We start from the raw sequence: 55,994 nt of genomic DNA on the forward strand, positions 1-55,994 counted from the left end.
CCTTGTGCTTGGCCTTCTCTGGATCTTCGAAGTTGATCTGTTCAACATTCACCAGCGCAAAATAACGTTCGTTATCCTGCGGCTCCTTAATCACACCTGAAACACTGTCCCCGGTCCGAAGCGAGAATTTCCGGATCATGTCAGGGGAGACATAAATGTCATCTGGACCCGGAAGGTAGTTCGCTTCCGGCGAACGCAAGAACCCGAATCCATCTTGGACAACTTCAAGAACGCCATCACCGCCAATGATCCATTCATCATCCGCGCGTTCTTTCAAAATGGCGAACATCATGTCGCCTTTGCGCATGGTGGATGCGTTCTCGATCTCCAGCTCTTCAGCGAGGGAGAGAAGATCCTTTGGGCTTTGCGCCTTCAGGTCGGATAAATTCAAGCGGTCTTGAGACATGTATATTCCAATCCGAGCCCTCACGGACTCTTCGAGTTTTCAAATTTGGAAATCGCGGTACTCCCGGACGGGCGCTTCCCTCACTTAGGGAGTCCACTCTTCAGAGTCAATAATTTCAGAAAGGTCGAACGATAACGGCAATGACGATAATAAACATCAAAACAGTCGGAACCTCGTTCGCGATCCGATAGGTGCGGCCGCTCCTCGTATTTTCGCCAGCCGCAAATTCTTTCTGGCGTGCGGATAGCCAAATATGCGCTCCGGTCATGGCGACGACGGCGAAAAGTTTGATCCAAGACCACGCTGACCCAAAATCAAAGACACCCATGCCGATCAAGAGAAGCCCAAAAAGCCAACTCGCCATCATTGCAGGGCCCATGATCACCTTAAGAAGTTTGCGTTCCATGGTTTGGAATGTTTGATCCATCTCGCTCCCAACCTCAGCCGTTTCTGCATGATAGACAAACAACCGAGGAAGGTAGAACATACCTGCCATCCAGGAGATCACCGAAATAATATGAAACGCCTTGATCCATGAATAGAATGGCAAAAGAAAATCAAGCATTCGGAACCTCCTCGCAATCCAATATCAAAGAATAAAGAGTAAGAAAGAGATTTTGATGATTTAGGGAACGCAAAAACTGTGGATCAAATTTGTGTTCAGAGGTTTATCCACAACAGACAATCTTTGAAAAGATGTTTAGCAACTCCAAAACACCACAAAATATTTAAATTAAACAAACGCTTAAATAGATTTCAATTCATCACACAAGTAGTTAACTCGCACTAGCTGGGCTAGTTCTACACAGCTAAGACTTACTCATATCTACCGTGTGTGGAACTTTGGCGGTTTGGAATAACTTGCACATCTGCACGGTTTTTGACGCATCACCATTTACACACGGCCAAATTTCTTAGTTTTCTGCGCTGTATGTCCCATCTATATCCACAAGAATGAGTAGACTTATCCTCGCCTCCGGATCTGAAATTAGAGCAAGCCTTCTTCGAAATGCGGGCGTAACATTCGACGTCTCAGTGGCAAGAGTAGATGAACAAGCGATCAAACAGTCCTTAGTTTCCGAAGGGGCAAACGCCCGCGATCTTGCCGATGCATTGGCCGAGGTGAAAGCGCGGAAGATCTCGCAGAAGAACCCTACATCTTTGGTTTTGGGATGCGATCAGGTCTTGGACCACAGTGGTACATTTCTATCAAAAGCGACGAGCCCGGAAGAGGCCGTTTGCCAATTATCTGAACTCAGCGGATCACAGCACAATCTTTTGTCTGCGGCCGTGCTTTATGACGACGGAAAACCGCTTTGGCGCTTCGTCGGCAAAGTTCGTTTAACGATGCGCCAGCTGTCGGAAGACTACATTCGCGCTTACGTTGATCGAAACTGGGACGAAATCCAATATTGCGTGGGGTGCTATCAGCTTGAACATGAGGGTATTCGCTTGTTTAGTCGCGTAGAGGGTGATTACTTCCATGTACTGGGATTGCCTTTGATTGAGGTTTTGAACCATTTGACGCTGATTGGAGAGATAGAAGGATGAATGGCCGCTCAATACCTTTGGCTGGCGTCATCGGCGATCCGATCTCACATTCCAAGTCGCCGAAGTTGCATGGGCATTGGCTCCAGCGATATGGGATCGAAGGTCACTACATTCCTCTTCACGTGACAGAAGGGAATTTGGCGACAGTTGTGCGTGCTCTCCCGAAAATGGGTTTTGTCGGTGCCAATGTGACAATCCCGCACAAAGTCTCCGTCATGTCACTTGCGGATCAGGTCAGCGACCGCGCGATCTTGATCGGGGCAGCTAATACACTGACTTTCAAAGAAGACGGAAAAATCATCGCCGATAATACGGATGGTTTTGGGTTCATGGCGAACCTGAAGGAAAATGCACCAGATTGGGATCCAAAGGCGGCCCCTGCTGTTGTCTTTGGAGCGGGGGGAGCGGCACGCGCGGTTCTTGTTGCACTGGCGGATGCAGGTGTTCCTGAAATTCTCTTATCAAACCGAACCAGACCCAAGGCAGAGGCTTTGAAATCTGAGTTTGGAACCCGTATCAAAGTTGTCGATTGGGTTCAGGCGGGCAACGTGCTCGAAGATGCAAGTTTGGTTGTGAATACGACATCACTTGGAATGAAGGGACAACCGGAACTAAGGGTGCCGCTGGACGGTTTGAATGCCGACACACTCGTCAACGATCTTGTTTACTCTCCGATCCAAACCCAACTTCTCCGAACCGCCTCAGAAATGGGCTGCAAGACTGTCGATGGTCTGGGAATGTTGCTGCACCAAGCCGTTCCGGGCTTTGAACGATGGTTCGGAACCACACCAGACGTGGATGAAGATTTGCGACGGGCGGTTTTAGCATGAAGCAGTTTTGCCTTGGATTGACAGGTTCAATTGGGATGGGCAAGACCACGACCGCAAACATGTTCCGTGAGGAGGGCATTTCCGTTTGGGATGCGGATGAAACGGTTCACCGGCTCTATGGCGCTGGCGGAAAAGCTGTGCCTGAGATCGAGAAGGTTTTTCCAGAAGCCATCGTCGATGGCGCAGTATCTCGACCGAAGTTGCGGGAGGTCATTCAGGCCGATTTGGCGGCTCTCGGCACGTTAGAAGCGATCGTGCATCCGTTGGTCGCAGCCGATCGACAGACGTTTCGATCTGAAAATAACGGATTGATTGTTTTCGACATTCCGCTGCTTTTTGAAACATCCGCGGATCAATGGCTTGATGCGGTCCTTGTGGTTTCGACAGATGAAGACACGCAAAAACAGCGCGTCTTTTCTCGCGACGGTATGACCAAAGAGCTTTTCGAAGACATCCTGTCACGCCAGATTCCGGACACCGAAAAACAAGTACGCGCTGATTTCGTTATCGAGACTGCAAGCTTGGAGCAAACCCGTGCAGACGTAAGGGATCTCATATCTCAGTTGACAGAGAAGCTATCGCATGCGTGAAATCGTCCTTGATACAGAAACCACTGGTTTCGAACCGGCCGAGGGCGATCGGATCGTGGAAATTGGTGCGGTCGAGCTAATCGGGCATGTGCCAACCGGCCGGACGTATCACCAATATATCAATCCCCAAAGATCGATGCCGCAAGAGGCCTTTGAAGTCCACGGGTTGGGCGATGAGTTTTTGGCTGACAAGCCAGTCTTTAAGGATATTGCTCAGGATTTTGTCGACTTTGTGGGTGATGCAACGCTGGTTATTCACAACGCAGCTTTCGATATGAAATTCCTCAATGCGGAACTGGGCTGGGTTAACCGGCCGCTTTTGCCGATGGATCAAGCGCTTGATACGCTTGCGATTGCGCGCCGGAAGTTTCCCGGTTCGCCCGCGTCATTGGATGCGCTGTGCCGGCGGTTCGGGATTGACAACTCGTCGCGAACACTTCACGGCGCGTTGCTGGATAGTGAGATTTTGGCGGAAGTCTATCTGGAGCTTATCGGAGGTCGCCAACCGGATTTTGGCCTTGCGACAGCGGCAAGCGTCACCACGTCGCAGAACGATGACGGTGATTGGAAAGCGGATCGCAGACAAACGCCATTGGCATCACACCTCACAAAAGAAGAAGCCGCCGCCCATGCGAGTTTTGTAGACGCATTGGGCGACGGCGCGCTTTGGAAAAAACTGTCTAGTTGACTGGCTTGTCAGCTTTTTGAGCTTCGGCCCGCTTGGCAAGCTCGGCGCGATACAGCGACAAGAAGTCGATTGTCTCAAGGTTGAGTGGAGGGAAACCACCGTCACGAGTCACATCGCTTACGATACGACGCAAGAATGGGAATGTGATGCGCGGGCACTCGATTAGCAGATAAGGGTGCATCTGTTCATCAGGCAAACCTTCGACGTGGAAGATACCAGCGTATTCGATCTCAAGCATGAATAGGGGATCGCCCTTTTCCTTCGACTTGCTTGTGACCTGTAGCTTCGTGATGACTTCGAACTGGTGTTCAGTTTGGCGCTTGCGGGCGTCCAAATTCACCTGAACAGAAATCTCTGGCTGTGGGTCCCCACTAACGCCTTTCTGAGCGAGAATATTCTCGAATGACATGTCGCGGATGTACTGCGCCAAGACGCGGCTTTTGACTTGTGGTTGTTGCGCTGCATCTGCGGCAGCGGCTTGAGGCTCTTTTGCCATATTGGGCTCCGGGAAAATACGTTCGGAACCTCTTAACAGGCTAAAGACCGGTCCTCAATGCTAATGCCGTGTCCAGCCGGATGGTTCATGCGTTGGCTTCTTTGTATCCCCAAGGTTTTCGAACTCACCGTCGATGACGGTGTCATTCGGATACTGGCGCTGCGGCTCTGTCGATTGGGCTGATCCCATTTGAAAATGGGTCACATGTGCTCGACTCTTTGTCCATTTGAAGACAGCGTTTCGAACTGGTGGGACCAGAAGCGCAAAACCGACGGCGTCAGTAAAGAACCCGGGCGTGATGAGGAGCGCGCCGGAAAACAGGATCATGGCGCCATGTGCCAAGGGTTCCGTGGGATCGTTCAGGTTCTCAAATGAAGACCTAAGGTTTGCCATCTCCCGCGCGCCTTGTCTTCGGATCAGCATCGAACCGGTGATTGCGGTGAGCACCACAAATGCAAGCGTGGGGAAAAGACCGATCAATCCACCTACTTGGATGAACAGGGCGATTTCAATCAGAGGTATGATTAAGAACAGCGCAAAGAACCACATAAGTCTTTCCTAACAAATGTTTCAGCTACCTAAGGTGGACTCACCTCCCAGCGTGACCTACATAAGAACAGTCGACGGGCGTTTCCATGCCTGTGAGTGAAATGAGGTCCAAATGAACTCTCCCATCATCCAGCTTCTTGTCCTTGCTGGTATTGCCTTATTCCTAATTTTGCGCCTCCGCGGTGTGCTGGGCACGCGCGAAGGTTTTGAACGTCCGCCGGTTCAAGCTGATCAACATAAGCGGGTGAAAGGGCCCGAGTTTGAAGTGATCGAAGGTGGTCCGGATCGTGACATTACGGATCATGTTGCCGAAGACAGCGATGCCGCGAAAGCGCTTGCTGAAATGAAGCGGGTTGATCCGTCCTTTAACGTCTCTGAATTCTTGCAGGGAGCACGCGGCGCCTATGAGATGATTTTGATGGCTTTTGAGAAGGGCGATCTGGCGAGCGTTACGCCATTCATCTCCGAAGACGTGTATGAAGCGCTGGAGTCCGTTGTTGATGATCGCATCAACAAAGGCCTCACCGTTGAGGCGACGTTTGTTGGTATCAGCGATCTTGGCCTGAAAGATGCCGAATTCGACAGTACGTCGAAAGAGGCTGAATTGACTGTCCGATTCACAGGCGAGCTGACCTATCAAGTGCGTGACAACGCTGGTGATATTGTCGAAGGCAATGCCAACGAGATTAAGCGCCAGAAAGATGTTTGGACGTTTGCGCGCGTGATGGGCACTGACGATCCAAACTGGCGGCTTGTCGCAACGGGCGAATGATTGCAAAGATTGCATTGGCGGCAACCCTTGTTCTAACGACCGCCAGTGCATCAATGTCCGACGTTACCTTTACCAAACGGTCGTTCGAAGACCTGATCGGGTGGGCCGATGATGATCATCAGGCTGCGGTTGAGGTGTTTCTCGAGACGTGTTCCGACATCAATCGACCAGAGTGGAATCGACTTTGTGCGATCGCGTTGGATCGACCGAATGCGAAAGATTTCTTTGAGCTTTTCTTTCAGCCCGTCGAAATCCGAGACGAGAACCCCACGCTTTTCACCGGTTACTTTGAGCCGGAGATTTCGGGCTCATTGGAGAGAACGGAAAGATACCGCTTCCCGATCTATGAGCTGCCGAGAGATTTGGTTCCCGGTCAGCGGTACGCCACGCGGCAGACGATTGAGGAAACCGGATTGCTTGCTGGAAAGGGTCTGGAGATCGCATGGTTGGAAGATCCCGTCGATCGCTTCTTTCTTCAAGTTCAGGGGTCGGGGCGGATCAAGTTACCTGATGGAGATGTTCTTCGCGTTGGGTTCGCTGGTAAGAACGGACATGAATATTCCTCCGTCGGGCAAGCATTGATCGCGCGCGGTGAACTGCAAGCCCATCAAGTTTCCGCCGATGCGATCCGGAACTGGGTCAGACGAAACCCCGAAGAAGGGCGGAGGCTGCTCTGGGTGAACGACAGCTATGTCTTTTTTCGTGAAGTGAACGAAGTTCCGGCCCGTCGAGGACCCCTAGGCGCGATGAACCGGTCGATTACTTCGATGCGCAGTATTGCCGTTGATCCAAGCATCAACATTCTAGGTGCTCCGATCTGGATCGAGAAAGATGGCGAAAACCCGCTGCAGCGATTGATGATCGCGCAGGATACAGGATCAGCGATCAAAGGGGCACAGCGGGCTGATATTTTCTATGGCACTGGGCTGACAGCAGGCATCGAAGCTGGCCGTATTCGTGACGGTGGGCGAATGATCATGTTGATGCCAATCGAATACGCGCTGGCAAAGTTGGGCGAAGACTAGGAATGAAGAAGCCAAGGCATTTGTCCTCGGACGAACGGGCGCTCTGGGACAGTGTTGCGCGGCAGACTGTTCCGATGACTCCGGACAAACAGGCCAAGGTGGCAGAAGAAAGTCCGGTACGAAAACCTGTTAAGCCGGCTGTTCCGATTTCTCCGTTTCGAGTTGGAGAAACGGCGTCTGCGACAGCCACTTTTGGGCAGCAGGTGGACCGCAAACCCAAAGTTGTTATGGATGCGGGAGCCTTCGCAAAACTGAAGCGCGGGAAGTTGACGCCGGAACGTCGGATCGACCTTCATGGTATGACACTGTCTCAGGCACATCCCGCTCTCATTCGGTTTATCATGGAGGCTCATACGGATCAGAAACGGTTGGTTTTGGTGATTACCGGCAAAGGAGATCGCAAAGATCCGAAAGGCCCTTTTGAAGTGCAGCGTGGGGTTTTGCGGCGGCAGGTGCCGATGTGGCTAAGCGCGCCGCCTCTGAATGCCTATATTCTGCAATCCGTGCCGTCGCACCAAAAGCATGGCGGTGATGGTGCATTATACGTGTACCTTCGCCGCGCTCGCTAAAGCGAGATTGCGCGGTAATATCATGATAAAACAGGTGATCAAAAACAGAAGGGCGACGCCGAGTTGCTGCGTCTCGAACGAGATACCCGCGTCGATCAAAAAACCGGTGAGACCAGGACCAACTGCTGACCCAGCAACCATCACCGCAGCAGCAGCGGCTTTGATCGAGCCGATGTATCTCGTTCCATAAAATTCCGACCAGCAGGCGGCCAAGACGGTTGCCTGCCCACCGCCTGCGATGCCCATCAAAATGACAGCAATTGCTGTTATGGCCACGCTTGCTGCAGCCCAATGAAATGTGAAGGCGATGACCAATGGGGCAAGGAAAAACGGCAGCAACCGAATGGCGCCGACGCGGTCGATCAGCCACCCATAGAAAACAGTTGAAATGGCCAATGCGATTGTTCCGAGCGGGAAGACCGAGACAAGCTCTAGGTGGGTCCATCCCTTGATTTCGGCGAAATGAGCTTGGTGAAACCAGAAGGCTGTTCCAAAGGCTGGAAACAGTGCAACGCCCGGGACCATAAGCCAGAACAATTTGTCAGAGATGGCGTCCTTCCGAGTCCAGTGATGCCCTTCCAATCCAAAGGCCTCTGTTTCGTTCGCAACGGCGCTGGGCGTTCGCTCCTTTGACAAAAGCCACCAAACTATCGGTATCAGGAACACGGTAAACCAAGCAAAACTGATCCAAAGCGTCCGCCAATCGACAAAAGATTTGAGCCAAACGAGTGTAATTGGCATCGTCGCTTCGCCGAACATGAACCCTAGCGATGCAATCGCAATCGCCCGCCCCCTTGTGGCTGTGAACCAACGCGACATCGCGACAATTGCCATATGAGCTGCCATGCCTTGGCCCGCAAAACGTAGCAAAAAGATGATGCCCGCCAACATTGGGAGGGTTGTTGCGGTGGCAAGGCTTAGACACCCAATCACCAAAAGACCCATGACCAAAATACTGAGCGATCGGATGCGGTAGGTATCAGCGAGCGTGCCCGCATAAACCATGACAATGGCCGACAGACCTGTGCTGACCATGTAGATCAGCCCCCAGTCCCCATTGGTCAGCCCAAATTCATCGCGGATTTCTGCGCCAAAGATTGAGATGAAATAGGTCTGACCAAGCCCCGAGATGAAGGACAAAAGAAAACCCGCCGCCAGAAACGATAGGTTCTCTTTGATAAATTGAAGGTAGCCAGACGGGGTGCTCATACCGCCTTTGATGATCCGATTTAGGAGATCATGAAAGCCCTAAAGCACGTAACGGCTTACGTCAGTTGATCGGGCTAATTCGCCAAGGTGTTCTTCGACAAACGCGGCGTCGATCACGATCTCGTCGCCGGATCGATCTGGCGCTGTGAACGACAAATCCTCAAAAACCCGTTCGATAACGGTGTAGAGCCGCCGTGCGCCAATATTCTCGACCGACTCGTTTACCTCGGCTGCGATCTTGGCCAAGGTCGCGATCCCACTTTCGTCAAAGGAAACCGTGACGTCTTCCGTCTTCATCAACGCTGAATATTGCAGCGTTAGTGCATTGTCTGTCTCGGTCAGAATGCGGACAAAATCCTCTTCCGTTAAGGCGCGGAGTTCCACTCGGATCGGAAGGCGCCCTTGAAGCTCCGGTAGGAGGTCGGATGGTTTTGCTACGTGGAATGCACCGGATGCAATGAAAAGGATGTGGTCCGTTTTGATCGGGCCGTGTTTGGTGCTGACGGTGGTGCCTTCGATCAGTGGCAGCAGGTCACGTTGGACACCTTCGCGACTGACGTCTGCGCCGCGTGCATCTGCCCGCGCGCAGACTTTGTCGATTTCGTCTAGAAAGACGATGCCGTTCTGTTCCACAGCTTCCAAAGCTGCCTTAGTGACGGTTTCATCGTCTAGCAATTTGTCCGCCTCTTCTGCCAACAAGGCTTCATAGCTTTCCGCGACTGTCATCCGTTTCTTGACGGTTCGGCCACCCATCGCTTTGCCGAACAAATCGCCAAGGTTCATCATGCCGCCCATACCTGCACTAGGTTGGCCGGGGATTTCGAAGCCGCGCAAAGGGTTTGAGGTGTCGGTCAACTCCAGCTCGATCACGGTGTTATCAAGCTCACCAGATTTCAGCTTCCGACGGAACATCTCGCGCGTTGAGTCTCGTGCATCGGTTCCTGCAACGGCTGAAATCACGCGGTCTTCTGCCGCTTCCAACGCTTTGGACTTTACGTCTTCCCGCATGTGTTCACGTGTCTCAACAATCGCCGCTTCAACCAGATCACGGATGATCTGTTCGACGTCCCGGCCGACATAGCCAACTTCGGTAAACTTCGTCGCTTCGACCTTGATGAATGGGGCGCGGGCCAGCTTTGCCAAGCGGCGCGAAATCTCGGTTTTACCTACACCGGTTGGCCCGATCATTAGGATGTTCTTTGGATAGACCTCATCGCGTAAATCTTCGCCAAGTTGCTTGCGCCGCCAGCGGTTTCTGAGCGCGACTGCAACCGCACGCTTTGCATCTTTCTGGCCAATGATGAACCGGTCGAGTTCGGAAACGATTTCACGGGGAGTTAGGTCAGTCATAGCAGTCCTGTCTAAACAGATGGTGGGAGGCGGTGAACCGGAACGAAAGACGGCAGCACCTTTAGGAGGCGTGCACGAATGCGTTCCCAAAATGCACCGAGCAAGAGGAGGGCGATGCCAAGGATTAAGATCGTCGTTGCCGCACCTTCGCCACCGAAAACAGTCGCGGCTAGGGCGACAACGTAGCCAATTGCGGCGATCAAGAAGGATCGGCGGTCGATGATGATTGCGATCAGAGCGAAGACAAACAGCACAAGCGCCAAGGCCAAATTCGTACTGGTTGACTCAGAAGCCAAAAGCGACAGCGCAATCGTGTTCACGAGTGCTGGAGCCGCAACAACGTGAAGCCAAAACGCATTTGCTGATCGGCGTGTCACCCGATGCGGGTCGCTCATGTCAAAAATCATCGCGACGACAAAGACACCGATGCCGAGTGCGAGGGTGATCCATGCAAAAGGCCCGCCCGCAGAGAGGAGGAACATTTCTTCGAATGAAGAGGGTGTCCCACTTTGGCTCGCGGCGACAAGCATGGCCACGATGAAAAGACCAACGGCAATCATTGCCATCGCAAACGGAACTCTGAACCGGAACCAATAGATGAAGAGCGCGAACGTCCCCAAGGCAAAAGGCAAAGGAAGACTGCTGAAATCTTCCTGCGCCACCATGAAGGGTTGCGCAAAATAGGCTGTGAGACTGAAAGCCGCGTTCAGTGCAAAAAGTATGGAAAGCGCGATTGCTGGTGCGACCATCCTCCGACGACGGATAAAATACTCAGACAGTAGCCATAAGATTACCGTCCCCACCAACCCGAAGGGAATTGCCGCTTGCTGAGGGTTATTGATGGAATCCGCATAGGCCACGGCGCTGATGCTCGTCCAACCAACAGTGAGTATGCACAGACCAATAACGATGAAGATTTCATTGAACCCCTTGAAAAGTTCGAAAGGTTCATCGCCAGCCGCAAGGTTTTCTCGGGCACCACGGCGGCTGTGGGACAGCGTCAATAAGGACGCAGCCTGTTGTTCGCTCACGATCCCGGCGCTGACAGCGGCCTTTAGGTCGTCTTGTTCAATCATGCTTTGATGGACTCGACCGTCAAGTTGCCATTTGTGTAGACGCAAATGTCAGACGCAATCGCCATCGCTTCGCGTGCGATTTCTTCGGCTGGTTTATCGGTCGACATGAGTGCGCGCCCAGCGGCCAAGGCGAAGTTGCCGCCCGAACCGATGGCAGTGACATCATGTTCAGGTTCTAAAACGTCGCCCCCGCCTGTGATGACGAAGAGCTCTTTGCCATCGCTGACGATCAGCATCGCTTCTAGTTTTTGAAGGTATTTGTCTGTCCGCCAGTCTTTGGCGAGCTCGACAGATGCCCTTGCCAATTGACCGGGCGTTGCTTCGAGCTTCTTTTCCAGACGCTCCAGTAAGGTGAAGGCATCGGCAGTTGATCCGGCAAATCCGGCGATCACCTCATGCCCGCCGGGCTTAAGACGCCGCACTTTTCTTGCAGTTCCTTTGATGACGGTTTGGCCAAGGCTCACTTGCCCGTCGCCTGCGATGACAACTTCGCCGCCTTTTCGCACACCGATGATTGTGGTGCCGTGCCAGCCTGGAAACTCTTCCTGCGCCATGATTTTATCCTTCATCTGTCGGACCCTATATGGCGATGGGTGCGCGCATCGGCAAGGTTCAACAAAAAAGGGCGCCGCGACGGCGCCCTAGATTGTTTTTTGGTGATGTCCTAGACAGACTCTTCAATCCAGCCTTGCAAAGCTGCTTTTGGCGCAGCGCCGGCACGGTTGGAAATCACTTCACCGTCTTTGAAAATGAAAAGAGCAGGGATGCCGCGAACGCCCATTTGTGCAGGGGAGTTCGGGTTTTCGTCTACGTTGACTTTGACGATTTTGACCTTGCCGTCCATCTCGTCAGAGAGTTCTTCAAGCGCTGGGCCGATCTGCTTACATGGGCCACACCACTCCGCCCAGAAGTCAACGACAACTGGAATGTCGGACTGGCGCACTTCGGCGTCGAATGTTGCATCGGATACTGCGACTGTTGCCATTGTGGCCTCCAAAAATATCTTTTCAGGATGCGAAAGTATGAACGCTTCGCCCAATGGTCAAGGCGTGTTCACGCGGGCGAGTGCGCTTGAAACAAGATCGTTGGAGAGATCGAAAATTTCGGCCGTTTCTGTCCAAAGGATCGCGGTTTTGATTTGCTTGTCGGGATAAATTTGCGAGAGCGCTTCGGCATAGGCCCCCATCTGGCGCAGGATACCTTCGGGTGTTTCGGAAGCCGACGTTGGTGTGGTGGAATTTGATTTGAAATCGACGGCGGTGATGGTTTCATCCTCGATGACGAGGCGGTCGATGATCCCATGCATCCGAGCGCCATTGAGCGTTGGCAAATTTGTGGAGATTGGGACTTCTTTGATGGCGTTTGGTGCAAAAATCCAGCTCAGTTTTTGATCATCCAAAAGCGCGATTGTCTGATCAATGTCGCTTTGGTTCAAAACTGGACCGTCCGGATGATTTGCTAAAATTTTCGTCGCGAACTTGCTGCGCTCGTCAGCGGGCACTCTTGTCATATTTTCGAGCAGATGGTGGATAGCACGACCTCGGGCAAGACCGTCTTCCTCAGAATGGGGTTCACCAGCCAGTGCTTTCGCGCCACCGAGGTCGGAGGGCGATAGGGTTTTGGTTGGCATGCTTGGCTCGATAGATTGCAAAGTTGGAAGCGGTGCGCTGGAGGTGTTCGCTACCTTGTTTTGGAGCGTCGGCGTTGTGTGCCAATCGCCAAATTCGACCCGCTTTATTACTTCTCCGTTGCGAACGATCTCGAAGCGATCCGCGTGATCCAAAGCGGCATCGACAATCGCGTACCAACTGCCCTTGTCGATGTTTGATTGCCCGGCCCCACAGACGATCAGCCAATTCTCTGCCCGCGTCATCGCGACGTAAAGCAACCTCATCCGCTCATTTTCTTGCGCATCTTTTATTGCGCTCAACCCGTCCTGAAGCGCGCTTGGCGTTTCATCGCTAGCTGGCTTCCAGTGAATTTGGCCGTCGAACTTAACAATCGCATCTTGCAGCCGGTTTTGGCGATCGGCTGTGTCAGGCAGGATAACTATGGGCGCTTCGAGGCCTTTGGCGCCGTGCACCGTCATCACGCGAATTTCGTCGGACTGACTGTCGCTTTGGCGTTTGATCTCCGTCATCTCGGATTCGAGCCAGCATAGGAAGCCCGTCAGGCTTGGCGTTCCCTTGGATTCATAATTGATGGCTTGGGTTAGAAGCGCGTCGATCCCATCCGCGGCTTCCACCCCGAGCCGTCGGAGCAACTTTCGTCGGCCGTCGTGGCGAGTTAGAAGGCGTTCAATGATCTCGTAGGGTCGCAGGAAATCCGATTTGGATCGGAGGTCATTCAGAACACCCAATGTTTTAGGATGCTCAGTTGAATTTCGCAGTGCTTGCCAAAGATGATCTTCGGTGCGGTGGTAGGCCAAGGCGTACAGGTCCTGTTCCGACCAATCGAACAGTGGAGACTTGAGCGCATTCGCAAGCGATAGGCTGTCTTCCGGTAGCGCTAGGAAACTGAGGATCGCGCAAATGTCCTTCACCGCAAGTTCAGCGTTGAGTTGGAGCCGGTCTGCACCCGCAACTTTCAGACCCTTCGATTTGCAGGCGCGAATGATCTCATTGAACAGGTCAGATCGGCGCTGCACGAGGATCAGGAAATCGCCCTCGGTGATTTTGCGGTAGCCAATCTCACCCGTATCGCGGTTTTTGACTGGCAGGATTTCTTGCGCAATTGTCTTGCCAATTTCATCCGCGATTTGTTCTGCGAGGCGGACATCGTGATGGGATTCTTGCAGAGTATCGATGGGTTCAAACCAATCTTGACCGTATTCCGCATCGTCTGATTTCTCGATTAACGGCCATATGTCGACCCGCCCCGGAAGATCATCGTTGAAGGCAAAATGGGCCGCAGTTCCGCCAATCGCATCGCCACGATCCCCTTGGAACACATGGTCAACAATGTTGAGGATTGCGGAAGACGAGCGGAACGAATGCCGAAGTTCTGGCGTTTGAAGTGGCGTTTGAGCCTCGTTCAATGCTTGGTCAAAATGTGCGCGCATTCTGTCGAATTCTTTCGGGTCTGCGCCTTGGAACGAATAGATCGATTGCTTTTTGTCACCCACGACGAAGACCGTGCGCTTTTGATTTTCGCGCGCGGAGGCGCCGCTGGAGAACTCTTGTGTGAGCGCTTCGATCACGGACCACTGGATCGGGCTGGTGTCTTGCGCTTCGTCCACAAGCAGATGGTCGATACCGCCATCGAGCCGGTACAAGACCCATTGCGCGACTTTGGAATCCTTCAGAAGGAAGAGGGTCTTTTCGATTAGATCGTCAAAATCTAACACGCCACGCTCGAGCTTTTTGGCCTCATAGATTTGCACAAAGAGCGACCCAAACTGGTGCAGGGTTTGCGCGCGTTCGAAAGCAAGGAAAGAAAGCCGTTGTTCACGCGCATCGGCAACGCTTTCCATGAACTCATGGACGGTTTCGACAAGGTCTGGATGCGCCTTTTGAATCGGTTTGGTTGGAAAGCGATCCACTCTGGCTGCAAATGGGGCTTTCGCTTTATCGCCGTAGAGAAACACATCTTCGAGGTCACGGAGCGTCGAAAGATCAGGGGATTGGCTGCAAATGGGGTCCAGTTTCGCAGCATCTTTTTGATCGTTTTTGCCGCTGGTTCTCAGGACGGTGATAAGGTCCGATAGCGTCTTTTTCCAACCCGGTTCAAACACGGCTTCGATCAGATCAGACACCTTGAAATCAGGCCGGACGCTCAGATCTCGGCGGAGTCCTGCTTCATCAAACGGCGCCAAAAAGTACCTGCTCTCCTTCGATATCGCGGCGGTAAGCTTCAATAATTCTACGCTTGGGAACCGATCTAGCACCCTGCGCAAAATGTCTTTGTTCGGCCCTTCGGCGATGTCGTCCAAACACTCTTCTTGCAACAGTTCGGCCGCGGTCTCGTCCAGTTCGACAAACTGGGGGCTGACGCCAGCCTCAAGCGGGAACCGCCTTAGAACGCTGGAACAGAAAGAGTGGATCGTTTGTATTTTCAAACCACCGGGCGTTTCGATAGCGCGCGCGAACAAGCACCGCGCTTCAGAAAGGCTGATCTGTCCCGATTTATCATCAGCACCCAGCCGTTGGAGATCTTTACGCAGATCAGCATCAGATAACATTGACCACGCCCCAAGCCGTTGGAACAGCCGGTTTTGCATCTCGGAGGCGGCGGCTTTGGTGTAGGTGAGGCAGAGGATGTTTTGCGGGCTGACGCCATCAAGCAAAAGCCGTGCCACGCGATCCGTCAGAACCCGCGTTTTGCCAGAACCTGCGTTGGCCGAAAGCCATGTGTTTCGATGCGGATCGGCCGCATCGACTTGGTTTTGAGAGGCGGCATCCCGGATCATTTCACAGGCTCCGGTTTTGCATCGTCACTGACGCTCCATTCCCCGAAGCGCGACAGGTGGTCGTAGTTTCCAATGTCCGATTTCTTGAACATCGCGATGCGGGCGGAATATCCGCGATCTTGGTCGTTCCAATTGGTGATGAGCTTGAGAAGGTCCGCCCAAACTTGGTCCGCAGACACTTCATCCAATGGCGCGTCGACGGCGGCGACTTTTGACCCGATGCCAAGGAACTTTGCCTCTTTGACGGCGGTTGCGGTGATCCTTTCAAAGGCCCCACGCTCCTGCATCGCGGCCTCCAATAGCAGCTGTTTGTCAAAATGGCGCTGTTGCGGTTTGGACGGAAGGCTACCCGTTTTGTAATCGTAAATCGCGGCGAGACCATCGTTGGTCAGGTCGATGCGGTCGGCAATACCGACGAGCGTGAAATCGGGAAGATCGGATGACAGTTTGCCGCGAACTTCTGTGTAGCCTTTTGTTCGTTGATCCTGACGCTTGGCCTCCTGCGTAAGGAAGGCGGGAATGATCGACTTCAGGCGGCTTTCCCATTGTAAGCGGACGTGAGGCCAAGGGCAGCCTTTGAGCAGAACCTTCTCTGCGATTTTCAGAAGCTCGTCTTCCGCATCCGCTGTTAGCCCGGCCTCGGTGAAATGCTGCAAAATCTTGTGAAACAGCACGCCGCGCAACTGGTATTCTTGGCGAACCGAAAGCTGGTTCAACGGACGCAAACGCAGCAACGCTTCAGCGTAGATTGCGTAAGGATCACGGATCAGGGTTTTGATCTTGGTGACGGAAAGTTGCTTTGGTCGATGATTGATGGGTGGTTGCGGGGACGGACGATGCGTTGGGTTCGGTTGCTCTGTTACGCTAAGCTGGCTTTCCGCCGCTTGAACCCAGACATTCCCCCGCTCTTTCATTTCATCTAGCGCTTTGGGACCGTGATTATTGGGCAAGCCGGATAGAAGGTTCGCAAGGCGATTGACCCAACGCGATGGAACAGTGTCTGAATCTGCCGTTCTGACCGACCGCGAAATCACCACTTCTTTTGAAGACAACGCCTGTTGGTAATCATGCGCGGAGAGGCCGATCCTTCGATCTGGCGACAAAAGCCCAACGTCTTTTCGCATCTGACGATTGAGCCATGGGTCTGGATTTGGGGCAGGTGGCCAGACGCCGTCGTTCAACCCGCCGAGGATCACAAGGTCGGCGGATTGAACCCTCGATTCCAAGGTGCCAAGGATCAAAAGATCTGGCCGACCTTCATCGTGATTGCGAACGGTTTCGTTTGCCAGATATCCGCGGACGAGGTTCGTGTAGTCCCGAAGCGAAACAGCGCCGGAGGACTGCGCTGCTTCGGTAAGTGAAGTGATGGCTTGTTCCACCGAGCGACCTTCGGCTTCTAACCAAAGCTCGCCCATTTCGGATGAGTCCGGTCCAGCAGAAAGATATTCGGCAATGGCAATGTGGTGGCGAAGGTAGTCTTCAAGGGGCGCGTTAGGTGACACTGTGTTGTCGAATACGGCTTTCTTCAACCAGCCCAACCAAACAACGATTTCGGGGTCTGAATTTCTGCGTCTTTCAGCAAAATCACCTAGCGTTTCTACGTCGACGCTCACTTTGCCCGAACGCCTGAGCAAAAGCTCCAACTCGCGGGTCCGTAAAAGATGTTGGCCGCGGTCCATGTTGCCGGTGTGAACGATGGGGTGTTTGAGTAGCGTTACCAGTTTTTCCGCCGTCATCGGTGGGAGGAACAGATCCATAACTTGGCACAGCAATCGCCCGGGCGGTGTGAGCGTCAGTGGAACACCCGCGCTGTCATCGGGCACCAAATCCCAGCGATCCAAAGCGGCTGCAACTTGACGGGTGAGATTTCGGTCGGGCGAAATGAGCGCGACTGTTTTTTGTTCTTGAAGCGCATAGCGCATCCGGATCGCGATGGCCTCTGCCTCGACTCGTGGTGATGGCGCTTCGATCAAGGACAGGGTTTCTGTAGCAACGGTCAATTCGCCGAGCTTAGGGCCTTCTTCAAGCCAAGCATCTGTGACAGGAGCCGGTCGCAAAGAGAGCGAAATTAGATCGTTGAGTGGGCTGTGTTGCGCTGGGCAAGACGACCATTGTTCGACGTCTACAACACTCAAGTCCATCTCTTGGAGGAAATTCCAAAACCGAAACTGTGGATGATCTTCTTGGATCGAAGAACCATCTTTTCCGAGTTCCGGCCACACATCCGCCGGCATCGCCCAATCGAACCCTGGCAATAGAACTGCGCCATGCGGAAGGGCGGCGACGGCTTTCATAAGAATGCGCGTTGTTTTCCGTGAACCAGTCGATCCCAAAACGATGACAGGATGATCGGGCGGGTTGTCTGCCCAATGCTCAATCTGTCGTTCGACCGCTTGCTGTTGCAAGGCACCGGCAATTTGGCCTTGATCCAAAATCGGCTCTACGATTTTGAGGAAATCCAAAGCACGGGACCAGTGGCCGGATTGGTCAGTAATGTCCAGCGATTTCAGGTCTTCGAAACTTACCCCTTCCTCGGCCATTTCATCGAGCAAGCTGACGAGGCTGTCGGTCAAAGGAAAGAGCGAGGACTTGGGTGCAATATCGGGCGCTGCATCCAAAAGCGATGAGATCAGGCGCGAAATTTCGAGTTTCAGTTGCAGCGCATTTGGTGCGGTTTCGGCACCGCTAAACAACGGGTCGGAGCTGATGTCGGTCAGCAATTTAATTCTTGGGACAAGGGAATCTGGCCCGCGGTCAAACGCCTCTCGTAAGCTTCTTTGCATACGCGCCGTGTTGACGAAAACCTCGGACTTGGCGATTTGAACGGGCGAAAGCCCTTCGCAGAAATCATGGAACCCACTTGCGAATGCCTCTGCTACATTCGTTCCAAGAGGCAGGCCGTAGATTTTGGATTTTGGGCGATCACTCATCAGAAGCGATAATGCCATTTAGCATATCTTCGGCAAGTGGAATTGCTTCGGGATAGCCAACATCGCACCAGTGGCCGGGGTAAACGGCGCCGAAAAGTGTACCGTCCAAAATCTGCTGATCCCAGATTACGTTGGACGAGAATTTCTTGGCATTCATTTCTGCGTAAAGCGCGGTTTGAGTAATTTGCAGTCCTGTAAAAATGTATCGTGACCCTCGAATGAGTCGGCCGTCTGCGGTCATGTCAAAATCGCCAGAACCTTTGTGGCCCACAACTGTGCTTTTCTCTGCAACAAGTAAGAGCGCGGCCATACTTGAATGCCAGTGGCTCAGAGCAAAGCGTGTCGGATTTGAGCCGGACCAAACAGCGTCGGAGTTCAAAGTCGCCGTCACCTCCGAATCCAAGAGAGGCAGTGCGTTCTTCAGACCCCCTCCAGTTTCAAGGAGCTGAGTTTCATCGGAGAAGAGAACAGGTCGTTCGAAAGGATGGGTGTGAATTTGAGAAGCCTTGAATTGAGTGTTTACGACGATTTTTGAGATATGCTCTGATGCAGCAGCATCCATCGCGTGATCTATTAGGGCGCGGCCTGCCACCTTGATCAAAGGCTTGGGTTGGTCCTTCGTGAGCTCCCTCATCCGAGTGCCCATCCCGGCGGCATAGATCAACATGGGTATGTTCAATTTTTGATCTCCCATGAGGCGAAAAGCCTTTCGGTAGGTTTAGGGAAATGCTCAAAGACGAGGTCTCGAAGTTCGCTGAATTCTGGCGGCGCTAGATCTTCCATCAAAAGTTCCCAAGTACGGGAAAGAAACTGAAGGTATCTTGCCTTTCCCTCTTCCCGAATGAGCCGACCGAACACGCCTAAAATTCTCAGGTTACGCTGGATCGCAAGGCAGTGAAGTTGAAGGTCAAAATCGTGAGTCAGGTCATAATGTTCCTTATACAGGGCTGTCATTTTGCCTTGCGTTTCCAACGATACCCGCCCGCGTACGTCTCGCAAAAGGGATATCAGATCGTATCCTTTCGGGGCATAAAAAGCGTCTTGATAGTCGAGCAAACCAACTTTTCGATCTGATGTTTGATCATCACGCCAGATGACATTCTCTACATGGAAATCCCTTAAGGCGAGGGTTCGCTCGGTGTCGCAATATTTCTCAAAATAACCTTCGACCAAGGCGGAGATTTCAGCGCCTAATTCAAGCGCATCTGCGTAGCTTATGGCAGCGATAGTCGTCATTTCGCCAGCGGTGCTGTTGGTCAGAACTGGTAGGTCGGGGATGATCAGTGTTTCGACTTTTAAGAGAGCGTTCAGTATCTCTTTATAAACCTCAACTTCGCGGAAGGGCTCTGATTGAAGAACGTCTCGAGCCGTCCTTTTACCTAAATCACGGAGGATGAGGTAGCCTTGATCGAGGTCAAACCCTAGGATTTCCGGAGCGACTAGGTCGGCAGCTAGCAGATGTTCCGTAACGTCGACGAAAGTTGGGGTCTTTGGATTAGATGAGGGAGGCGCGTCCATTAGAATGAGGCGATCTTTCCCGCTTGAGAACTTGTGATAGGTCCGTTGCGACGCATCGCTTGGCAATTTTCTTAAATCGGTTGGTTCGAAGCCAGCTTCGTTGAGAAATTTGAGAGGATTTAACCGCAACTCAGACATCGAGCGATGCTAGTCTCTCAGCCCAGGACTGATCACCAAAAAACCTGATCGAGCGAGTGTCGCCTTCAACCTGAAACGACACTTGCAGCGCAGAGAATGGTACTTCTTCGCCCAATCGGTCGGGCCACTCTATCAACGTTATCGAATTGGCGAAAGCTAGATCTAACCCAAGTTCCACGATTTCGTCAGGTGATGTGAGGCGATAGAGGTCACAGTGCCAGATTTCACCGATGTTGGAGTCGTAAGTTTGAACAAGTGTGAAGGTCGGCGAGGGGACATCAATATTCGATCCCACCGCCTCTCGAATGAAGGTGCGTGCAAAAACGCTTTTTCCGGCCCCTATGTTACCTTCCAATAGGAGGACGTCCCCTGCCTTGGCAATTGATACAAATTGCCTTGCCAAGACTTCCGTTTCTTCGGGGCTATTGGACTGGAAGGATGCGATGGGGGAGGACATGTCCGCAACCTATCTGGTTAGGCATCCTTCGCAACTAGAATTGCGGCTTACTATCTTACTGCGCGCTCCAGAACTTTGGGTGTTTTCAGGACCGCAGCTTTCTTATGGGTGAGATCGAAGCATCTGAACCCACCTTTCATGGGGCGACACCTTAGTTCGAAAGATCGGCCGTCATTTAGACTTACGCCGATGCCGGTCGAACGCGCGACGGATAGGTCTTTATGGTCAGTTTTCTGCCAGGAATGGTTTTGCTATTTAAGAATTCCAGAAAATCAAAAATGTTGCCGATCGTGCCTATCGGTCCGATGGTTTTGGCTGTGACGCGCTCATTATTGGTGATGAAACGTCCGTCAGCGGAGAAGAGAAACGTCGGTTTATCCACCAATTCAAACAGGTCTTGGTAGAGGGTCACTTCTGTGCGGTATCTGCGAGCAAGCGCCAATTCCGAACTTACATCCTCGATCAGCAATGCAATCGATCCTGTGTGATAAGGACGCGCCGTAACCCTTAGGCTCTGACCGTCCGCCAATGTCCAAACGGATTCGTAGGTTCCGCCCTCGGCGGCCCTTTCTATTTTGCGAATGGTCTCTCTTAAATCCTCAAAGTCTTTTGGTTCAGGCGTTTTCCCTTTCTGTCGCATCTCTTCGACGAGCCGCAAAAGCGTTGGCTTGCCGGTTAAGAACACAGGGTCCAAGCCCGAGAGTTCCGAAATAGATGGGTTGTAGATTGAGAGCTGTCTGTTTTCGTCAAAAATCGCAAAGCCAATGGAAAGCTGTGCAAAGATCTGAACAAAGGTCCGAAGCGAAGTGGTTTGCGCTTTTCGGGCTTCAACGGTTTCCGTGGCGTCGATCGCGATATGAAGGTCGCCATCATCCGTCGGGATGCTTGTCACTTTAAACCAGTGGTCTTGCCCGTTGCTGTCGATATGCTGAAAGGATTCGTTTGATCCGACCAAATGCTTCGATGTTGCATGGGTATGAGAAAACAATGACATCTGACTAACAGCCGGATCGTCGTCTGTTTGAATTCTCGCCAACTTTGCAGAAGCGTCTTGGTATTGCCTATTTGCCCATAAGATTTGCCCACTGGAATGTTGCCTCCAGATCATGCCGGGCAACTTATCCATGAATTCGCTTAGGCTTTGAACACGAGCTGCCAACAAGTCTTCTTGTACGGTTTTGCCGAGCGAGTTGGGGTTATAAAGGAAGCGGATCGAAATGCGCTCTCCCGATCTGGCGATTGCTAGGTCGGATACGCCGGTGGTAACGTGTTCCAAAGTGGCGGACTCGAGACTTTCTAAACTGTCCCACGTCATTTCGAGATCTGGATATTCGTCTTCGCAAAGCAGGATGAGGTTCCGTTTGTCGCAACCAAACGTGTCTAGACCGGCCAAAAGGTCCTTTCCGGTCGGCGTCGCATCAATGAGTTCTTCGCCCTCGAACAAAAAAGCCGTTCGCGCCGGAATTTGATTGGCCGCGTCATTCGTAACGGAGACTCGACGCCTATTTGCGAAGAGCATTCCAGCGCAGAAGCATATAAGCGACGCTAAAATTAGAAGTACGGAATCTACCATCACCCAGACCGACAAATTTTAGCTAAATTTGTTCCGCCAAGGTTAAGTTATGATTAATCCGTGGTTCAGGGCAAGTTCAGTTCGTTCTCGCCCAATGCGCTGCCGATGTTTGCCCGCCCCATCTCAATCGACGCCCTCGGCCAAGTGACCGTAACGATCGCGCCAACATGTTCGTTTCCGGACCCGACCTGATCTCCGTTGACGAAAACGAGTTCGGCCGCACTTCTTTCCAACAACGTTTTAGCGATGAACAACCCCAATCCCATCCCTTCGTAGTTGGGTCTATTTCTAAGGTCTTGGCTTTTCCTTCGGCGACGAACGAAAGGGTCGCCGATGCGACCAATTACTGACGCAGGAATGCCTAGCCCATCATCGGCGATGCGAACTGTGATCTCGTTGCTGGTCCATGAAATATCAATCTCGACCCGCTCGTGCGCGAAATCGACCGCGTTTTGTATCAGGTTCCGCAGCCCATGGATGATTTCTGGACGGCGCATGATTGAGGGCTGGGCGAGATGAGACTCCGCCTCCGGGGCCGCGTCAAACAGGACGGTCTTGCCGCGATTCATGTGCGGTTCGGCAGCTTCACGCACCACAGCTTCGAGGGGCGCGGTCCGCAGGTGAACGTCATCTTTCCCCGCGCGGCCCATCGAATGCAAGATTTCTCGGCACCGTTCGGCTTGTTCCGCGATCAGTTGCACGTCCTCGTTGAGATCTTTGCGATCTTCCAGCTCTTCGGCCAATTCGGTGCTAACAAGTTTAATCGTTGCAAGTGGTGTCCCAAGTTCGTGCGCAGCCGCAGCGACCACTCCACCAAGGTCAGTTAGCTTTTGTTCTCTAGACAGCGCCAATTGAGTCGCTACCAGTGCGTCGCCCATTGCTTGCATTTCAACCGTGATTTGTCGGGCGTAGCCAGCAAGAAAAATCACACCAATTGTCATTGCGACCCAAAACCCAAACCCGAAGAGGATTGGGAGCTCGAGGACAGCGCCATCTGCGTCGCGTATTGGAATACTGTTCTGACTTAAGACCGCGATACAGAAGAGTGCGGCGGCCACAACAACAAACATACTGCGACGGTGAAGGACTGTCGCGGAAATGGTCACAGGTGCCAGAATGAGCAGCATGAAAGGGTTGTTGATGCCGCCGGTTAGATAAAGAAGGAGCGACAACTGAATAATGTCGAACAACAACATCAAAGTCGCTTCTCGCTCTGTTAGCCTTCGGTTCTCAGGATAGAGAAAACTGGAAAACAGATTTGCTAGGATCGAGCTGCCAACAACAAGGACGCAGGGGCCAACTTCGATCTGCAAATCAAAGACGTAGACAGCCACCAAGATCGCCATGATCTGGCCTGTGATCGCGAACCAACGCAGCGTGACCAAAGTACGCAATCTAACCCAATTGCTCCTTTGGTTTTCCTGGATTATCTGGAACTGAGTTTCGTTCATCGCGGCCTTGTGAGTTTAGGATGGGCTTTGCCCTTGTTAATCGGGGTGCGACATTCGATCAATGCGACCAAATATTGGGATAGGTCAATGGATAAGAAAATCGCCATCATTTCCGCCACTGCCCTAGGGGCGTTGCTACTGGGTTCGGTCGCTTTTATTCTGAGAGGCAGTGCTTACGCGTCGGCCTGTTCAGCATCAGTGGTTGCGGGCGGAGCTATTGGTGGACCGTTCACGCTGGTTGATGAGTCAGGTGTAGAAGTGACCGATCAGGACGTGATCGACGCACCATCGCTTATCTATTTTGGCTATACGTTTTGTCCTGACTTCTGCCCGTTAGACGCGCAGAGAAACGCGGTCACATCAGATATACTGGCGGACCAAGGGCTCGATTTGAACACTGTATTCATCACAATCGACCCTGCGCGAGACACACCAGAAGTGTTGGCCGAATATACCGATAATTTTCATCCTGACATGGTTGGCCTGACAGGCTCTGACGAGCAAATCAAAGCCGCCGCGAATGAATACAAGGTGGTCTACAGCCGCGCGGATGATGATCCTGAGTTCTACTTGATGAACCATTCCGTTTTTAGCTATTTCGTGACGCCGGAGGATGGTTTCGTCGATTTCTTCAAGAATGATGACACTCCCGAAGCCGTTGCAGAGCGGATTGCCTGTCATATTGGTTAGGTTGATTTGACGCTATTCCTCGCCGCTCTAAATCACTTAGAGCAAGAGGCGGAACGAAGGATTGTCTATGGAAAACCCAGATTTAGGTCCTGACCCGTCCCTTCTTTTGGTGGACGACGACGAAGCATTTGTAAGGCGTTTGGCCAAGGCCATGGAAAAGCGCGGCTTTAGTGTTGAGACCGCACAATCTGTTGCTGAAGGGCAGACAATCGCAATGGCGCGGCCACCTGCTTACGCGGTCGTTGACTTGCGGCTAGAGGATGGAAACGGGCTTGATGTGGTTGAAACCCTACGCGCCCGCAGACCGGAAAGCCGTATTGTCGTCTTGACCGGATATGGGGCAATTGCAACTGCTGTTGCGGCCGTTAAAATTGGTGCCACTGATTACATGGCGAAACCGGCGGACGCCACAGATGTCACCAATGCGCTATTGGCAACCCAAGATGAATTGCCGCCGCCTCCAGAAAACCCAATGAGTGCGGATCGTGTGAGGTGGGAGCATATTCAACGCGTTTATGAGCTTTGCGATCGAAACGTTTCTGAAACAGCGCGTCGATTGAACATGCACCGCCGGACACTTCAGCGCATTTTGGCGAAACGAAGCCCGCGTTAGAGAGCCATTCGCTTCACAATCCGATCGACCCAACGACCGTCAGCACGCTGATGGTCGCGTTCTATCACGTAGTCATCTATGAAACTGGATCGGCTGTAGTATCCCAAGCCAGAAGCGTTGTCTGATGTGATCTTTGCGATGATCGATTGAAACCCTTGTTCTTTTGCAGCCTTGACGGAATGTTAAATCAGTGCGCGGCCAGCTCCCTTAACCGGATTTTGTTGGTCGGTGAAACTGCCGACCGAAAGTACGCCCTCACTGACATCGAACAAGCCTTGAAAACCGACGACACGTCCCGCCTGTTCCACCACGAAACAAAGGGCTGTGTCTTCTCGGTAGTTCTGATCGAACCCATCAACTGAAAAAGGTTCTTCATATGCTGTCGCGCCACCCAGACTGATCGTATGGTTGATGATTTCTGCGCAGGCTTGCGCGTCTTTTTGTTCAATTGGGCGAACAGTCAGCATTAGATTTGCTCCAAAAGCTGTGCGTGAAGGTCAATAAACTCCTGACGCACCTCCATCGGGGGGCGAAGCGTGAGTTTTAGGTCGCCAGTTATATCGCTACTTACCTTACCGAAGAACTTTGTAGCTTCGGCTTCGGAGAAACCGGCCAACTGGGTTGCTTCCATCCAAGCACTGATTTTGTCGGCTGCTTTGATCTTGCGCTTAACATCTGCAGGAATTTTTGCCGGCAGCCCAAACTTGATATGAATGGCTCTTGTGAGCCGCTCGTCCAAATCCTCGTATCCGGGTCCAACCGCTGCCTTTACTGGAGAGATCATATCCCCAATCACATATTCTGGTGCATCGTGCAGAAGCGCTGCTAACTTCCACTTCATTGGGGCTTTGGGCTCAAGCCGTTCGTAGATTTTTACGACAAGGATAGAGTGTTCAGCAACGGAATAGGCATAGTCGCCGACGGTCTGGCCATTCCAGCGCGCAACGAAAGACAGGCCATGCGCAATGTCCTCAATCTCGATGTCCATCGGCGTGGGATCAAGCAAGTCCAACCGTCGCCCCGATAACATCCTTTGCCATGCTGTTTTCTGTGCCACGACACCCTCTTTCAGCGACAAATGATCCGCCGCAGTAGCCATGTGTTGTCGATATTTCAAACCCGTGCTATCCGCCATCGAAACTTGAGCGCAAAGGTGCACAAAATGTCCAATGATTATGTCGTAAAAGACATCGAACTCGCGGCGTTTGGCCGTAAAGAACTTGATATCGCCGAAACAGAAATGCCGGGCCTGATGGCGCTGCGGGCTGAGTATGGCGCCAGCAAACCGCTGAGCGGTGCGCGGATCGTTGGATCGCTGCACATGACGATCCAGACGGCTGTTCTGATCGAAACTCTGGTTGAACTTGGCGCGGATGTGCGCTGGGCGTCCTGTAATATCTTTTCGACGCAAGACCACGCGGCGGCTGCCATCGCCGCAGGCGGCACACCCGTGTTCGCGGTCAAAGGTCAGACATTGGAAGAACATTGGGATTACCTCGACAAATCCTTCATGTTCCCTGACGGTCCGAACCTGATTTTGGACGATGGCGGCGACGCGACGCTTTATGTTCTGTTGGGCGCACGCGCTGAAGCGGGTGAAGACATCATTCCTGTTCCTCAGTCTGAGGAAGAAGAAGTGATCAAAGCGCAAATCAAGAAGCGTATGGAAGCCAGCCCTGGGTGGTTCACAAAGACCAAAGAGCAGATCATCGGTGTGTCCGAAGAAACGACAACGGGTGTTCACCGCCTGTATGATCTGCACAAGACCGGCCAATTGCCGTTCCCTGCGATCAACGTGAATGACTCTGTCACCAAGTCGAAGTTCGACAATAAATACGGCTGTAAGGAATCCCTCGTCGACGGTATCCGCCGCGCGACCGATACGATGATGGCCGGCAAGGTTGCTGTTGTTATGGGTTACGGCGACGTGGGCAAAGGCTCTGCCGCGTCCCTTCGCGGCGCAGGTGCGCGTGTGAAAGTAACCGAAGTTGATCCGATTTGCGCGCTTCAAGCAGCGATGGACGGGTTTGAAGTTGTCCTGCTTGAAGATGCTTTGGCAGACGCGGACATCTTCATCACCACAACTGGCAACAAAGACGTCATCCGTATCGAGCATATGCGCGAAATGAAGGATATGGCGATCGTCGGGAACATCGGTCACTTCGACAACGAAATCCAAGTGGCAAGCCTGCGAAACCACAAGTGGACGAACATCAAAGAACAGGTGGACATGATCGAAATGCCCAATGGCAATCGGTTGATCCTTCTTTCCGAAGGTCGTTTGCTGAACCTTGGTAACGCCACAGGGCACCCATCCTTCGTGATGTCCGCGTCTTTCACCAACCAGGTTCTGGCACAGATCGAACTGTGGACGAAAGGTGATGAGTATCAGCCGGGCGTTTTCATCCTGCCGAAGCATTTGGACGAAAAAGTTGCGCGCCTGCATCTCGATCGGATCGGCGTGAAGCTGTCCAAGCTGAACAAAGAACAGGCTGATTATATTGGTGTTGCACCAGAAGGGCCGTTTAAGCCAGAGCATTACCGGTACTAATTTGCCGGACCTGAGAGCTTTGAGGACCGCGTGAAGATGCTTCGCGCGGTCTTATTGTTTCTATTCATTGCGATCGCGTTTGCCGTTCCGATTGCCTTGTTTCATCCAGAAAGCCCGTTGCCAGATGAATGGCACCCCTTCGAACCTCTGGCTGTGAGCGATCCGGTCACGCCATTGACCGCATGGAAACTTCGGCGGACGCTAGAGGATCCTCTTCTTTGCTTGGAGGTGTTATCTGATGCGGCTGATTTCGAGGTTTTGGAGGATCAACTGGATGGTCCGAATTGCGGGATTTCTCCGAGGCTGAAGATCACGTCAGTTGGTTCGAGCCAGCTTGATGATCTTGAGACAACTTGCGCAACTGCGCTGACTACCGCTCATTGGGAGCATCACAGCCTACAGCCGCGCGGAAGAATATCTTGGTGGTCCAATCAGCCGTATTGCTCATTCGGGTAGCTACAGCTGTCGCATGATCAGGGCACCGTCCGGCGAAGGCACGAATTGGAGCACCCATGCGCGTGCTTTGGCTTTGGATGTTGCTGGATTTGAGACAATGGATGGTGAGCGGCTTTGACTACTTGATGATTGGGAAGGATCGGATAGCCGTTCTACGTATCTTAAAGCGGTTCGCGATGATGCCTGTGATTGGTTTGGGCTGACCTTATCCCCAGACTTCAACGCCCTTCATGCGGATCATTTTCACCTCCAAGTCTTCGGTTGGGGTGGGTGTCGCTGAGCAGGATATGGCGGAATTCCCCCGTGATTTTCCTTTACCCACGCCAGTTTGTCCCTTTAGTCTGACCGCAATACGTGCGGAACAAACCGTATGTGAGACCCGGTCAATTTTGGCCAAGTACCAACAGAGGGACGTATTATGGGAAAAAGAGATGATTTGATCGCGAAGTATGCCGACGATCTAAAGAATAAGTGCGGCTTGACGCCCGACATGGATTTGCTGACAAAAGTTACGATTGGCTGTGGTCCGGCGATCTATGATGCAGATGCCTCTACCGTAGCCGCGAGCCAAGAACATGAGCTTGAGACCGTCAAACAGAACTACCTGATGAAGAAACTTGGCCTCGCTGATGGTCCGGAGTTGATGGAATCTATCAACAAAGCGATGGATACTTACGGTCAATCAGAGCGGAATAAGTACCGTGCAGTTGTTTACTACATGCTGTGTAAACACTTCGGTAAAGAGTCTGTTTACGGCTAATAGCCTAAAATATCTAGAGAAATGCCCGCCAATTTGGCGGGCACTTTTGTTAGATCAAGGTCAGTACTAGCCCGATGATCGCGCATCCGAAGGCGGCATAGCCGCCATCGATCAATGTCAACTTGAATGGTCGGCCCCCATATCCATTGTTGATCATGATCCACGGGCTGATGAAGAAAAGGCCAACGCCGAGGCCTGAAATGAGCCCTTTCGAGGCCGTATCGATCCCCGACAATGCAAATGTGTGGCGCATCATTCCAGCCACCAAAACCATCGCTAAAGCTGCCATGATATAGGGCAGTGGGTTGTCGTTTTCGGGCCTTCCGTCTTCACCAACTTTGATGTTTGCCGCCTCTATCCATGGTTTGGATAAAACCATGTACCAGAAAGCACCAAACGCGAACCCGGCTACGGCCGCGACGATGACTGATAGAAATCCCATCGTGTTCCCTCCTGTTATTTTGACCTAAGTATGCCGGTCAAATTGTCGCAGGGCTAGGGTTTTGTCTCCCCCAAGGAGCAGACGATGTTCCACTCGTCGTCAGTGACTGGCTGGACAGACAAGCGGGAATTCTTGACCAAAACCATCTCCGACAGGCGTTGATCTGCTTTAATCATGTCGAGCGAAACTGGTTTAACAAATGATCGAATGGCGCGAACATCGACGCAGTCCCAGCGTTCATCGTCGGTTGTGCTGTCTTGATGGGACTCGGCGCAAACCTCTACGACCCCAACGATCTCCAAACCGCTTCGAGAGTGGTAAAAGAAACCGAGGTCCCCCATTTTCATGGCCCGCATATTGTTGCGTGCCTGATAATTGCGAACGCCATCCCACTCTTCTCCAACGTCGCCTTTGGCGGTCAGATCGTCCCAGCCGAAGACGTCAGGTTCTGATTTGAAAAGCCAATACGCCATCAGCCAACCACCTTTTTCCATTCTTGGATGCGAACGTCGGAGAACAGACTCGCTTTGTTGTAAGGGTCATCTTCTGCCCAACTTTCCGCGGCATCTACAGAATCAACGTCCAATACAATCAACGACCCACACATGGCCCCGTCAGTATCCAAAAACGGACCAGCCATCGCGATCACACCTGTTTCTTTAATGTAGGTGAGATGGGCGTCGCGGTTGTCCAAGCGCGTTTGAAGCGCGCCGTCTTTGTCGGTGGTGATTACGGCGACGAGCATGTCATTCCTCCTTTAGGGGTCTCGATAGAAGTGCGGTCAACGCCTCTTTTGGTGTCAATTTTCCAGAGCAGATCGCATCGACGACAGAGCATACCGGTAAATCCAGATCGTGTTTGGTCGCCAAAGACACAACAGCTTGGGCCGTTGAGATGCCTTCGACTGTTTTCTTTGCATCCGGATCTTGCCCTCTGCCAATAGCAAGGCCGTGGCAGAAGTTGCGAGAAAGCTCCGACGTGCAGGTCAAAGCGAGATCACCGAAACCGGACAGACCGTTCAATGTTTCCGGCTTTGCGCCGAGGACTTCTGCCAGTTGCCGCATCTCTCCGAAACCGCGCGTCATCAGCGCGGATCTGGCGCTGTCACCCAAGCCGTTTCCGATGGCGATCCCTGCGCCAATTGCGATCACGTTTTTCAATGCGCCGCCAAGTTCCGCGCCGATCGTATCTTCGGAGCGGTAGACACGAAGCGCGCGTGTGCTGAGCAGGTTTTGCAGAACTTCGCCGTCTTGTCCTTTGGAGGTTGCGAGCGTCAGTGCCGTGGGGAGCCCCCGCGCGATGTCGAATGCGAAAGATGGTCCGGTAAGGATGGCAGGAGTCGAGTCAGGCACGCATTCAGCGATGATCGAGGTTGGGCCTGTTAAGGTTTTGAGGCCGATGCCTTTGCAGCAAGCAACGAGGTATTTTCCGGATAAGGCGGACGAATGGTCGCTCAGAAAGGTTCGGAGTTTCTGAGTTGGAACCGCGAGCAGTATGACGTCAGCCGCCTCGTAGCGTGCGATATCCGAACAGACCTTTAGACTGTTAGGAAGCGGGCACCCAGAAAGCTTTGGGTTCTCCTGACCTATCTTGATCGTGTCCGCCGCAGCTTGGCTTCGAGCAACCAAAGTCACGTCGCGATCAGCATCTGCCAAAGAAATTGCCAAAGCGGTTCCGAATGCGCCAGCTCCGGCAACTGCGATCTTCATGCTTTGGCTCCCTTTTTACCTGACCCCAACATCGAAGGGCTTTCAGAGTCGAGTGGCCATCTGGGACGCGCGGACAGGTCGAACCCGTCGAAGTCACTCCGCTTGAATTTTGTCAGACCTGCATAGGCGATCATGGCGGCGTTGTCGGTGCAGTACTTCATAGGTGGCGCAACAAACTGTGCACCAGCGTCTTGCGCGACCTGCTTCAGATCGCCGCGGATTGTCTGATTGGCGGCGACACCTCCAGCGACTGCAAAGCAAGGGTGCTTTGGTTCAAATTCGAGATAGCGTTGGAATGCCCATTGAGATTTGACCTTTAAAATGTCAGTGACGGCCGCCTGAAACGACGCAGCAAGGTCACATTGATCCTGCCGCGCGATTTCATTTTGATCGTTCAAAACAGCGTCCCGCGCCCGCAAAAGTGCCGTTTTCAGGCCAGAGAAGGACATGTCGCAGCCGTCTCGGTTGAGGAGTGGACGGGGCAAATCAAAACACTTGGGGTCGCCCTGTTTGGCTGCTTCTTCAATCGCTGGTCCACCAGGTTGCGGTAGCCCCAAGATACGCGCTGCCTTATCGAATGCTTCGCCAGGGGCGTCGTCGATCGTGCCACCGATGCGGATGAATTTGTCGTCCGATTTCGCGATCAGGAACTGACAATGCCCGCCCGACACCAGCAGCATTAGATAAGGAAAGGGGCTTTGGCCTTCGATCTGGGGCGAGAGCGCGTGACCTGCGAGGTGGTTCACGCCGATCAATGGAATATTTAGTGCAGCGGCTAAACCTTTGGCGCACATCAAACCGGACACGACACCGCCAACCAAACCTGGACCGGCGGTGGCGGCAACTGCTGTAAGGTCTGTAATCTGGATGTTTGCCTCTTCAAGCGCCTGTTCGACGGCGAGATCAAGTTTCTCCGCATGCGCTCGCGCTGCGATTTCGGGTACCACGCCACCGAATGCCTTGTGTAGCTCGGTTTGACCTATCACAACGGACGACAGCACCGCATGACTGTCGGCATCAGCGCGAAGCACTGCTGCTGCGGTATCATCGCAGCTACTTTCAATTCCAAGGATGTAGACGGGATCGGTCATTTGCAGCTTCGCTAATTCTCGAATTCAGGTAACATGTCGCGCATACCCCGACAATGATCGGATCAAGATGACCACTGCCACACTGCTCCTTTGCCGAACAGAAGCGAAGTCCTTGGAATTCCAAAGGGCGGTTGAGACGAAAGTTGGCCACGGTGTCGAAACAATCATTTCTCCGGCATTTCGAATAGAAGACATTGAGACCAAGCCCGCTAAAACGAGCTATGACCACTTGATCTTCACGTCTGCGAACGGTGCTCTGAGGGCAGGCCAACTGGGCCTCAGGTCTATCTCAACCGTTTTCTGCGTCGGCCCTGCGTCGGCCTCAAAAGCTAGGGCGCTGGGCTTTGAGGCGATCGACGTGGGTGGTGACGTCAACGAGCTCACCTCAACGATCAAAACACAAAACCTGAAAGGGAGCTTGCTTCATGTGTCGGGTGAGCATGTCGCTGGTGACCTTATCGGTGATCTTGGACAGGCAAACATCCAAGTCGAACGTTTGGTCGCCTACCGGCAGGTTCCGCTGCCGCCGACGACCGAGTTTTCGAACTGCTTGGAAAGTGGTGCGCCGAAAGTCCTGCCGTTCTTTTCCCCACGCGCGACGTTGATATTAGAGGGTGTAAATGCCGGCTCAAACACCTACATCATCGCAATGAGCGAAGCTGTGGCGGATTGTCTTGGTGACAGGTGTAAATTTGACATTACAATTGCCCAGTCGCCCAATTTTCGAGCAATGCTGGACGCAACCTGCGCAAAATTGGTGTCGTAACGGAACGCAGCCGTTACTTGAGGCGAAGGGCGAGGCAGGGTATTTTATCCCGTATTCCTAGAATCCCTTTTCTATCGAAGGACTCAACGTGGCGAAGAAATCCTCTCCGAAAAATAATGACTTAGTTGAAGATGTCATTGATGCAGAAGAGATCAAAGAACCGGAAGAATCGGTAGAAGAAGCCGAAGATGCCGTTGCTGAAGCAGTAGAACCTCTGGAAGAAGAAGCCGCAACTGAGGCAGAAGCCGAAGTCGTAGAGGAAGCCACGAAAGTTGACACTTCTGAAGCTCCAGCGTCGGAAGCGCCGGCCAAAGAAGTCATTGCACCAGAGCCATCACCAACCCCGCCATCAGAACCGCCACGTCAGCCATCAACGTTTATGCCGATGTTGCTTGGCGGTTTGGTTGCCGGTGGCCTTGGGTTTGGTGCCGGTTACTATTTGTATAACCAATCCAACCAAGATATTCCCGGTCAGGTCGAGGCACTTCAATCTCAGTTGGAGGAACTCGCCGCTCAGAGCCAAGTTGATCTGAACCCTATAAATGATGCGATTTCTGGTCTTGAAGGAAACGTCGAGCAAGTTCAGTCAAACCTAGCCGCCGCGATCGCTGAACTCGCTGCACGCGTTGATACGGTTGAACGCCAGCCCAATGGCGATGGCACTTTGTCCGAGTCAGCGGCCTCCGCTTATGAAAGCGATATTCAAGCGCTGCGGGATCAATTGACAGCTCAACAGTCTGAAATGCAGGCGATGTTGGACGCGACATCGCAGCAGTTGGAAGAAACGCAAAAAGAAGCCGCGGCGATCGAAGAACAGACTGTCGCTGCTGCCAAAGCGGCAACTGCACGATCTGCTTTGGCACGGATTCAAACCGCGCTCGATGCCGGCGCTCCTTTCGGAGCGGTGTTGGCTGAACTGGAAGCAGTCGTGGATGAACCGATCCCTGATGCGCTCACCCAAGCTCAGGACGGTGTTCCAACGTTGGCGGTTTTGTCGGCGGAGTTTCCAGAAGCAGCACGCGCCGCATTGACAATGGCCCGCGTGGAAGGAGCGTCTGGCGAAGAAACGACTGGCTTCTCGGCGTTCTTGAGAAACCAATTTTCGGTCAGGTCCGTCGTGCCGCAAGAAGGTGGTTCTGTTGATGCGATATTGTCACGTGCGCAGGGCGCGCTGGACGAGGGCCGTTTGAACGACGCTTTGGCCGAAGTCGCGAGCGTTCCAGAAGTCGCCCGCGTAGAAGTTTCGGATTGGGTTGCACGGGCGGAGCTACGTGCGGACGCCGTAGACGCGGCATCGTCCCTCTTTACTACATATAATTCAAATTAAAGGCTGCTTTCATGCTTTGGTCCCTTATCAAGATTTTGTTGTTCATCGCAGTCGTTATCGGCCTCACCTATGGGGCGACGCAGCTTATGGAAGTATCCGGTGGCGCAACTGTCACCATGGCCGGTACTGAGCTTACGCTGACACCGATCCAGCTCGCGTTCGGTCTTGCCGCTTTGGTTTTCCTTGTTTGGTTGGGGCTTAAACTGCTCGCGTTCTTGGTTGCGACGTTCAAATTCCTGAATGGTGATGAAACCGCAATTTCCCGCTATTTCGACCGCAATAGAGAGCGCCGAGGCTACGAAGCGCTATCCGAAGGAATGATGGCGTTGGCGTCTGGTGAAGGCCACCTAGCGCTTACCAAAGCAGCGCGTGCGGAACGTTACCTTAACGAACCGCAGCTAACCACATTGCTGACGGCACAGGCTGCTGAGATGACCGGCGATGGGAAAAAGGCCGAGCAGAGTTATCGCCAGCTTCTTGAGGACGACAAGACACGCTTTGTCGGTGTTCGCGGAATTATGAAGCAGAAGCTGGAAGAGGGCGATACGGATACCGCGATGGCGCTGGCCCAAAAGGCTTTTGCCTTGAAGCCGCGGCATGAAGAAACGCAGGACATCTTGCTTCAACTTCAAGCCGAAAAGCAGGATTGGACAGGTGCGCGTGAAACGCTGAATGCGAAGCTCAAGTCTGGTAGCTTGCCCCGCGATGTCCATCGTCGGCGTGATGCGATTTTTGCCCTGTCGTCGGCCAAGGACGTGATGGACGAAGGCAAGGATATCGAGGCCCGCGAGATGGCGATTGAAGCCAATCGCCTGTCTCCTGACCTGATTCCAGCGGCTGTTTTGGCAGCTGAGGGTTACATTGAAAACGAAAAACCAAAGAACGCTGCTCGTATTCTGACCAAGGCTTGGGGTGTCGAACCTCATCCAGATTTGGCTGCGGCTTTTGCAAAAATTGAACCGGAAGAAACCGCTCAAGCGCGGCTGAAGCGGTTCCGTGCGCTAACGAAACAGAAGCCAGATCACCCAGAAACCAAGCTGTTGCTGGCCGAACTCAATTTGTCAGCGGAGGATTTCCCCGCGGCGCGGAAGGCTCTGGGAGACCTTGTCGAAACTGACCCGACAGCACGTGTACTCACAATCATGGCCGCGATTGAACGGGGCGAAGGCACCGACGAACCCGTCGTGCGCGATTGGCTCGCCAAGGCCCTGTCTGCGCCACGCAGCGAACAGTGGATTTGCGATAACTGTCAGCATATAAATTTGGCCTGGACGCCGACTTGCAGCAACTGCAGTTCAATCGATACGCTGACTTGGAGACGCCCACCCGAGGGTGTGGCTGCCATGCCAACTGGAACAGAGATGCTTCCCCTTCTCGTCGATCCCGTAAAGCCGGAACGGGGAGTTGTCGAAGTCATTGAAAAGGTGGAAGTCGTAACCGATATAGCCGATGGTGAGAAAACGAGTTAGCGCTCTTCGTTAGGTTCCACGAGTGCTAGCGAGCCTCCAGTACTGCTGTATTTCAGCTAGTAGAACAGCTGTCGTGTACGGATATTCTCTGGGTAGTCCCAGCAACGACATAATGCAAACCTTGTATCGAGGGGCTTTGAGAAGCGCATAGATAGGTAATAGCAAAACGGGGGCTTTGGTTCTGGGATGGGAAATTTTGATCCGCATTTAAATAAGCGTTAGTGATTTTCTCGATAGAACTGCCAAGCATCAACAACGCGTTCTACCATAATCACGCACTCACCATATTGGTCGCCGGAGTCACTTGTAACGATGCGATAAGCGCCACCTTGTTCGACACAAAAGACCGCGGCCGGGTTCGCCATACGTTGGCGCGGTGTGTCCACAACTTGGCTCTCGCGATAGAACTGCCAAGCATCGATGCGTGTACCATCAGCCAAAATACAGTCGCCTCTGGCGCCTTCAGCTTCTTGAACGATCTCGTAATCACCACCTTGTTCGATACAAAAGACCGCCGCTGGGTTAGCAATTTGTTGTTGCGCGCTCGAGGCTCCCGCAGAGAGCACGAAACCGGTCAAGACAATGAACAGCGTTTTCAATTTGAATTCTCCAAGGCAAGTAAATTGAGTGCATTTGTTAAGTCCCAGTCTTATTTTGGGCCAATAGTTTAGAATTACATCACTCAGCTACCTTGATGCAATTTCTAACGTCCGAAAGGTAGTTGAATTAGAAAATTCTGCAGAATGAGTGACAACTTTTAGTTTGGTTTTGGAGAAGTCGTTTGGAAATATGGTAATAGTTGGTTTAGGCTTGTTCGAAATATAAGAAAACGTAGCTGACAAATTTAAGGGATGGAGTAGTTCGATGAATTTCACTGAAGCAATCCGGTCTGGGTTTGAAAACTATGCAAACTTTTCCGGTAGAGCGCAGCGATCTGCTTATTGGTATTGGGCTCTGTTTATAGTGCTTGTCACGCTTGCGCTGAATGTTCTCGATACGACATTTTTTTCAGAATTTACCGAATTAGAAGATTTGGCAAATTATGCACCCGGTCCTTTGGCGTCATTGTGGTCCATAGCTGTCCTTATTCCAAACTTAGCTCTTGCTGTGCGCCGCTTACACGATCGGGATAAGTCGGGATGGTTCGTATTGCTAATGTTCATACCGATCGTGAACTTTTATATTCTCTATCTTTTTGTAACACGTGGAACTGACGGTCCAAATCGGTTTGGTGAAGATCCACTGGGTGGTTCAGGAAAGGGTTCTGTGTCAGTCTTGGAAAAAGAAGGTGATGGCTACAGCAAAAGCAATATTCCACCGGTAGATCCTGACAACTGAAGTCAGTTCTGTGAGTATCTTAATTTTTCCTCCTGTAGTCTATGTCGGTCCAAATTTGGAGATTAGTTCAGCTTAGGACCAGCAACTTAGCTGCTAAATTTGTTTTTTGACCGCTTTCTCCAAAGCATTTGGGAACGGGACGATTAAAAATTGCAACAGTACGTTTTTGCAACGCGTGGTCTATTAAAACTCTCATGGTTTCTACCACACTGGTAGTGATATGCACCATTTTGAAAACGAGGAAAGATCAAAAAAGTCATACCTTTAAGCTAAATCTCCACAGCTTCTCTATTAATCTAGGACTCCCTAAGTTAATCAGTATTTAAAAATGCAGGGTTTTACGGGGTATTCGAATGCGTCGTTGGGTTTCAAAGGCTGTAGAGAAAATCGAAGCCGATTATCAGAGATCGGCAGATACGCATCTTTTTAAGCTGGATATCCCAACGCTCAAAGATATCGATATCTACCTCAAAGATGAAAGCACTCATCCAACAGGGAGTTTGAAGCACCGTCTCGCGCGCTCTTTATTTCTCTACGCACTGTGCAACGGAAGAATTTCTGAAAACACGACAATCATTGAAGCATCATCTGGAAGTACGGCAGTTTCCGAAGCCTATTTTGCACGCATGCTTGGCCTGAAGTTCATCGCTGTAATGCCGCGCAACACTGCGCAGAGTAAAATTAATAAGATCACTCTGTTTGGCGGCCAATGTTACTTTGTAGATAACGCAACACAAATGCACGACGCCGCTACATCATTGGCTGATCAAACGGGTGGCTATTTCATGGACCAGTTCATGTTTGCTGAGCGGGCTACAGATTGGAGGGGCAACAATAACATTGCGGAAAGCATCTTCCTGCAAATGGAAAAAGAGACACATCCAATACCGCATACTCTTGTTATGAGTGCAGGAACAGGAGGGACATCAGCAACCCTTGGCCGCTACATTCGGTTCAGAGGTCATGATACAAGTTTAGTTGTGGTCGACCCTGAAAATTCTGTTTTTTATGACAGTTTCACTAAAAAGGACCTTTGCCTCGAGAATAATTCTTCAAGTAAAATCGAAGGAATAGGGAGGCCAAAAGTGGAGAAATCCTTTCAGCCTCATGTGATTGATTCGATGATAAAGGTTCCCGACGCTGCGAGTGTGGCAACTATGTTATGGTTGGAGCGACGAATTGGTCGTAGAGCTGGCGCATCAACAGGTACAAACCTTTGGGGCGCATTACAGGTAGCGATGGAAATGCGCAAAGAGGGCCTAGCAGGCTCGGTCGTATCAATAATGTGTGATGATGGTGATCGGTATCTAGATACCTATTATAATGCAGAATGGGTACGGGCTGTGATTGGAGAAACTCAGACTTACAGCGAGGAGCTAGAAAAACTATTGTGAACCACGCAACGGCCTTTTTGTTTTCAGAAATAGTCTTCTGCGATGTTCGTCAAGCTGGCGTATTTTCTGTGCTGTTCAAATAGAGGCGATTAGCCTAGTTATTGCTGGAGAATTTTCTAAAGTAAGAACGTTCGACGGATAAAAATTTTATATAGAATGGTAGCATGAAGGTCATTTTTGGCGGTTCGTCTACTATTTGCATCCTGCAATTTGGTGGGTTGGCACCGCAAAATATGGCTGGGTCGATGCATGTCAGCACTTATTTTGACTCATATTACCTGGAAACTGATTGATGGTTTGGAAAACGCTGGAAAGTAAAATTTTGCTGGACGTATCTCCCTTTCTACGGGTGCGTCAGGAACGGATAGAAATTCGGCCAAATGAAGTCATTAATGATTTTTATCAAGTTGACTTACGCTCCTTTGCTTTGGTGGTTGCCGTGCTCGAAAATGGAAATTTATTGATGATTGACCAATACAAGCATGGTCCACGCCGGAAGGTATTGAATTTTCCAGGTGGATTTCTTGAAGCCAACGAGCGTCCTGAAGTAGCAGCGCGACGTGAATTACAGGAAGAAACTGGTCTTGAGCCCGCTACACTCTATCCCCTCGGGAGCTTCATTGACAATGGTAATCAGCGTGGCTGTATGGGCCATTATTTTTTGGCGATAGGCTGCCGGCAGACTGCGGCTCCAAACCCTGGTGACTTAGAAGATTTCTCCTATGTTGAAATGACTAAATCCGAAGTTGGTGAAGCTCTAGAAATGGGTCGAATTGGTGTTATTCACCATGTAGCAGGTTGGGGTCTTGCCCAAACAAAACTAGCTGAGTTGGCTGCATTGTAATTCTAATTTTTCTTTATAGAGCTGGAGACCCGCTTCACCCGGCTATTTCGTTTGCGATGGTAGGCTTATACTCTTTAAAACAGTCGTGATTGTAAGTTCTTGTATAGGTTGCGGTGTAGGTATCTGCTAAAATTTCGGTTCCTTAAATTACACGTCTCAACATAAGAGCGAGCGATGTATTCCTTGACTGATAGGGGGTGCTTTTTTGCTGTCGTCATTCAGGCGCTATGAGTGTGCCATATGGAAGCAACTATGAAGATAAACAAATAGCTGAACATCTTTAATGTGCTGCTATTTGAAGCGCTAAGTTTTTCAACAGCATTGATTGAAGAACCACTACTTCAAACTGTCTTGCCATTCAAAATCTGCTGTCCGGTCTGTTACGGAGAAGCCCGTTTCCATTTTAAGCGAAGTCGGCTGACTTAAGCTTTCAATGGCCTTGATGACGTCGACCATCTCTACGCTTTGCGTTAAGTAGGTTTTGTAATAATACTTTACGTTTTTGGTGTCGGCTGCGGAAGTCCAAATTGTATAATCTGTTAGAAGAGCATCGCCGTGTTCCTCTTTGATTGAGCCCTTCGGAATATCAAATGCGTTAAGCATGTGAAATGCCTTAAAAATAGCCTCATCAGCAGTATGTGAAGGGAGTAGGGTGTTGGCAAAAGCCACGGCACGAACAAACCGCGATGGCGAAGAGTGATCTCCTGGCAGGCCAAAAAGGCCGCTTCCTTGCCCAAAAGGTAATATGTTTTCATCCCCAACTTTGATTTGTCCAAGATTGAAGCTTTGTAGTCCAATGTAATTGCGTAGATTTGTTAAATGCCAGTCATATGACGGATTGTTGGTAATGGCAGATACCGTGTTGTCAAAAATACGGAGCCCGTTTGATGTATATTCAATTACTATGCTGGTTCCGGAGGCGTCTGTCACCGCATAGTGAAAGGGAGCAAAGCCATCAATCTCAGTTACATAAGTTCCCACAACCGAGATGGTTGGCAGAGCTTCTTTAACCTCTTCCACCGTAGAAAATTGTCCCAAAATCCAGTTGCCCATCTCTTCTGAAGACACGGCTCGACCGATATTTTCATCTGAGAGCTCTTCAAAGACTGCGTCACCAGCGAAGTAAAAAGCACCAAAGTAGAGACCTTCAGTATTCACGCCATCAAAAACAATCGGCATGTCTAGTCCATTAGCACCCAGAAACCCGAATTTCGTTTCGAAAGTGAAACCTCTTTTTTCGGAGTTCAATCCAAGTGTTTCGATTTTTGTGCCGGCAGGTATTGCAAATATGTTTGAGAATATGTCGAAGCCAAATTCCATAGTGCGAGCTGGTACCGTGGCACCGTCTTTAGATTTTAGGATAATTCCTGTACACATTTTCAGTCGTTCTCCCTATAAGGTTCGTCCATCCAGAATAAAGAATTTCTTAGGGCTCGGCAGAGAAATGCCGTAAATTATAGTTTAAAGTAGGATGCGTTTATAGACTGTTGTCAATTTATGAAGAATGCCGAGTTTCCCGGTGATTGCAAAGATCCGTGGCTTGGCAAAAACTCAAAATCAAAAAGTAATATATCTACCGCAAAACTATCTGGCTCTCGGTTTCAGAACTCGAAATCCGAAAATCATTAAAGTGATCTGGACCAGAAGCGCAATCAGGAAACTGGTGAGGTTTGAAGTGATTGATGATATGTCATTAGAAATAAAATAGTAAATCGTGAATAAGCTAACCGGTATGTTCAATACAATACTCACGATCAAGCCAGGATTGTAACCTACCTTCAGCGACATACCTACGTGGGATAGGGCGTTAATTAGAGAGAAATAGGCAGTCCATAGCCCAACAGTTAAACCTACAATGCCAGACAACAAAGCTGAGATAGGGAAGGCTACAAAAATAATTGGAATATTTATCCAAAAGGATGCTTTTAAGTCCAAGGGGAAATCGGCTGATGTTGATCCGAGCATTTCACGATTAAAGAATTCAACAAATCCACCAGGTAACACATATTCTTCAAATTGATGGACGAAATAGACTACCGTCTGCATCCAGATAAGAAACAACGCCATATCTTCGTCTAAGATGTATGCCATGCTGAATATCAGGACAAAAATTGCCAGAAAGATGGTTGAACAGTACCAATTTCGATATAGCCAATTCATAGCTTGTGTCATGATACGTAAATGTCCTGAGCGCTTTTCAGGAATAGTCAAAACTAAGTTCTTAGATCTGTCTAGAAATATTGAACCATTTGCAAGATTTGAGCGGTCTAATTTTCACGAAACCGCGCTCCGATGCTACCAACAAACGACATATAAATAAAAAGAGGCTAACAAAAGAGAACTAAATGATACTGCCGAGTAAAATTGCAACTTTTGTCATGCTTGCTAGCATTTCGCTTACATTAACTCCAAATTCAAGTGCTGCGCAAAACCAAGGCGTAATGAACGCCGACGATGTCACGGATTTTCGAGAAGACGGGAGTGGCGCATTTCGAACCCATTGCATTGAGTCACACATAAGCTTTGACGATCCGTTAGTCTCGCCAGGCCAGCCCGGAGCTGCACACCAACATGTTTTCTTTGGCAACTCAATTGTTGATGCTTACACCACCCCGCAATCACTCTTTCAAGCCGAAGAGACAACATGCGATGGCGGGACGCTAAACAGTTCCGCCTATTGGGTCCCTACTCTATTTGATACAAACGGCGAACGCGTTCGATTTATTGATCCTCTTTTTTACTACAAAACAGGTTATCATTTGCCTGCAAAATCAATTCAGGCACCCCCACGCGGGCTTCGCATGATTGCAGGTAATGCGGACGCACAGACAGTACAGAGCGCTCGGGTTGTCAAATTTCGATGCAGCAGTTGGATGTCTGATAAAATATGGTTTGATCCAGGCGATCCTTTAGATCATGTGCCCTACCTTCCCGACTGTCCCGCCGATGACGTTTTGGAAATCCGCATTGTATTTCCCCAGTGTTGGGATGGAGAGAATCTGAGTTCTGCCAACTTTCAAGATCACATGACTTATCCATCAGCGGCTACCCCACCAGTCACTGGCACTGGATCATGTCCTGCCAGTCACCCCGTGGCAATTCCCGAAATTTCCTACAATTTCGCGGTACATGTTGACCCAGACCGTGGACCTACTAACACTTGGAGTTTGTCATCGGATATGCAGAAAACACCAAAGCCTGGCGCTAGTCTCCATGCAGATTGGATGAACGGCTGGGATCCTGAAATTATGGAACGCATTGTAGAAAATTGTCTAAATCCGGGTCGCGAGTGTGGCGTTGGTCTCCTAGGAGACGGAGAGATGCTTCGACCAGTTATTCTAGATTGAACAAGCAGAGAATTGAGAATTTACTCCGAAAAGCGCCTGAACGCCGTGCTCATGTTTGGTCCTACGACTTCATGCATTGCCCTACGGATGAGGGAAGAGTGTTCTGCACGCTGAACATCATTGATGAATACAGCTGAGAATGCTTGGCAATCCGTGTCGATAGAAAGCTGAATTCAGGTAATGTCATCGATGTGCTGAGTGACCTCTTCATCCCGCGTGGTGTCCAGTCGTTCATTCGGTCAAATAGTGGTCTTGAGTTCGTTGTTTAGGCCGTACAGAATTGGATCAAAGTGGTTGGTGAGAAAACCAAGTATATCGCACCAGGCAGCCCTTGCGAGAACGGATACTGTTAAAGCTTCAAAGCACTGTTCCGCGATGAGTGTTTAAAGGGCGAAACCTTCTGCAGTCTACGCGAGACGCAAATCCTAATCGAAGAATGGAGGAAACACTACAAAACCAAACGGCCACATAGTGCTTTGGGCTACCGCTCACCGGTCCCTAAAACCATCGTCCAGATAGACCCAATGCCGGTCATGCACTAACAATCAAATTAGACCACTTAAGTGGGGTTGATCAATTGACCGTCTTGGACCTTTATCTTTTGACACCGTTGGTATCACATTTCGAACTTTCGAAAATACGGTGAAGTTACATTTCCTAGCGCGCTTTTTTGATTGCTTGCTCTGTAAGTTCGCGCAATTCATCCAAGCTCGCTAGCCGTGGGTTCGTTGTGGCAGCGCTATCTTGCATAGCCTTTCTTGCAATGCGTTCTGCACAATCAATTGGCACCCCAATCGCACTAAGTGAGGTTGGTATTTTTATTTCATTCAGTATTTTCTCGACTGCTAAATTAAAGGTTTTAGTCGATGAGTCATCTAACCCCATAGCATCTGACATTCGTTTCACCTTGTTATCCATTCCAGGAGTATTGAACCGTAACACAACCGGTAGAATAATGGCGTTGGTCAGGCCATGCTGAGTGTTATACTCGGCTCCGATCATGTGTGAAATTGCGTGAACCAGGCCGAGACCTTTAAGAAACGAAATACCCGCAAGGCATGAGCCCACGAGCATAGCGCTTCGTGCAGCCATGTTATCGGGTTCGCGGACAGCAACCGGGAGCCATTGAGAAATTAGAGCTAAGCTCTCCAATGCAAGTCCATCGCATAAAGGCTCGAAGCCTGGCACCAAATAGGCTTCAATTGCATGCGTCATTGCATCAGCACCTGTCCAAGCAGTGAGATGCGGCGGTAGTCCTCGCGTAAGCTCAGGATCAAGCAATGCCAGAGAGGGCTTAAGGTCGGGGTGCCAAATACAAAATTTCATACCTTTAGCTACGTCCGTGACCATCGCTGTACTTTCCGTCTCTGCACCCGTTCCTGCAGTTGTTGGAATAGTAATTAGTTTAGGAAAACGCTGATCTATTGGAATTTGGGGGGTTGGCTTCTCAAATTCAAAATCCCAAAGACTAATTTCATTATTTGCAGTGAGGCAGATAGATTTTCCTCCATCCATCGCACTGCCTCCGCCAATTGCAATTATGGCATCATGGCCTTTGGTTTTGTAAAATTCACGGCCGGCACCGATCTCATCGTCGCGTGGATTTGGTGAGATTTCACAGAACAAGCCGCTTCGTAGCCCAGAAGTAGAAAGAAGATTTTGCAGCTCTCTGATGAAAGGCAAGTCTTGACTGCCTCGATCTGTGACAATTAGTGGGTAGGAGATACCCAGAGAGCTGCATTTTTGACCAATTTCCGATAAGCGACCGGCGCCGTATGCGATTGGAATGGGAAAGCTCCAGTCCTTCGGCGCTAGAATATCTTGCTGGTTCATTTTTACTTGGCCTCTTACACCATGGAATTTCGAAAATTCGAATATGCCTAAACCTACCGGTTACTGCAGCAAGAATCCAAGTCTTCCAAGTTAATCGACCGAAGCTTTGAATTGACAACTTTTTCTTCAAAAACTTCGGAACTCTGTCGCAATGCGTTAGGAAATATTTGCGTTTCTTTATGGCGTAGAGATCTTGTTTTCGTGACTATTTAGGTTCTGTCGTCTAACCACATGATTTCAAAATTCACTATTACCGAGTGTAGCAAAGGGATTTCTGTGTCTTGAAGAGACTTTGGCAATTCCAGGGAATATTGGCATCGGCACATCTGAGCATTTTGATTGCAGAACTGATCTACAAGCATTTTACTATCAAAAAATGGGGCCTTCACGATGGGGGCATCACAATACTCCGATCAAAAGGCTATATGGGCTTAACTGATACGACAAAAATGAGACCCAGATGATAATCTACAAAAGCAAGTATCCAGATATACCGACTGTTGACCTCACTGTTACTGAACGCGTGTTCGAAGGACTTAAAAGCAGGCTATCTGATGTGGTTCTGACCGATGGTTTAGATGGAAGGACATTTACGGCTAGTGACTTCATGCACCACGTTAAATGCCTTGCTGGGGGATTGGTCGAACGCGGCTACAGCACGGGTAAAACAGTTGCAATCATGGCGCCAAATTCACCAGAGTATTGTTTCATTTTCCATGCGGTTGCTTGGGCTGGCGGGACCATTACGACATTGAACCCAACTTACACGGATCAGGAAGTAAAACATCAGGTTAAGGACTCTGGAGCGGATATGCTAATTGTGTTCGCCCACTTTGCGGATATTGCAAAAGCTGCCCTTAAGGAAATGCCAGATGTAACCCTATATTCAATCGGAGATGTAGAAGGATTACCATCCTTGGACACGCTTTATGGTGCTGTCCTTGATGCTCAAGTTCCAGTCGATCTTGATACGCACAGCGTGGTAGCTCCTTATTCTTCCGGGACAACTGGTCTGCCCAAAGGTGTCCGCTTATCACACCGCAATCTTGTAATGAATATAGATCAGACAGCTGCTGGTGTAGATTTTCGCCAAGGTGAAGCTGCTGCTGCGTTTTTACCTTTCTTCCATATTTATGGAATGAACGTGCTTATGAATATGCATTTGGCCTGTGGCGGCGCGCTGGTCACAATGCCAAGGTTTGACCTCGAAATGTTCTTGAGTATTACGCAAGATCATAAGGCTCGTAGAATGTGGGTTGTCCCGCCAGTTGCGTTAGCTCTAGCAAAACATCCCATGGTCGATCAATTCGACCTCAGCAACATCGACCAAGTGTTTTCAGGGGCAGCGCCGATGGGATCTGACCTTTCAGATGCAGTTTCGGCTCGTTTGAATTGCCAAATGGTTCAGGGTTTTGGCATGACTGAACTCTCCCCAGTCTCTCATGCGACTCCGCTAACCGAACCACGCTCTGGTTCATCTGGCCTCGCGTTGCCAAATACGGAATGTCGTATCGTCGATCCCGACACGGGCGCAGACCAATCTGCTAGTATGACTGGAGAGTTATGGATCCGTGGCCCGCAAGTCATGATAGAATACCTGAATAATGAAGCTGCAACGGCGAGTGCCTTGACTGATGATGGTTGGCTAAAAACTGGCGACTTAGCCTATATTGATGATGACGGGTTTATGTTCATCGTGGATCGGCTAAAGGAGCTGATCAAATTTAAAGGTTTTCAAGTTGCACCGGCTGAATTGGAGGCGGTCCTCGTATCACATGATGGCATTCAAGATGCTGCTGTGATTGGCAAACCTGATGATGAAGCAGGCGAACTTCCAATCGCTTTCATTATAGCTGCTGATCCAGAATTGACGGAACAGGGCGTTTATAATTACATGAGCGAGATGCTAGCCAGCTACAAGCAGTTACATAAAGTCAATTTCGTTACAGAAATTCCAAAGTCCCCATCTGGAAAAATTTTGCGACGGCTTTTACGAGATCAGATTGCGAACAGATAAAGTGCCATCTCTACCATTAATCTTATCACTTGGTTACGATACCTCTTGCTCGTAAAACGCCATTAACTACATGTGCTAAACGATAACAACTTTGGATGACACTTGAGAGGCCATACCAGGCATAATTGTCATTATGTATTCTTGGTTGGTTCAATAATGTGAGATTATTTGATCATAGTTCTTAAAAGATCTTTCCTCACGCGACAGCTGCGAGGGAGACCAAAGCCGTCAGCCAACAAAAAAGCACTTCTACTAACAACGCGGCGTACTGTTTCTATGGTTGCTTCTTAACGAACGTTGCACCGGCCCCAGCACTGAGATTGACGTGAGTTTCCAAGTGCTCTGCATTTTCTGATAATGAGGTATAACTCTTTGCATTTTGAACGTTGAATGTGTTTGAAACCTCTCATGCTATGGCAGACAAGTCTGCGATATTTGATCCGAGCTCATCCGGAAACGGTAATGGTACACCTAATGCAGCCCATATCACTGTAGTTTTGATCACCGCTTTATGAAGACGCAATAAAATATCATGTTTTTCTGGAGCGTGGTTGGAGGCGTAAAGTGCATAACGTTCCAATCCCAGCCAGTAAAAGCAGTATGCTTGCTGGAACAGGAACAACAGACACGTTTGATGGAACAGCAGCCCCATATGTGAGGCCATTGATCGAATAGCTACCCAAAAGAGTTCCAGAGCCAGAAAGAGTATCGATAGATAAAAGTTGATTTGCTTCCGTCAGGCCAAAAAGAGTGCCACCGATACGCGCTAACCCATAGACATTATTGTAACCTATTGGCCCTATCGCCGAACCAACGCCTGTTGATGTATCTATGCTGAAGAGACAATCTGAACCGCCTTCACATCCGCTTAATGAGCTTGCGAAAAGCTTACCTTTTTGATCGAATGCGATGTCTCCAGAAGAATTGAAATTACCACCTACGGCACCGACAAGATTGGAGGATCCAGTTGCCAGGTCTAGTGTATATAGGTTACCTCCACCTGCTCCAAAAAGCACATCTGAATCATCGAATGCTAGTGAATTAACGAATGAGTGATTTCCTAGTCTTAAACCCATAGCTTCGTTAGCTACGTCTATAGAGTATAAAGCTTGCCCAGTAGTGCCATAGACGTCACCAGTGTTGTTAACGGCGATATCAAACCATGCTGGTCCGGCATCATATGACCCAAGTATTGTGTTCGCACTAGTATCGAGGCTTGCAACCGTCCCGTTCGAACCGCCAACGATTATTGTAGCTCCAGTTGATGGTCCGGCGAGCAATGCTGTGAGTAAGATAGACATCCAGATATGTTTCATTGTTTCCTCGCAAATTTTACCACGTCGTAGAACAGCTTTGTTCATGTCGTCAGGTTACTTTTGCCTGCAACTCTTTGCTTCAGATATTTAGATTAGGTTTGCTATACCCCAGCATAGACAGCCAATATGGAGCGTATTGGGTTTAAATTTTTTGCTTCATCAGCAGTGTACAGTCAAAATTTGACACAAGAGTATTATCGTGTGGCTAGAGCTTGCTTTCTGCCCCCACGCGTACGGCGAGGCCACGCAAAGCTGAGTCCCTGTAAATGACTTGTCGTCCCTGGGCATATGGCAAACCGTCGATAGCTGACTTTGTGAAACGAATGTTTGGCATCGGAACCTCCAAGTGACTTCAACTGCCGTAACTGCAAAATCTGAAAAAACAAAGCGTTTTCATATACCTATGCGGTGTCATCGGGTTTGCGCGTGGATTGTCCAAGCGTGTCCAAGCAGGCTGTATCCTCGCGCGCACGCGCGCGCAGAGACCTGTAGAGTCTGCTGAAACAAATGGTTTCAGCGATTCGCGGGAATGGCGGGTTTGCAGGGTTTTTCTCAGACGCAAAAACTAAACATAAGGGCGCTTATCAGGCCGGAACCATCCAATGACAGAAATGAGCGGGAAGCAGACATCGCATTGATACGCCTGCGTTCGTTACAAACTGCAATTTGAAAATGGTCGAATGTTCTTCAGTGCTTCGCCAAAAGCGCCGCCTCAGAAAGTCTCTTGATCTGGTTTTCATATTCTACCTGCGACCAGCCACATTCGCGTACCAAGCGCTCCCAGTTTTCGACTGACAAGAGCGTCCACAGTAGATCTGTTGCAACTTCAATGTTTAGATCAGGTCTCAGCATCTTATCTGCTGCCAAAGCTGCGACTGCTGCTGCACACCCGTGCCTGACAGCTTGCATCCGGTCGTCCCATGCCGCCGCTGCCTCAGCATCACTGTCGCGCATACTTCGCAGGGCAACCGAAAGGCCGTGGATTTCGGGAATGTAGCCGCCCCATGCACCGATAAAGGACGCTAACCGGTCACGTCCGGAAGTTGCTGCTCTGCTATCGGCAAGTCGCGCGTCCACGTTCTTCACAGAATCGATATGTCTAGTCGTGGCAATCAGAAGCTCTGCGCGCGTGGGGAAGTGCAGGTAGAGCGCTTGTCGGCTGATGCCAACTTCTTTGGCAATATCTGACATGCGAACTTTTTTATCCCCGGATTCCAATAGGTTCCAGGTGCAATCGAGGATGCGGGTGCGGGTATCGGATGAATCTCTTGACATGATGTCAAGGTAGCGCTTATTGACACCGTGTCAACTTTACATCGTGTCAAGTAACTGACTCGGTATCAACCTCGAAAGGAGTACAACAATGAAAGTTATCGTATTTGGCGCCACAGGGACTGTTGGACGTCTCGCTGTCGAAAACTTATTGAAAGCTGGACACACCGTCACAGCCTTCGCCCGTTCGCCTCAGAACCTGAACTTAAATGACCCCAAACTGCGCCTCGTCGCTGGAGATGCGATGAAGCTCTCTGACGTGACAGACGCCGTTGCGGGGCAGGAGGCAGTCGTCGTGACCCTTGGCGCTGGGATGTCGCGCAAGAGCAAGATTCGCTCGCAAGGCACAATGAACGTCATCAAAGCCATGCAGACCCACGGGGTTCGCCGTCTGATTGCACAGTCCACTTTGGGTGCGCGCGATAGCTGGCCCACGTTGAACTTTTGGTGGAAGCGCGTGATGTTTGGGGCGCTTCTCGCCCCAGTGTTCCGCGATCACGAGTTGCAGGAACAGTTGGTCGAAGCAAGTGGTTTGGACTGGACCATCGTCCGCCCCGGCGCCTTCACGGATAAGGCCACCGAACGCGCGGTGATAGAGGATGTACCAAATACCGCCCGTGGTCTTGATTTGAAGATCGCCCGTAGCGAGTTAGCCCGTTTCCTGACGCGTCAATTGTCTGACCGCCAATATGTTGGCCGGGCCGTTGGCCTTTCGAGCTGAGGAGCAAGGACCATGGATTGGATATTGATGATCGCGGGTCTAGCCGCTGCGCTGGTAGCTGGAGTGTTTCTTAGCTTCTCTGACTTCATCATGCGGGGACTGATACAAGCCCCCGCATCTCAAGGGGCCGCGGGCATGGTGGGGCTTAACCGAACAGTCTATCGATCAGTTTTTATGGTCCTGTTGCTTGGGCTGGTGCCGGTGTCTGGAGGCCTCGGTTTGTTCGCTCTTTGGCAGTTCGAAGGCGCGGCACCATTACTGACCTTGGTGGGGGCTGTTATCTACCTCATTGGTGTATTTGCAGTGACCGGTATGGGCAATGTTCCAATGAATAAGCGCCTGGATGCGATGGACGGCCAGCCGCGCGAAACCGCAGACTATTGGCCGCGCTATGCACAACGTTGGACACGGTTAAACCATGCAAGAACCTTCTCTTCGGGAATAGCGGCAGTTTGCTGGCTGGTTGCCGCACAGACAGTGTGAGGTCGCGTGGATGCAGGACACTTCCTATCGCGCTTGGCGGTTGCCAATACGGCGGCTTGATCCGCCTAGCCGAGCTCACCCACCCCCGCAAGATTTCGTAACATTTGCGAAATAGTTCTGAAAAACTCCTGTCGAAAACTCTTGTTGATTGGCGCTGCGCATGTTTGCATGGCGCCAACTGGGAGGAAAAATGGGAAACACTTCGTCCGATTTGGTGACGATGCCGCAGCTGTTGGTGCGAAACGTTGCGCGCTATGGGGATAAAGCGGCTTATCGGGAAAAAGAATTCGGGATTTGGCAATCGTGGACCTGGGCGGAAGCCTCTGACGAGATCCATCAGATTGCGCGGGGCTTTGTAGCGCTTGGCCTGAAAGAAGGGGACAGTGTTGCGATCATTGGGCGCAACCGGCCCGTTCTATACTGGTCGATGATTGCGGCTCAGATGTGCGGGGCCACGCCGGTGCCGCTCTATCAAGACGCGGTCGCGGAAGAGATGGCCTATGTGTTGGACCACTGTGGCGCTCGGATCGTGATCGCGGCAGATCAGGAGCAGGTCGACAAAACCATCGAAGTGCAGGAGACCGTCAAGGGCATTGAGCAGGTAGTTTATGTGGACGGGCGCGGCCTGCGGAAATACGACCACAGTACGATGCATTCGATGGATGATCTCAAGGCCATGGGTAAGCCTGAGCATCAGGCGGAGCTAGACGCTCGTGCGTCGCGTCAGAACGGTGATACAACTTGCGTGATCCTCTATACCTCTGGCACGACGGGGCGGCCGAAAGGTGTAGTGCTTTCCAACAGCAATATCATTGAGACGTCGAAGAATTCGTCCGACTTTGATCATCTGCGCGCGGATGATGATGTGTTGGCCTATCTGCCGATGGGGTGGGTCGGCGATTTTATCTTCTCTATTGGGCAGGCGATGTGGACGGGGTTCTGTGTGAACTGCCCAGAGAGCGGCGATACGCTGCATACGGACCTGCGCGAGATTGGGCCGACCTATTATTTCGCGCCGCCGCGGGTGTTTGAGACGCAGCTGACCAATGTGATGATCCGGATGGAGGATTCCGGTCGCTTCAAGAAGTGGTTGTTCGATCACTACATGGCCCACGCCAAGAAAGTTGGACCTGCGATCTTGGATGGTGAGAGCGTCAGCCCTGGCGATCGGCTGAAGTACCGGCTTGGCAATCTTTTTGTCTATGGGCCGCTGAAGAACACCCTCGGGTTCAGCCGTGTGCGCGTTGGCTATACCGCGGGGGAGGCGATTGGGCCGGAGATTTTTGATTTTTACCGCTCACTCGGGATCAACTTGAAACAGCTTTATGGGCAGACGGAGGCGTCTGTTTATATTACTCAGCAGCCGGATGGAGAGGTGCGCGGCGATACCGTTGGTGTGCCGTCGCCGGGGGTGGAGTTGAAGATCGCGGACAGTGGCGAGGTGTTCTATCGCTCACCCGGGGTGTTTCAGGAATATTTCAAGAACGCTGATAGCACGGCTTCGACGAAGGACCCCGAGGGCTGGGTCGCGACGGGGGATGCGGGCTTTATCGAAGAAGGTTCTGGTCATTTGCGGATCATCGACCGTGCCAAGGATGTCGGCAAAATGGCGGATGGATCGCTCTTTGCGCCAAAGTATGTTGAGAACAAGCTGAAGTTCTTCCCCAACATCCTAGAGGCCGTTGTGTTCGGCAACGGGCGCGATCGCTGCACCGCGTTTTTGAACATCGACCTGACAGCGGTGGGCAATTGGGCGGAACGGAACAACATCGCCTATTCGTCCTATCAGGAACTGGCGGGGCATCCTCAGGTGATGGATACGCTGCAGGCCCATGTGGAAGAGGTGAATGCCTCGGTCGCAGAGGATCCTATGCTTGCGGGCTGTCAGGTGCATCGTTTTGTCGTCCTACACAAACAGCTTGATGCCGACGATGGGGAGCTGACGCGGACCCAGAAGGTGCGACGCAAGATCATCGAAGAGAAGTTCGAGGATCTGATCACGGCGCTTTATGACGGATCGGGGTCCGTCTTTACCGAAACCGAAGTGACCTATGAAGATGGGCGCAAGGGCAAGATTTCCGCAACCTTGGAGATCAGAGACGCGGCAGTAGTCGCGCCAATGGCGGTGGCTGCGGAATGAAAGATACAGTGGACAGCTACGTCACCGCAGACGGTCGCACGATTGGCGGCGTGATGATGGAGATGCGCAATATCACGCTGCGGTTTGGCGGGGTGAAGGCGATCTCTGACATCTCCTTTGATATTCGCGAAGGCGAAATCCGCGCGATCATTGGGCCGAATGGGGCGGGGAAATCCTCCATGCTCAATGTGATTTCGGGGTTCTATCATCCTCAGGAGGGTGAGGTTTGGTTCCGAGGAGCCAAGCGCCCGACGATGAAGCCTTATCAGGTGGCGCAACAGGGGATCGCGCGGACGTTCCAGAATATTGCGCTCTTCGAAGGGATGACGGTGCTCGATAACGTGATGACGGGCCGTCTGAACAAGATGAAGGTTGGCATGTTCGGGCAGGCGATCTGGAAAGGGGCGGCTGAGCGCGAAGAGGTTGAAAACCGAGAAGCGGTTGAGCGCGTTATCGACTTTCTTGAAATCCAAGCCATTCGGAAAACGCCGGTGGGCCGTTTGCCCTATGGGTTGAAAAAACGGGTGGAGCTGGCGCGGGCTTTGGCAGCGGAGCCGAAGCTGTTGTTGCTGGACGAACCCATGGCGGGGATGAACGTGGAAGAGAAAGAGGACATGAGCCGCTTTATCCTCGACGTGAATGACGAATTTGGCACCACGATTGCGTTGATTGAGCACGATATGGGCGTAGTGATGGATCTATCCGACCGTGTGGTCGTGATGGATTACGGCCGCAAGATCGGGGACGGCACACCGGATGAGGTGCGCAACAATCAGGATGTGATTGATGCGTATTTGGGGGTGAGCCATGACTAAGGGGCAGAACCATGTCAGCTGATTTTCTCTATGGCATAGAAGTTGTTATCAACGGGCTTATGGCTGGGGTGCTGTATGCGCTGGTGGCACTCGGGTTCGTGCTGATCTTCAAAGCTTCTGGCATTTTCAACTATGCGCAAGGGGTGATGGCCTTGTTCGCGGCGCTCACTCTTGTGGGCATCATGGAAGGGCAGGTGCCGTTCTCACATTTGATCAATGCGATCTTTGGGACTGACCTGCATTACTTTGGCTGGACTGTTCCGGCGCTCTTAGCCATCGCGGTAACGGTTGTGATCATGATATTTTTCGCCTGGGCGGTGCAAAAATTCGTGTTCCGACATTTGGTCGGGCAAGAACCAATCATTTTGTTCATGGCGACCATCGGTTTGGCGTTTTTCCTTGAGGGCGTCGGGGATTTGATGTGGGGATCGGATATCCGCACCATCGGTTTGGGATTGCCACAGGGCGGGAGCCTTTGGATTGAAGAGGCGACGGCCAGCCTTGGCGGTGACGACTTCTATGGCTTCTTCCTTGATAAGTTGGATATTCTTGCCACGGCCGTGGCCGCAGTTTTGGTGGCCGCACTGGTCGCGTTTTCTCAATACACGAAACAGGGCCGCGCGATGCGCGCTGTTGCGGATGACCACCAAGCCGCGCTTTCGGTGGGTATCTCGCTCGATTTCATCTGGATCTTGGTCTGGTCCATCGCTGGTTTTGTGGCCTTGGTTGCAGGTGTCCTTTGGGGCGTGAAATCCGGCGTGCAATTCTCGCTGTCGCTCATTGCGTTGAAGGCTTTGCCGGTGCTGATGTTGGGCGGCTTTACGTCGATCCCCGGGGCCATCGTGGGTGGCTTGATTATCGGGGTTGGGGAGAAGCTGTTCGAATATCTCGTAGGACCGCTCGTTGGGGGCGCGACCGAGAATTGGTTCGCCTATGTGCTGGCTCTGATCTTCCTCGTGTTCCGACCGCAAGGGCTTTTCGGCGAAAAGATTATCGAGAGGGTTTAGGATATGCTCAGAGGAATTGGCAATTTGGTCGTGTTAATCTCGATCCTTCCGTTTTCGATTGCGGCGGCTGCTGGTGCAGATTGGCACGCCAAATATCCGACAGATGATCCTGACCCACCTCGTGTTATGTTTGCGTTGGGTCTTATCGGTCCTGCGTTGCTTGTTTGTGGAATGTTCCTAAGAATGAAGGGGGCTTCTTAATGCTGTATCGTGAGGCCGGTGACTTTAAGACGTCTTATGCGGCGGATAGCCAGACATTCCCCATTGCCTTTGACCGCTATCGCTATTGGGCCGTTTTGGCGGTGGCGTTCCTAGTCGTCCCATTCTTCGTCAATGACTATTGGGCGAACGCAATTCTAGTGCCGTTCCTGATCTACGCCATTGCAGCCATCGGGTTGAACATCCTGACGGGCTACTGTGGGCAGGTGTCTTTGGGCACGGGCGGATTTATGGCTGTGGGGGCTTTTGCCTGCTACAAGTTGATGACCGCTTTCCCAGATGTCTCGATTGTTATTCACCTGATACTCTCTGGCGTGATCACCGCGGCGGTGGGCGCGGCCTTTGGGCTGCCCAGCCTTCGGATCAAAGGGTTCTATCTGGCGGTGGCCACTTTGGCGGCGCAGTTCTTTCTTGTCTGGCTCTTTAACCGTGTGCCGTGGTTCTATAACTACTCTGCCTCCGGTCAGATCAATGCGCCGGAACGGACTGTGTTCGGCGTGCCTGTGACAGGACCGAACACTGAAGCTTGGGCGCAATATTTGATCTGTCTGGTCTTTGTGACGGTCTGCGCGATCATCGCACGCAACCTGACGCGCGGCACACAAGGCCGCACATGGATGTCGATCCGCGACATGGACATTGCGGCAGAGATTATTGGGGTGAACCCGTTGAAGGCGAAACTGACCGCCTTTGCCGTAAGCTCATTCTTTGTCGGCATCGCAGGCGCGCTGTTCTTTGCCGTCTACCTCGGCGCCGTTGAAGTGGGCGAGGTGTTCGGCATTCAGAAATCGTTCCTCGTACTATTCATGATCATCATCGGCGGCTTGGGGTCGATCTTTGGGTCCTTCGCAGGGGCTGCGTTCCTTGTGATCTTGCCTGTCGCGCTGAAACTCGTGGGCGTTGACCTGCTGGGTTGGCCAACCGACCTTGTGGCGCATTTGCAGTTGGTGATCATTGGTGCGTTGATCATGTTCTTCTTGATCAAGGAACCGCATGGCTTGGCCCAATGGTGGCGGGTCGCGAAGGAGAAATTAAGACTGTGGCCGTTCCCCTATTAGGGGCGGTCCAACGATACGACCGGGATGAACCCGGCTTTAATCAATCGGACGAACCAAGGGAGGAGAAACCCGATGAAAATTAAAACTTTGGCCGCATTGGCCCTTTCCAGCGCATTGGTTGCTGGCTCTGCCGCAGCGGATCTTGTGATCCCTGATCTGTCGTATCGGACGGGTCCGTATGCTGCGGGTGGCACGCCTGTGTCTGACGGCTATCAGGACTACTTCAACATGCTTAACGCTCGTGACGGCGGCGTCGGCGGTGTGCCTTTCCGCATTGTGGAATGTGAGACCGGCTATAACACCGAAAAAGGCGTTGAATGCTATGAGGCCACCAAAGGCGAAGGCGCGTTGATCTATCAACCGCTCTCCACCGGCATCACCTATCAGCTGATCCCCAAAGTGACAGCGGACAACATCCCACTGCACACGATGGGCTATGGCCGGACGTCCGCTGCGAACGGTGAGATTTTCCGCAACGTATTCAACTATCCTGCGAACTACTGGGATGCCGCCTCTGTGGCTGTGAACTACCTGTTGGATGAGAACGGAGGATCGCTGGACGGCAAAACCATCGCGCTGGTCTATCACAACTCCGCATATGGCAAGGAGCCGATCCGCACATTGGAAGCGCTGTCCGAGATGCACGGGTTTGACTTCACACAGATCGCTGTAGACCACCCAGGTCAGGAACAGAAGTCACAGTGGCTGCAAATCCGTCGTGAACGCCCAG

Annotated in this window: 57 protein-coding genes and 2 pseudogenes (2 of these 59 cut by a window edge); 30 read left to right on the top strand and 29 right to left on the bottom strand. The window is 51.4% G+C overall.

The features are described 5' to 3' along the window. Window positions 1-406: the 5' portion of a transcription termination factor Rho gene (gene rho, locus BUA85_RS11005; RefSeq protein ID WP_072901082.1), read on the bottom strand. 869 nt of this gene lie to the left of the window's left edge; the window shows 406 of its 1,275 coding nt (coding positions 1-406); it begins with the start codon at window positions 404-406; the stop codon falls past the left edge of the window. A gap of 115 nt (window positions 407-521) precedes the next feature. After that, window positions 522-971 (bottom strand): protoporphyrinogen oxidase HemJ, encoded by a 450-nt coding sequence (gene hemJ / locus BUA85_RS11010; protein ID WP_083526257.1) that lies wholly within the window; start codon window positions 969-971, stop codon window positions 522-524. A 389-nt stretch (window positions 972-1,360) separates the two neighbouring features. On the opposite strand from hemJ, the gene BUA85_RS11015 reads away from it, so the two are divergent. The 4 genes from BUA85_RS11015 to dnaQ are packed head-to-tail and all read left to right on the top strand — an operon-like array spanning window position 1,361 to window position 4,065. Then, the gene (locus tag BUA85_RS11015) at window positions 1,361-1,957 is read left to right on the top strand and encodes a Maf family protein (RefSeq protein ID WP_072901086.1); all 597 of its coding nucleotides are present in this window, start codon (window positions 1,361-1,363) and stop codon (window positions 1,955-1,957) included. Further along, window positions 1,954-2,787, top strand: a complete 834-nt coding sequence (locus tag BUA85_RS11020; protein WP_072901088.1) for a shikimate dehydrogenase — start codon at window positions 1,954-1,956, stop codon at window positions 2,785-2,787. The genes BUA85_RS11015 and BUA85_RS11020 overlap by 4 nt, the downstream gene beginning before the upstream one ends. Next, window positions 2,784-3,377, top strand: a complete 594-nt coding sequence (gene coaE, locus BUA85_RS11025) for a dephospho-CoA kinase (RefSeq protein ID WP_072901090.1) — start codon at window positions 2,784-2,786, stop codon at window positions 3,375-3,377. Before BUA85_RS11020 ends, coaE begins: the two co-directional genes overlap by 4 nt. Further along, window positions 3,370-4,065, top strand: a complete 696-nt coding sequence (dnaQ, locus tag BUA85_RS11030) for a DNA polymerase III subunit epsilon (protein ID WP_072901092.1) — start codon at window positions 3,370-3,372, stop codon at window positions 4,063-4,065. Before coaE ends, dnaQ begins: the two co-directional genes overlap by 8 nt. On the opposite strand, the gene secB is transcribed toward dnaQ, so the two are convergent. Both secB and BUA85_RS11040 read right to left on the bottom strand, forming a co-directional pair. Then, window positions 4,058-4,561 carry a protein-export chaperone SecB gene (secB, locus tag BUA85_RS11035; RefSeq protein WP_072901094.1) on the bottom strand — a complete coding sequence of 168 codons (504 nt, stop codon included), beginning with the start codon at window positions 4,559-4,561 and terminating at the stop codon, window positions 4,058-4,060. The two genes, dnaQ and secB, sit on opposite strands and share 8 nt — an antisense overlap. Window positions 4,562-4,621: 60 nt before the next feature. Then, entirely contained in the window at window positions 4,622-5,110 is a 489-nt protein-coding gene (locus BUA85_RS11040) for an FxsA family protein (RefSeq protein WP_072901096.1), read from the bottom strand. 112 nt (window positions 5,111-5,222) lie between these two features. Between BUA85_RS11040 and BUA85_RS11045 the strand changes: the two genes are divergently transcribed. The 3 genes from BUA85_RS11045 to BUA85_RS11055 are packed head-to-tail and all read left to right on the top strand — an operon-like array spanning window position 5,223 to window position 7,476. After that, window positions 5,223-5,882 carry a Tim44/TimA family putative adaptor protein gene (locus tag BUA85_RS11045; protein ID WP_072901098.1) on the top strand — a complete coding sequence of 220 codons (660 nt, stop codon included), beginning with the start codon at window positions 5,223-5,225 and terminating at the stop codon, window positions 5,880-5,882. Beyond that, window positions 5,879-6,907, top strand: coding sequence for a murein transglycosylase A (gene mltA, locus BUA85_RS11050; protein WP_072901100.1), 1,029 nt, complete (start codon window positions 5,879-5,881; stop codon window positions 6,905-6,907). The genes BUA85_RS11045 and mltA overlap by 4 nt, the downstream gene beginning before the upstream one ends. Before the next feature lie 2 nt (window positions 6,908-6,909). Then, window positions 6,910-7,476, top strand: a complete 567-nt coding sequence (locus tag BUA85_RS11055; protein ID WP_072901101.1) for a Smr/MutS family protein — start codon at window positions 6,910-6,912, stop codon at window positions 7,474-7,476. On the opposite strand, the gene BUA85_RS11060 is transcribed toward BUA85_RS11055, so the two are convergent. The 12 genes from BUA85_RS11060 to regB form a co-directional block, all read right to left on the bottom strand. Next, a complete protein-coding gene (locus BUA85_RS11060; protein ID WP_072901103.1) occupies window positions 7,447-8,685 on the bottom strand; it encodes an MFS transporter in 1,239 nt (412 codons plus the stop codon). The two genes, BUA85_RS11055 and BUA85_RS11060, sit on opposite strands and share 30 nt — an antisense overlap. 39 nt (window positions 8,686-8,724) lie before the next feature. Then, window positions 8,725-10,035: an ATP-dependent protease ATPase subunit HslU gene (gene hslU, locus BUA85_RS11065; protein ID WP_072901105.1), complete on the bottom strand. Its 1,311-nt coding sequence runs from the start codon at window positions 10,033-10,035 to the stop codon at window positions 8,725-8,727. An 11-nt stretch (window positions 10,036-10,046) separates the two neighbouring features. Continuing rightward, window positions 10,047-11,111: a hypothetical protein gene (locus BUA85_RS11070; protein WP_072901107.1), complete on the bottom strand. Its 1,065-nt coding sequence runs from the start codon at window positions 11,109-11,111 to the stop codon at window positions 10,047-10,049. Beyond that, a complete protein-coding gene (gene hslV / locus BUA85_RS11075; RefSeq protein WP_072901482.1) occupies window positions 11,108-11,665 on the bottom strand; it encodes an ATP-dependent protease subunit HslV in 558 nt (185 codons plus the stop codon). Before hslV ends, BUA85_RS11070 begins: the two co-directional genes overlap by 4 nt. Before the next feature lie 110 nt (window positions 11,666-11,775). After that, complete coding sequence (gene trxA, locus BUA85_RS11080; RefSeq protein WP_072901483.1) at window positions 11,776-12,096, bottom strand: thioredoxin; 321 nt, start codon at window positions 12,094-12,096, stop codon at window positions 11,776-11,778. Window positions 12,097-12,153: 57 nt separating this feature from the next. Beyond that, the gene (gene addA, locus BUA85_RS11085; protein WP_072901108.1) at window positions 12,154-15,519 is read right to left on the bottom strand and encodes a double-strand break repair helicase AddA; all 3,366 of its coding nucleotides are present in this window, start codon (window positions 15,517-15,519) and stop codon (window positions 12,154-12,156) included. Continuing rightward, window positions 15,516-18,467 (bottom strand): double-strand break repair protein AddB, encoded by a 2,952-nt coding sequence (addB, locus tag BUA85_RS11090; RefSeq protein WP_083526258.1) that lies wholly within the window; start codon window positions 18,465-18,467, stop codon window positions 15,516-15,518. Before addB ends, addA begins: the two co-directional genes overlap by 4 nt. Then, window positions 18,442-19,143: a nucleotidyltransferase family protein gene (locus BUA85_RS11095; protein ID WP_072901112.1), complete on the bottom strand. Its 702-nt coding sequence runs from the start codon at window positions 19,141-19,143 to the stop codon at window positions 18,442-18,444. Before BUA85_RS11095 ends, addB begins: the two co-directional genes overlap by 26 nt. Then, on the bottom strand, window positions 19,125-20,105 hold the full coding sequence (locus BUA85_RS11100) for an aminoglycoside phosphotransferase family protein (RefSeq protein WP_072901114.1): 981 nt from the start codon (window positions 20,103-20,105) through the stop codon (window positions 19,125-19,127). Before BUA85_RS11100 ends, BUA85_RS11095 begins: the two co-directional genes overlap by 19 nt. Further along, the gene (gene tsaE, locus BUA85_RS11105; RefSeq protein WP_072901116.1) at window positions 20,098-20,562 is read right to left on the bottom strand and encodes a tRNA (adenosine(37)-N6)-threonylcarbamoyltransferase complex ATPase subunit type 1 TsaE; all 465 of its coding nucleotides are present in this window, start codon (window positions 20,560-20,562) and stop codon (window positions 20,098-20,100) included. The genes BUA85_RS11100 and tsaE overlap by 8 nt, the downstream gene beginning before the upstream one ends. Before the next feature lie 181 nt (window positions 20,563-20,743). Then, window positions 20,744-22,135, bottom strand: a complete 1,392-nt coding sequence (locus tag BUA85_RS11110) for a PAS-domain containing protein (protein ID WP_083526259.1) — start codon at window positions 22,133-22,135, stop codon at window positions 20,744-20,746. Between the two features lie 65 nt (window positions 22,136-22,200). After that, the gene (regB, locus tag BUA85_RS11115; protein ID WP_072901119.1) at window positions 22,201-23,586 is read right to left on the bottom strand and encodes a sensor histidine kinase RegB; all 1,386 of its coding nucleotides are present in this window, start codon (window positions 23,584-23,586) and stop codon (window positions 22,201-22,203) included. A gap of 87 nt (window positions 23,587-23,673) precedes the next feature. On the opposite strand from regB, the gene BUA85_RS11120 reads away from it, so the two are divergent. Then, on the top strand, window positions 23,674-24,276 hold the full coding sequence (locus BUA85_RS11120) for an SCO family protein (RefSeq protein WP_072901121.1): 603 nt from the start codon (window positions 23,674-23,676) through the stop codon (window positions 24,274-24,276). Window positions 24,277-24,343: 67 nt separating this feature from the next. Then, window positions 24,344-24,889: an ActR/PrrA/RegA family redox response regulator transcription factor gene (locus BUA85_RS11125; RefSeq protein WP_072901123.1), complete on the top strand. Its 546-nt coding sequence runs from the start codon at window positions 24,344-24,346 to the stop codon at window positions 24,887-24,889. 182 nt (window positions 24,890-25,071) lie between these two features. On the opposite strand, the gene BUA85_RS11130 is transcribed toward BUA85_RS11125, so the two are convergent. Together BUA85_RS11130 and BUA85_RS11135 are read right to left on the bottom strand one after the other, a co-directional pair. Beyond that, entirely contained in the window at window positions 25,072-25,356 is a 285-nt protein-coding gene (locus tag BUA85_RS11130; RefSeq protein ID WP_072901125.1) for a GNAT family N-acetyltransferase, read from the bottom strand. Continuing rightward, window positions 25,356-25,988 carry an HD domain-containing protein gene (locus tag BUA85_RS11135; RefSeq protein ID WP_072901485.1) on the bottom strand — a complete coding sequence of 211 codons (633 nt, stop codon included), beginning with the start codon at window positions 25,986-25,988 and terminating at the stop codon, window positions 25,356-25,358. Before BUA85_RS11135 ends, BUA85_RS11130 begins: the two co-directional genes overlap by 1 nt. A gap of 63 nt (window positions 25,989-26,051) precedes the next feature. Between BUA85_RS11135 and ahcY the strand changes: the two genes are divergently transcribed. The 4 genes and pseudogenes from ahcY to BUA85_RS11150 all read left to right on the top strand — a co-directional run bounded on the left by ahcY (window position 26,052) and on the right by BUA85_RS11150 (window position 28,656). Next, window positions 26,052-27,440: an adenosylhomocysteinase gene (ahcY, locus tag BUA85_RS11140; protein ID WP_072901487.1), complete on the top strand. Its 1,389-nt coding sequence runs from the start codon at window positions 26,052-26,054 to the stop codon at window positions 27,438-27,440. A 30-nt stretch (window positions 27,441-27,470) separates the two neighbouring features. Continuing rightward, the gene (locus BUA85_RS16525) at window positions 27,471-27,896 is read left to right on the top strand and encodes a hypothetical protein (protein WP_131802795.1); all 426 of its coding nucleotides are present in this window, start codon (window positions 27,471-27,473) and stop codon (window positions 27,894-27,896) included. Continuing rightward, a pseudogene (locus BUA85_RS17095) lies at window positions 27,880-28,176 on the top strand (extensin family protein). The gene BUA85_RS16525 and the pseudogene BUA85_RS17095 overlap by 17 nt, the downstream one beginning before the upstream one ends. A gap of 138 nt (window positions 28,177-28,314) precedes the next feature. Next, entirely contained in the window at window positions 28,315-28,656 is a 342-nt protein-coding gene (locus tag BUA85_RS11150; RefSeq protein ID WP_072901127.1) for a DUF2853 family protein, read from the top strand. A 49-nt stretch (window positions 28,657-28,705) separates the two neighbouring features. Here BUA85_RS11150 and BUA85_RS11155 read toward each other — a convergent pair whose 3' ends face one another. From BUA85_RS11155 to tsaD, 5 genes are read right to left on the bottom strand one after another with little or no spacing between them, the layout of a single operon-like run. Next, on the bottom strand, window positions 28,706-29,098 hold the full coding sequence (locus tag BUA85_RS11155) for a DUF1761 domain-containing protein (RefSeq protein WP_072901129.1): 393 nt from the start codon (window positions 29,096-29,098) through the stop codon (window positions 28,706-28,708). Window positions 29,099-29,151: 53 nt separating this feature from the next. Then, window positions 29,152-29,571, bottom strand: coding sequence for an EVE domain-containing protein (locus BUA85_RS11160; RefSeq protein ID WP_072901489.1), 420 nt, complete (start codon window positions 29,569-29,571; stop codon window positions 29,152-29,154). Then, window positions 29,571-29,843 carry a YciI family protein gene (locus tag BUA85_RS11165; protein ID WP_072901131.1) on the bottom strand — a complete coding sequence of 91 codons (273 nt, stop codon included), beginning with the start codon at window positions 29,841-29,843 and terminating at the stop codon, window positions 29,571-29,573. The genes BUA85_RS11160 and BUA85_RS11165 overlap by 1 nt, the downstream gene beginning before the upstream one ends. A gap of 1 nt (window position 29,844) precedes the next feature. Next, window positions 29,845-30,807: an NAD(P)H-dependent glycerol-3-phosphate dehydrogenase gene (locus BUA85_RS11170; RefSeq protein WP_072901133.1), complete on the bottom strand. Its 963-nt coding sequence runs from the start codon at window positions 30,805-30,807 to the stop codon at window positions 29,845-29,847. Beyond that, window positions 30,804-31,898: a tRNA (adenosine(37)-N6)-threonylcarbamoyltransferase complex transferase subunit TsaD gene (gene tsaD, locus BUA85_RS11175; protein WP_072901134.1), complete on the bottom strand. Its 1,095-nt coding sequence runs from the start codon at window positions 31,896-31,898 to the stop codon at window positions 30,804-30,806. The genes BUA85_RS11170 and tsaD overlap by 4 nt, the downstream gene beginning before the upstream one ends. Before the next feature lie 67 nt (window positions 31,899-31,965). Between tsaD and BUA85_RS11180 the strand changes: the two genes are divergently transcribed. From BUA85_RS11180 to BUA85_RS11190, 3 genes are all read left to right on the top strand, one after another. Further along, window positions 31,966-32,664: a uroporphyrinogen-III synthase gene (locus BUA85_RS11180; RefSeq protein WP_072901135.1), complete on the top strand. Its 699-nt coding sequence runs from the start codon at window positions 31,966-31,968 to the stop codon at window positions 32,662-32,664. 88 nt (window positions 32,665-32,752) lie between these two features. Then, the gene (locus BUA85_RS11185) at window positions 32,753-33,991 is read left to right on the top strand and encodes a COG4223 family protein (RefSeq protein ID WP_072901136.1); all 1,239 of its coding nucleotides are present in this window, start codon (window positions 32,753-32,755) and stop codon (window positions 33,989-33,991) included. 11 nt (window positions 33,992-34,002) lie between these two features. Next, window positions 34,003-35,460 carry a heme biosynthesis protein HemY gene (locus tag BUA85_RS11190; RefSeq protein ID WP_072901137.1) on the top strand — a complete coding sequence of 486 codons (1,458 nt, stop codon included), beginning with the start codon at window positions 34,003-34,005 and terminating at the stop codon, window positions 35,458-35,460. A 218-nt stretch (window positions 35,461-35,678) separates the two neighbouring features. Here BUA85_RS11190 and BUA85_RS11195 read toward each other — a convergent pair whose 3' ends face one another. Beyond that, window positions 35,679-36,059 carry a putative hemolysin gene (locus BUA85_RS11195; protein WP_072901138.1) on the bottom strand — a complete coding sequence of 127 codons (381 nt, stop codon included), beginning with the start codon at window positions 36,057-36,059 and terminating at the stop codon, window positions 35,679-35,681. Between the two features lie 265 nt (window positions 36,060-36,324). Between BUA85_RS11195 and BUA85_RS11200 the strand changes: the two genes are divergently transcribed. The 3 genes from BUA85_RS11200 (at window position 36,325) to BUA85_RS11210 (ending at window position 39,036) form a co-directional block, all read left to right on the top strand. Beyond that, window positions 36,325-36,798, top strand: coding sequence for a DUF805 domain-containing protein (locus BUA85_RS11200; protein ID WP_072901139.1), 474 nt, complete (start codon window positions 36,325-36,327; stop codon window positions 36,796-36,798). A 353-nt stretch (window positions 36,799-37,151) separates the two neighbouring features. Then, on the top strand, window positions 37,152-38,192 hold the full coding sequence (locus BUA85_RS11205; protein WP_072901140.1) for a PLP-dependent cysteine synthase family protein: 1,041 nt from the start codon (window positions 37,152-37,154) through the stop codon (window positions 38,190-38,192). Window positions 38,193-38,484: 292 nt separating this feature from the next. Continuing rightward, complete coding sequence (locus BUA85_RS11210; RefSeq protein ID WP_072901142.1) at window positions 38,485-39,036, top strand: NUDIX hydrolase; 552 nt, start codon at window positions 38,485-38,487, stop codon at window positions 39,034-39,036. Between the two features lie 336 nt (window positions 39,037-39,372). Here BUA85_RS11210 and BUA85_RS11215 read toward each other — a convergent pair whose 3' ends face one another. Together BUA85_RS11215 and BUA85_RS11220 are read right to left on the bottom strand one after the other, a co-directional pair. Further along, window positions 39,373-40,413, bottom strand: coding sequence for a choloylglycine hydrolase family protein (locus BUA85_RS11215; protein ID WP_072901144.1), 1,041 nt, complete (start codon window positions 40,411-40,413; stop codon window positions 39,373-39,375). Window positions 40,414-40,620: 207 nt separating this feature from the next. Next, entirely contained in the window at window positions 40,621-41,247 is a 627-nt protein-coding gene (locus BUA85_RS11220) for an HXXEE domain-containing protein (protein ID WP_131802796.1), read from the bottom strand. A gap of 134 nt (window positions 41,248-41,381) precedes the next feature. Here BUA85_RS11220 and BUA85_RS11225 point away from each other — a divergent pair, with 134 nt between their 5' ends. Next, a complete protein-coding gene (locus tag BUA85_RS11225; RefSeq protein ID WP_083526263.1) occupies window positions 41,382-42,383 on the top strand; it encodes a DUF1996 domain-containing protein in 1,002 nt (333 codons plus the stop codon). A 23-nt stretch (window positions 42,384-42,406) separates the two neighbouring features. After that, a pseudogene (locus BUA85_RS16935) lies at window positions 42,407-42,925 on the top strand (integrase core domain-containing protein); the annotation flags it as partial. A 115-nt stretch (window positions 42,926-43,040) separates the two neighbouring features. On the opposite strand, the gene BUA85_RS11235 reads toward BUA85_RS16935, so the two are convergent. Then, the gene (locus tag BUA85_RS11235) at window positions 43,041-44,216 is read right to left on the bottom strand and encodes an iron-containing alcohol dehydrogenase (protein ID WP_072901150.1); all 1,176 of its coding nucleotides are present in this window, start codon (window positions 44,214-44,216) and stop codon (window positions 43,041-43,043) included. Window positions 44,217-44,676: 460 nt separating this feature from the next. Between BUA85_RS11235 and BUA85_RS11240 the strand changes: the two genes are divergently transcribed. Next, entirely contained in the window at window positions 44,677-46,233 is a 1,557-nt protein-coding gene (locus tag BUA85_RS11240; RefSeq protein ID WP_072901152.1) for an AMP-binding protein, read from the top strand. 530 nt (window positions 46,234-46,763) lie between these two features. Here the strand turns inward: BUA85_RS11240 and BUA85_RS16695 are convergent. Further along, the gene (locus tag BUA85_RS16695; RefSeq protein WP_131802797.1) at window positions 46,764-47,594 is read right to left on the bottom strand and encodes a PQQ-binding-like beta-propeller repeat protein; all 831 of its coding nucleotides are present in this window, start codon (window positions 47,592-47,594) and stop codon (window positions 46,764-46,766) included. 642 nt (window positions 47,595-48,236) lie between these two features. Then, window positions 48,237-48,824 (bottom strand): TetR/AcrR family transcriptional regulator, encoded by a 588-nt coding sequence (locus BUA85_RS11250; protein WP_072901156.1) that lies wholly within the window; start codon window positions 48,822-48,824, stop codon window positions 48,237-48,239. Window positions 48,825-48,912: 88 nt separating this feature from the next. On the opposite strand from BUA85_RS11250, the gene BUA85_RS11255 reads away from it, so the two are divergent. The 8 genes from BUA85_RS11255 to BUA85_RS11290 all read left to right on the top strand — a co-directional run. Then, on the top strand, window positions 48,913-49,542 hold the full coding sequence (locus BUA85_RS11255) for an NAD(P)-dependent oxidoreductase (RefSeq protein ID WP_072901158.1): 630 nt from the start codon (window positions 48,913-48,915) through the stop codon (window positions 49,540-49,542). Window positions 49,543-49,554: 12 nt separating this feature from the next. Continuing rightward, window positions 49,555-50,025: an anthrone oxygenase family protein gene (locus tag BUA85_RS11260; RefSeq protein ID WP_072901159.1), complete on the top strand. Its 471-nt coding sequence runs from the start codon at window positions 49,555-49,557 to the stop codon at window positions 50,023-50,025. Window positions 50,026-50,215: 190 nt separating this feature from the next. Then, a complete protein-coding gene (locus tag BUA85_RS11265; protein ID WP_072901491.1) occupies window positions 50,216-52,165 on the top strand; it encodes an AMP-binding protein in 1,950 nt (649 codons plus the stop codon). Further along, complete coding sequence (locus BUA85_RS11270) at window positions 52,162-52,980, top strand: ABC transporter ATP-binding protein (RefSeq protein ID WP_072901161.1); 819 nt, start codon at window positions 52,162-52,164, stop codon at window positions 52,978-52,980. The genes BUA85_RS11265 and BUA85_RS11270 overlap by 4 nt, the downstream gene beginning before the upstream one ends. An 11-nt stretch (window positions 52,981-52,991) precedes the next feature. Next, window positions 52,992-53,987, top strand: coding sequence for a branched-chain amino acid ABC transporter permease (locus BUA85_RS11275; RefSeq protein WP_072901163.1), 996 nt, complete (start codon window positions 52,992-52,994; stop codon window positions 53,985-53,987). 3 nt (window positions 53,988-53,990) lie between these two features. After that, complete coding sequence (locus BUA85_RS11280; protein WP_072901164.1) at window positions 53,991-54,188, top strand: hypothetical protein; 198 nt, start codon at window positions 53,991-53,993, stop codon at window positions 54,186-54,188. Beyond that, entirely contained in the window at window positions 54,188-55,264 is a 1,077-nt protein-coding gene (locus BUA85_RS11285; RefSeq protein ID WP_072901166.1) for a branched-chain amino acid ABC transporter permease, read from the top strand. Before BUA85_RS11280 ends, BUA85_RS11285 begins: the two co-directional genes overlap by 1 nt. Window positions 55,265-55,336: 72 nt before the next feature. Then, window positions 55,337-55,994, top strand: partial view of an ABC transporter substrate-binding protein gene (locus BUA85_RS11290; protein ID WP_072901168.1) — the 5' portion only. The gene runs 626 nt beyond the window's last position; 658 of the gene's 1,284 nt are visible here — the first part of the coding sequence; its start codon is at window positions 55,337-55,339; the stop codon falls past the right edge of the window.

The organism is Cognatiyoonia sediminum (assembly GCF_900129845.1).
GTDB lineage: Bacteria > Pseudomonadota > Alphaproteobacteria > Rhodobacterales > Rhodobacteraceae > Cognatiyoonia > Cognatiyoonia sediminum.

What these genes read in the sequence shown, in the direction of transcription:
- hemJ (WP_083526257.1), bottom strand. Translation starts at nt 971, where the DNA reads ATGCTTGATTTTCTTTTGCCATTCTATTCATGGATCAAGGCGTTTCAT.
- BUA85_RS11015 (WP_072901086.1), top strand. Translation starts at nt 1,361, where the DNA reads ATGAGTAGACTTATCCTCGCCTCCGGATCTGAAATTAGAGCAAGCCTT.
- BUA85_RS11020 (WP_072901088.1), top strand. Translation starts at nt 1,954, where the DNA reads ATGAATGGCCGCTCAATACCTTTGGCTGGCGTCATCGGCGATCCGATC.
- coaE (WP_072901090.1), top strand. Translation starts at nt 2,784, where the DNA reads ATGAAGCAGTTTTGCCTTGGATTGACAGGTTCAATTGGGATGGGCAAG.
- dnaQ (WP_072901092.1), top strand. Translation starts at nt 3,370, where the DNA reads ATGCGTGAAATCGTCCTTGATACAGAAACCACTGGTTTCGAACCGGCC.
- secB (WP_072901094.1), bottom strand. Translation starts at nt 4,561, where the DNA reads ATGGCAAAAGAGCCTCAAGCCGCTGCCGCAGATGCAGCGCAACAACCA.
- BUA85_RS11040 (WP_072901096.1), bottom strand. Translation starts at nt 5,110, where the DNA reads ATGTGGTTCTTTGCGCTGTTCTTAATCATACCTCTGATTGAAATCGCC.
- BUA85_RS11045 (WP_072901098.1), top strand. Translation starts at nt 5,223, where the DNA reads ATGAACTCTCCCATCATCCAGCTTCTTGTCCTTGCTGGTATTGCCTTA.
- mltA (WP_072901100.1), top strand. Translation starts at nt 5,879, where the DNA reads ATGATTGCAAAGATTGCATTGGCGGCAACCCTTGTTCTAACGACCGCC.
- BUA85_RS11055 (WP_072901101.1), top strand. Translation starts at nt 6,910, where the DNA reads ATGAAGAAGCCAAGGCATTTGTCCTCGGACGAACGGGCGCTCTGGGAC.
- BUA85_RS11060 (WP_072901103.1), bottom strand. Translation starts at nt 8,685, where the DNA reads ATGAGCACCCCGTCTGGCTACCTTCAATTTATCAAAGAGAACCTATCG.
- hslU (WP_072901105.1), bottom strand. Translation starts at nt 10,035, where the DNA reads ATGACTGACCTAACTCCCCGTGAAATCGTTTCCGAACTCGACCGGTTC.
- BUA85_RS11070 (WP_072901107.1), bottom strand. Translation starts at nt 11,111, where the DNA reads ATGATTGAACAAGACGACCTAAAGGCCGCTGTCAGCGCCGGGATCGTG.
- hslV (WP_072901482.1), bottom strand. Translation starts at nt 11,665, where the DNA reads ATGGCGCAGGAAGAGTTTCCAGGCTGGCACGGCACCACAATCATCGGT.
- trxA (WP_072901483.1), bottom strand. Translation starts at nt 12,096, where the DNA reads ATGGCAACAGTCGCAGTATCCGATGCAACATTCGACGCCGAAGTGCGC.
- addA (WP_072901108.1), bottom strand. Translation starts at nt 15,519, where the DNA reads ATGATCCGGGATGCCGCCTCTCAAAACCAAGTCGATGCGGCCGATCCG.
- addB (WP_083526258.1), bottom strand. Translation starts at nt 18,467, where the DNA reads ATGGCATTATCGCTTCTGATGAGTGATCGCCCAAAATCCAAAATCTAC.
- BUA85_RS11095 (WP_072901112.1), bottom strand. Translation starts at nt 19,143, where the DNA reads ATGGGAGATCAAAAATTGAACATACCCATGTTGATCTATGCCGCCGGG.
- BUA85_RS11100 (WP_072901114.1), bottom strand. Translation starts at nt 20,105, where the DNA reads ATGTCTGAGTTGCGGTTAAATCCTCTCAAATTTCTCAACGAAGCTGGC.
- tsaE (WP_072901116.1), bottom strand. Translation starts at nt 20,562, where the DNA reads ATGTCCTCCCCCATCGCATCCTTCCAGTCCAATAGCCCCGAAGAAACG.
- BUA85_RS11110 (WP_083526259.1), bottom strand. Translation starts at nt 22,135, where the DNA reads ATGGTAGATTCCGTACTTCTAATTTTAGCGTCGCTTATATGCTTCTGC.
- regB (WP_072901119.1), bottom strand. Translation starts at nt 23,586, where the DNA reads ATGAACGAAACTCAGTTCCAGATAATCCAGGAAAACCAAAGGAGCAAT.
- BUA85_RS11120 (WP_072901121.1), top strand. Translation starts at nt 23,674, where the DNA reads ATGGATAAGAAAATCGCCATCATTTCCGCCACTGCCCTAGGGGCGTTG.
- BUA85_RS11125 (WP_072901123.1), top strand. Translation starts at nt 24,344, where the DNA reads ATGGAAAACCCAGATTTAGGTCCTGACCCGTCCCTTCTTTTGGTGGAC.
- BUA85_RS11130 (WP_072901125.1), bottom strand. Translation starts at nt 25,356, where the DNA reads ATGCTGACTGTTCGCCCAATTGAACAAAAAGACGCGCAAGCCTGCGCA.
- BUA85_RS11135 (WP_072901485.1), bottom strand. Translation starts at nt 25,988, where the DNA reads ATGGCTACTGCGGCGGATCATTTGTCGCTGAAAGAGGGTGTCGTGGCA.
- ahcY (WP_072901487.1), top strand. Translation starts at nt 26,052, where the DNA reads ATGTCCAATGATTATGTCGTAAAAGACATCGAACTCGCGGCGTTTGGC.
- BUA85_RS11150 (WP_072901127.1), top strand. Translation starts at nt 28,315, where the DNA reads ATGGGAAAAAGAGATGATTTGATCGCGAAGTATGCCGACGATCTAAAG.
- BUA85_RS11155 (WP_072901129.1), bottom strand. Translation starts at nt 29,098, where the DNA reads ATGGGATTTCTATCAGTCATCGTCGCGGCCGTAGCCGGGTTCGCGTTT.
- BUA85_RS11160 (WP_072901489.1), bottom strand. Translation starts at nt 29,571, where the DNA reads ATGGCGTATTGGCTTTTCAAATCAGAACCTGACGTCTTCGGCTGGGAC.
- BUA85_RS11165 (WP_072901131.1), bottom strand. Translation starts at nt 29,843, where the DNA reads ATGCTCGTCGCCGTAATCACCACCGACAAAGACGGCGCGCTTCAAACG.
- BUA85_RS11170 (WP_072901133.1), bottom strand. Translation starts at nt 30,807, where the DNA reads ATGAAGATCGCAGTTGCCGGAGCTGGCGCATTCGGAACCGCTTTGGCA.
- tsaD (WP_072901134.1), bottom strand. Translation starts at nt 31,898, where the DNA reads ATGACCGATCCCGTCTACATCCTTGGAATTGAAAGTAGCTGCGATGAT.
- BUA85_RS11180 (WP_072901135.1), top strand. Translation starts at nt 31,966, where the DNA reads ATGACCACTGCCACACTGCTCCTTTGCCGAACAGAAGCGAAGTCCTTG.
- BUA85_RS11190 (WP_072901137.1), top strand. Translation starts at nt 34,003, where the DNA reads ATGCTTTGGTCCCTTATCAAGATTTTGTTGTTCATCGCAGTCGTTATC.
- BUA85_RS11200 (WP_072901139.1), top strand. Translation starts at nt 36,325, where the DNA reads ATGAATTTCACTGAAGCAATCCGGTCTGGGTTTGAAAACTATGCAAAC.
- BUA85_RS11205 (WP_072901140.1), top strand. Translation starts at nt 37,152, where the DNA reads ATGCGTCGTTGGGTTTCAAAGGCTGTAGAGAAAATCGAAGCCGATTAT.
- BUA85_RS11210 (WP_072901142.1), top strand. Translation starts at nt 38,485, where the DNA reads ATGGTTTGGAAAACGCTGGAAAGTAAAATTTTGCTGGACGTATCTCCC.
- BUA85_RS11215 (WP_072901144.1), bottom strand. Translation starts at nt 40,413, where the DNA reads ATGTGTACAGGAATTATCCTAAAATCTAAAGACGGTGCCACGGTACCA.
- BUA85_RS11225 (WP_083526263.1), top strand. Translation starts at nt 41,382, where the DNA reads ATGATACTGCCGAGTAAAATTGCAACTTTTGTCATGCTTGCTAGCATT.
- BUA85_RS11235 (WP_072901150.1), bottom strand. Translation starts at nt 44,216, where the DNA reads ATGAACCAGCAAGATATTCTAGCGCCGAAGGACTGGAGCTTTCCCATT.
- BUA85_RS11240 (WP_072901152.1), top strand. Translation starts at nt 44,677, where the DNA reads ATGATAATCTACAAAAGCAAGTATCCAGATATACCGACTGTTGACCTC.
- BUA85_RS16695 (WP_131802797.1), bottom strand. Translation starts at nt 47,594, where the DNA reads ATGAACAAAGCTGTTCTACGACGTGGTAAAATTTGCGAGGAAACAATG.
- BUA85_RS11250 (WP_072901156.1), bottom strand. Translation starts at nt 48,824, where the DNA reads ATGTCAAGAGATTCATCCGATACCCGCACCCGCATCCTCGATTGCACC.
- BUA85_RS11255 (WP_072901158.1), top strand. Translation starts at nt 48,913, where the DNA reads ATGAAAGTTATCGTATTTGGCGCCACAGGGACTGTTGGACGTCTCGCT.
- BUA85_RS11260 (WP_072901159.1), top strand. Translation starts at nt 49,555, where the DNA reads ATGGATTGGATATTGATGATCGCGGGTCTAGCCGCTGCGCTGGTAGCT.
- BUA85_RS11265 (WP_072901491.1), top strand. Translation starts at nt 50,216, where the DNA reads ATGGGAAACACTTCGTCCGATTTGGTGACGATGCCGCAGCTGTTGGTG.
- BUA85_RS11270 (WP_072901161.1), top strand. Translation starts at nt 52,162, where the DNA reads ATGAAAGATACAGTGGACAGCTACGTCACCGCAGACGGTCGCACGATT.
- BUA85_RS11275 (WP_072901163.1), top strand. Translation starts at nt 52,992, where the DNA reads ATGTCAGCTGATTTTCTCTATGGCATAGAAGTTGTTATCAACGGGCTT.
- BUA85_RS11280 (WP_072901164.1), top strand. Translation starts at nt 53,991, where the DNA reads ATGCTCAGAGGAATTGGCAATTTGGTCGTGTTAATCTCGATCCTTCCG.
- BUA85_RS11285 (WP_072901166.1), top strand. Translation starts at nt 54,188, where the DNA reads ATGCTGTATCGTGAGGCCGGTGACTTTAAGACGTCTTATGCGGCGGAT.